A 57,671-nucleotide genomic window follows, 5' to 3' on the forward strand; every position below is an offset into this window, starting at 1 on the left:
GTCCACTCAATCGTATATCTTACATGCGTGCATTATAATTATTACATAATTATAAACAAGCGGCTTCTAACCATATCATTTTCTGTTATCTCACGGCTCGCCATGCTGATATGGATTTTACGACATAAGCAAGTGCCCTATGCTCGCAATAGGCTGCGCACTAAGGTGCAAAACATCTCATCTTCTCATCCTGTTATCGCTACTTTACAAGCTCGATCTGGCCAAGGGTATTTAACCCGACGCGGTGAGCCGCAAGATAGCAGATTAACTACGTCCTTAAATACTGGCGTGATCTCAGGTTTTAGGGGTGACTTCTATTTTGGCACGAATAGGCCTATTTATTTACCAGTTTGCGTTTAGGGATTATGTCTTATTATGATCCAGTCTTATCGTTTCAAATCAATTAATGATCCACCCTTATGGTTTCGGGTTTTATCATTCGGTTTTACAACTTTTGCCTAATCTGTTGATTTCTGACACTGGCGGAACCAGCCTTAATGTTGCAATAACAGGTGAATGATATGCCATTTAGGCCGTTTGGATGTTAAGCACGCACAATATTTTTATTTATTAAATTATCTTAAAACCAACCCCCCTTCTGCGGCCTGAAAAGTTGATACCTAGTATCAATTTTTTGTTTTCACGCTATGGCTAGGTTTGAGGGCGCGTGTGGTCTCATATCTATCATTATTGTGAAGTCAGCGTATGTATTTTCATTCATGAGCATTTGTCGAATTGGCCTAGCCCAAAAAGCCAAAACAGTGTCAATTGCGCTATCAATTTAATTGATACATTACCTAAAAAAGTCTCAATATTTCTTTGCATTTTATTCTGTATTCTGAACTGGCACTAACAACTCAACAAACACATTCAAGGAGTTATCAATGTATATAGCATATGTGAACCCCCCTCCCTTTGGCGTCAGTAATACGTTGTGGAAGGCGTTATGAGAGGGGCTGACGCCCAAGGGGCGAACCCACAACTATTAACTGCAAGGCAGATAAGTCATCTCGCCGTGGTTGATAAATCAGCTGTTATGAGTCCTTTTGAAAAAGCGGCTGAATATGGACAAGCTAAAGTCACTAAGCACTTTGGACAGTCATTTGCTCTCTCTGTATTTGCAGGTGCATTCATTGCGCTGGCATTTGTCTTTTATCTTACGGTTACGACGGGTTCAGCACAGAGCTCTTGGGGCTTAGTTAGATTTAGTGGTGGTATCGCTTTTAGCCTAGGACTCATTTTCGTTGTTGTCCTTGGTGGCGAACTATTTACCAGTACCGTATTAAGCGCCATTGCCTGGGCACAAAAACGGGTTACGACCAAGCAGTTGCTTGGTTGCTGGATGCGCGTGTATTTAGGCAATCTCTGTGGCGCAATGCTGATACTGGTATTGGTAATGATGTCGAAAATGTATGCCATGGATGGCAATGAATGGGGGCTCAATGCACTACATGTTGCACAACACAAGATCCACCATGATTGGAGTCAGGCTTTTGCCCTTGGAACCTTATGTAACTTGCTCGTGTGCCTAGGTGTCTGGATGACCTTTAGTTGCAAAGACGCTTTAGCTAAATCGTTACTGCTTATATTGCCGGTTGCGATGTTCGTGTCCAGCGGCTTTGAGCATAGTATTGCCAACTTATTTATGGTGCCACTCGGTATTGCCATTCAAAACTTTGCGGGGAATGAATACTTCATTGCTTTGGGAGTCATGCCACAAGTTTTTGCGGACCTTACTATTAGTAATTTTGTACTTCATAACCTTATTCCGGTGACGCTGGGCAACATTCTAGGGGGCGCGGTATTTGTAGGCCTAGGTTATTTTTGGATAGATAACACCAATGCAAAAGTAACTGACGAGGTGCCATCGCTACACATTAATCCTATTACACAAGGCCACGCACAAAACGAGTCAATATCAGAACAGTTTCAACACTCAAGTAATGCTTCACAAACTCAATATCAACCAAGTCAAGAGGACTTAGCCATGAAAAATAAAATCCAAAAACTTATCGTTAGTGAATTAATGGACAACTCACCGACCACCCTTTCAGTTGATACTACTATTTATCAGGCGCTTACGCTGTTATCGAAAGACAACCTTCGCAGTGCGCCAGTGGTCGACAATGATAATCTGCTATTAGGATTTGTGTCGGAACAAGATCTAATTCGCTCACTTTGGTCTGAGGAGTTTGCTTCCGATTTGCCGATTTCAGTGAAAGATATCATGCAAACCAAGATGCTCACCGTGGCGCCTACAGATAAAATTGCTCAACTGCTGGAGTTTATGGTGGTTGATAAGAAAAAACTATTTCCTGTGACGGATTCGGGCATGTATATCAGCGGTGGCTACCAGAGCTATGAAGAGCGCTTGCGTGATGCATCTGCGACGGTACCAAGTAATTACCCAGTGGTTGAGCATGGTCGTTTATGTGGGGTTATCCGTCGCGAAGCGCTGATGCAGATGTTCTCGAAGCTTTATAGCCCAAAGCACGATGGTATTTCACATCCTGTTGAGCAACAATCAGTAGCATAGTATGGTAACAAGATCGAACTAACACGTTGCCTAGGTAACTTTAGTTTTAGATAATAAACGCTTCTAAAACAGTTGTTTACTTATCTTGTCCCGAGTTGAGGTTAGGTATGCCAATAAAAGGCTAGCGTTATCGCTAGCCTTTTTATATGCAAAATAGATTAGCGGGTCTTGATGTCAACGAGCAGTAAAGTCTGAGACTGGATTCCCCCTTACCATGACCGATATATTTGATTTTTAGTGCGACTCAATAACAGCCTAGTAGCGTCCATTAATTAATGGACTTAATTGTGCGAGCTCGCTGACTTTTTTTGCGAATTTTGGCCTAACAACGCGGCTAAAAAATTAATAATAATGGTAAAAGTGGCAACTAATTTGGCTAACGTATTTCCGCTACCAGTCCTTAAGAACATATAGGTCAATAACATTAAAGCATATAACCAATCCCTCCATAATTCAGCATGATTATATTAATTTAGTCTAACTCACTCCGGCTGGTCATTTTTCAACCTGCTATCTTTAATCGACAGGATACGTTTCAAAAGTTGTAATCTGCTGCGTATTGATACTCGCTTTGCTGTTATTAACTTCTTAAGGAACCAACAAATGAATATACAGAAAAGATGGTTTCCATCTCTATTCATCGCCCTCATCGTAGGGGGCATGCTGCTGCCTCCTTTGGCGTGGGCCAAAGAAAGCTTGTCAGATTCTTGGATAATGACGCCCAAAGACGGAAAGTCTATGGAATTTGAACAGGCCTTCAAAAAACATGTGGCACGTCGAGCTGAACTCAATGATCCTCGCAGCTGGCGCGTTTATGTGCCTGTGTTAGGAGATGAGTTAGACCGTTACGTTATTCGTTCTTGCTGCTTTGGCTGGCAAGGTTTTGACGAATATCGCCAGTGGAGTGAAGATAAAGATCCCATGACCGATTGGCAAAAAAATGTCGATAAATTAGTCGATAAATATGAACACTATTTTTCGATGATGGACATGGACAATAGTAAATGGGCAGATGAGTTAACCTATAAATATGTGGGGGTAACGCACTATACGGTGAAGCAAGGTCACTGGCGCGCAATGGAAGAAGACAAAAAAATATTGAGTGAGGCGGCAAAAGTACAAAAATGGCCTTATTCATGGTCGTGGGAGTCTAGTGTTGGTGGCGCCAGCGTGCTTATGTTAGCCGTGCCTTATAAAAGTTATGCCGAGATGGAACCTCCTGAGACTGGTTTTGCCAAAATGTTGGCAATGCATTTGGGTAGCGAAGATAAAGCCAAACAGACTTTAGAACGCTGGGCATCCCATTTTGAGTCGACTCACTACGCCTTGTACGAATGGCGTGAAGATCTTTCCATGTAGGAGAATCGCAGACCCCACTCAGGTGGGGTCTTCAAAAATGAAATATGCGTTATACCCTTCATCATTATACTGCCTGTTGTATACAGATTGAGTTGATCGCATCAGTTCATTATTCTAATCCAAAAGTCTAGATTTCAAACACTTGCCATCCTTCATCACCGTTTTAGCTGACATCCAATTTATTGCCAAGTTTGAAGATATGAAATGGTTAATCGGGCTAAAGGCAAATGTTAATTCATTATCTTGCAAAATCCGTTTACTTTGCAATTCAAAATAGATTGGGCAATATCAAAGACATTGATAACGAGTCTGTAACAATAGAGCCCTGATTAAATGACCGAGCCAACGCTACAGACTGTCTCCAAAAACAACGTCTTCTTTTGAGTCTAACCACATTGGATATTGCGCCATTACCTTGCTGAACATTCGACTCTGTAAATAGTGATTAAGCCACTGGCGCAATTTGGGATAGGGAGATTGTAAATACCATTGCCGCTCTACTCGGGCAAACTGACGAATAAAAGGCATTAATGCCAAATCAGTTAAACTGGGGGTGTCAGACATTAAATATGGGTGCAGGCAAAGGCGTGACTCTAAATCAGCAAGGTATCGTTCACACTGCTGCCTAACTTTGATGAGTGACGGCTCATGGTAACGTTTAGCGCAGCGATACTGTTCTAAATGTCCCTTAAACTCATTATCAAATCGCGCAATAACAGCCAACATATCAGTAATAGCGTTCGGCGCTGCTTTATTAAGATAATCATCAGGGTCTGTTTGCGAAAATGCCCACTGCATGATGGATAGACTTTCATCAATGACGAGGTTATCTGCGGTGACTAAAACAGGGACTGTACCTTTGGGCGAAAGGTTCAGCATCTCAGCCGGTTTATTACTTAACACTAAGTCGCGCAGCTGAACTTGTTGGCCAGATGCATAAATGGCCAATCTAGCCCGCATCGCGTAGGGGCAATTTCTTAAAGAATAGAGTACAGGTAATGCCATTTTTTCGTTCATCGTCGCTCAATTCGCCGATTGGAATTATTTACTTTAACGATATTCATTAGCAAAATATACGCATAATAGCCTCACCCCCTATTAAATTTCTAACGTCACGATATAACCCTGGAACTAAATATTGACTGATCAGCACTCGACTGATCAGCAGAGCAATATCATTTCATATTAATGATGTTGGTTCGTCTGCTGAGCTTATAAAATTGACTAGACATCATTGTTCAATAAAATATGTTTTATCGTCACGAGCCCCTATCAATCTATCCAACCTTACCTCTTTTGTTTTCGTACATTGCTGCATCCGCATCTTGGATCATCTCTTCTATTGACTTATCCGTATCATGTTCAAAATGCATTACACCTGCACTGTACTCAATTTGGTATGGCTTATTTAAGGTTTCATTTACCCTTTTCACCGCGGCAGAAAATCGCGCTAACGCTAAATCAGCCTTTACCCCGTCAGAGTCACTGAGCATCGCAACAAACTCGTCTCCACCCAGCCTACCGATCACGTCACATTCACGGAATGAATCAAGCATTATGTTTGCAAACGTGGTTAAGACAAAATCGCCTTCATGGTGGCCATACTCATCATTAATGGCCTTAAATTTGTTTAGGTCAAATAATATAAATGACATTGGCACTTTATTACGTCGACACATTTTTAAACTATGATTAACCAGAGTCAAAAAACCGCGCCTATTAGAAATCAAGGTTAATTCATCCAACGTAGCAAGTTGAATAGATTCAATTTCTTGCTCAATCATAGTCCCTAAGTCTTTAAGCAACTGCTGGTCTTCTTCATTAAGGATTTTAGGTTTAGAATCAATAAGACATAAAGTACCTATATTTATTCCTTGCCTAAGATTTAAAGGATAACCGGCATAGAATCGAATGTTTGGAGCATCTGTAACAAGAGGATTGTCAAAAAAACGTTCATCTTTTGAGGCGTCTGGAATGATAAATAATCCATCTTGATTAATGGCATGTCCACAAAAGGATATATCGCGAGGCGTTTCGGAAGCATCAATTCCCTGCTTGGATTTAAACCATTGGCGATCTTCGTCAACAAAGCTAACAAGTGAAATGGATACGTTAAACATACGTTTAGCCATACGAGTAACACGATCAAAACGCTCTTCGTGCGAAGAATCAAGAATTTTTAATGCTCTCAACGCATGTAATCGCTCTGCTTCATTCTTTGGAACTTCTGGTTTAATCATAGTGATCCGCTTAATTTTGTATACTCAATTTAAGTATATCAGTAAATTCGTACGCGAATAATTATCCCAACGCATTTACATTAGGTCACTATAAATCAATAGTAAAAATTGGAAGTCCTTTTCCATAAAGTATCATGCCTCAGCATGATATGAGTCATTGTGGTTTGCTTGGGAGCACCGACAAAGTAGCTCAAGATAATCCTTTATCTACATAATGAAATCTGTACCTTTACGACCAGTGCACGTGGGTAATTTTCCAACTACCATCAACTTGCTTGACTAATACCAGGGTTTCCATGGTTATTGAATCAATACTTTTACCTTTATATTCTCCTTGTGCGTGACTGATTGCAGTCGAAATGGCGATGTCACCCGTTATGGTAACTTGATGTTCTTTAGGCGTAATCGATAAATTTTTTAAGTAAGCCATATCGGCATGCATGTGATGACTGGCGTAATCAGCAAGTGATCGTTCTACTTTGCCGCCCTCAAAAATTTGGACGTTTTCAGCTAATGATTGCCTAATAAGGGTTTCATTCCCTGTTTGTAAGGCATTATGAAACTGTTTAACGACCTTACCCGCAGCTGAATCAACACCGACAAACTCACTTTTCTCAATGGCGTGAGTTTCATCACCATGGGCAAACGTTAAGTTGCTGTTCCCTGTCGATATAAGTAATATCAAGCCCGTTAATAATATTGTTACAGGTCTATTTTTCATTATTATCTCTCTGTTAATTTATAGCGATTATCCAAGGCTAATAGGACCTAGCACGCTCGAAAGTATTGCTGTTGTGGCTAATATAATCAGGGCAACTAATGCTTCTAATCCAATCGATTTTTGTAGCTTTCGTTTGGCGAGTGGTGCTGTAAAAATAGTTAAATTCGGCACTAAAATAAATTTATGCCAAGCCGCAATAAGCAAAATTATAGCGACTAAACTTAGCTTGATGGTGACCGCTATACCATAATCTGAACTGAGTAATTCAGTGGGACTATCAAACAACATCCACACCATTCCCATGCCTGAAAGCAACACTAGAATGACAATCCCTATGCCTATACGACCAAATGTATCCATGACATTTTGTATGACAATGTTGTCATCGATATTGCATAGTTTCCATAACGGATAGAAGGCGCCTATCCAACTGCCAATGATCAATACGTGTATCAGTATTAAGCCTTGAGCAACCAATCCCAGTTCGGTACTGTGTCCAATAAAAGTAAACGTAACGGCAATTAACAGGCTGCTGATGATAGATATTGCAACCGAAAAATGCCTAGTATTATTGTTTTTACTCAACATCGTGTAGCTTGCTAATAGCATTAAACCAAAACCAATTAAACGCCAAAAGACTGTTTTACCTACTTGAGTTGGCCATAGGAAAGCATGCATCTGCGCATCAAACATCCCCATCAATCCAGTTTCAGCAAAAGACCCTACTTGAGCAAAATAATTTACACTAACGGCAATCAATCCAAAAACGGCACCTAAGCCAATATATTTTGCAACGCTAAATCTGAGATTGGGTTGAGCCTTAATGAGATATTGCATCAATGTGCCGCCAATAACGGCGGCAACACTAAGATATATAACCCATTTTGACATCAATACCGATATTTCAAATACGGTTAATATCATGATTTACGTATCCAATTATTGATGTTCAGTATGCTCTTTTGTGTCGTGATCCATCGACATAGGTGTTGCACTGTGAGTGTTCATGCCAGCATTGTGCAGCATAAAGCTCATGTTGCCTTTCATCTTATGGCCATCGTCACCCATGATCATCCAATTTACCGTATAGTTAGTTGCGCTCAATGCTGGTAGGGCGAATGAAAACGTCTCTTGGCTGGTCGCGCTTGATGGTAATGTTAGTGGTATGCTTTGCTGCTTTTCATCTTGCATTGTCAACTTGACCAAACGCACGGGAGCAGTAAAGGTCAGTTCAAGTGTTGTTGGGGCCTGACTCACCATGGCTCCGTTAGCGGGCACAGAATCGCTCAACCCGACATGAGCCAATGCGGATCCGCTCAAAAATAGACCGGTTGCAACTAAAGCGCTGTTAAATAACTTCATAATATTTCCTTTTGTGTTTTAACTATCGAAAAACGTACTTAAATAATGGCTTAAAACCAAGCTTTAAACCCAATAACCAACTGTGTTTCTTGTGTATCTTCCCCTTCATTTCGGGCGTAATCTGCTGTATTTCCAAACTTTTTGCGCCAATCGACACCAATATATGGAGCAAATTCTCGAATTATTTCGTATCTCAGCCGTAGCCCTGCGCTCACGTCTGATACGCCAGAACCGATCCCAAGCTCTGCGTCATTTTTAGCAAATAAGTTCACTTCAATTTCTGGACTGAGTATCAGTTGTTGAGTAATTAACAGTTCATATTCTGCACTCAAGCGCATGGCCGTACGGCCTTCTTCACTAACAAACAAGGCAGCATCAATATCAAAAAAATACGGCGCTAAACCTTGAACACCAATGACGGCCCAATTACGGGTAGGCGATGGTTTAATATCGGTTTTAACACCTAGCTGTATATCCCAATATGGCGCAATAGGCCGACTGTAAAGGGCTTGAATTTCAAGGTCTTGTTCGTCACTATTTAAATATTCGCCTTCGGTTTTTAGCCACAGTTTATTTAAGTCGTAACCTAGCCAAGCTTGTGCAGAAAATTGTGTTGCCTCTTGTGGATCAACCCCTCTCTCAAGTTGGTCAAGCATCACTTTGGCTAATAAGGGATCATCATTACCACCTGCATATACAAATGAACTGGCGAATGTGCTACTAAGGCTCAATAGCCCAAAGACAATTAAATTAACTTTATTCATATTTATACCCCCTATTTAACGACCACTCTTCTGAACATGCCTGGCATGTGGAATAACAAATGACAGTGGTATGCCCATTGCCCTATCGCATCCGCTGTAACTAAGTAACTAATTTTAGAGCCTGGCTGAACTAATATAGTGTGTTTACGTGGGATGAAATCAGGATCGCCAGTCTCTAACTCACTCCACATACCATGTAGGTGAATAGGATGAGTCATCATAGTGTCGTTAACTAAAGTGATCCGCAGTCTTTCACCGTATTCAAACTCTAATGGCGCGGCGTCCATAAACTTCACCCCATTAACGGACCACATATAACGGTTCATATTGCCAGTTAAATGCAGTTGAATTTCACGACTGGGTTGGCGCTTGTCGTAAGTAGGATGTAAGCCTTTAATATCGGCGTAGGTTAATACTTTGCGGTTTAACTGCTGTTTATGGTCACGTAATCCAATGCCGGGATCCTGTAAGCCACTTTGAGGCGCATCGGCTCGCATATCCACTTGTGGACCAAATTCGGTATCAATGTGTTTAATTTCATTGTTACTGCCAAAGCCAGCAAGTCCTAAGTCTGACAAGGCTGTTTTGCCAGCGCCCATGGCCATTTTGCTATGATCCATGCCTTGCATATCACCTGCATCCTTTGCCATCTTGCTGTGATCCATGCCTTGCGTATCACCCGCATCCTTTGCCATCTTGCTGTGATCCATGCCTTGCATATCACCCGCATCCATGCCCATTTTGCTGTGATCCATGGCTTGCATATCCCCTGCTTCCATGGCCATCTTGCTGTGATCCATGCCTTGCATATCACCTGCATCCATGGCCATCTCGCTGTGATCCATGCCTTGCATATCACCCGCATCCATGGCCATTTTGCTATGATCCATACCACTCATATCCATGCCCATATCACTATGTCCAAGTATTGGTGCAGGGTCCATTTTGGGGATAGAGGCATATAGACTGGGGTTTGAGGTGAGATTACCTATAGTAAAGCCTGTTCGATCAATACTTTGAGCGAAAATACAGTAGGCATTATCGACCTCTGGTTCAACTACCACATCATAGGTTTCGGCGACGCCAATTCGAAATTCATCCACAGAAACAGGCTGAATGTTCTGACCATCACTGGCGACAACCGTCATTTTAATACCCGGTATACGCACATCAAATATGGTCATCGCAGCACTATTAATAAAGCGTAATCGAACCTTTTCGCCTTGTTGAAACAACGCTTGCCAGCCTTGTTCTGGAGGATTTCCGTTCATTAGGTAGGTATAAGTTGAACCGGTAACATCAGAAATATCTCGGTCACTCATACGCGCAGTATTCCACATTGAACGTGCGTTCCAGGTATTGGCTAAACCATTTTTATTAACGTCAGAGAAAAAATCCATTACCGTACGTTCACGATAATTATAATAATCAGCTTGTTTTTTTAATTTGGCATAAATGTTTTCAGGTTCTTCATCTGACCAATCAGACAGCATCACCACATATTCACGGTCATATATGACCGGATCGGGTGTGGCAGGATCGATCACTATGGCACCGTATAAACCCGTTTGTTCTTGGTATCCTGAATGACTGTGATACCAATATGTGCCGCTTTGGTGAACGGTAAATTGATATTCGAATGTTTCACCCGGTTTAATACCATCAAAACTAAAACCTGGGACACCGTCCATTTCGGTAGGTAAAATAATACCGTGCCAGTGAATAGAGCTATCATGGTCCAGATTATTCTTCACTCTTAATGTGACCGTCTCGCCTTCTTTCCAACGCAATAACGGAGCCGGTAGTAATTGATTTACCACCGTGGCACGAGCAGATTTTCCGGTAAAATTAACCATTTTATAGTCAATTGATAAGTCGAACACTTTGCCAGAGAGTTGAGTCAAAGATTGGCTCAACGCATTGGCAAAGGCATTTTTAGCAAAAGGGATCGACATCAAGGCCAGCATGGCGGAAGCCCCAAACACAAACCGACGTCGGCTATTGTTAGGTTCATTATCTATGGTTTGAATAATTGGCTTTATCATATATTGAGATTTCATTTTACAGACTCCTCAAGAGTATTCACTTGGGCGTAAACTTGGCTACTGCCATCGGTTTTCATCAGTAAAACGTGGTATGGCATAAATTTATCTTGGTACTCCATACCAGGACTACCCACAGGCATAGCCGGCACGGTTAGGCCGATAGCATCTTTAGGTGGTGTTGCCAAAAAACGACTAATAAATTTTGCCGGAATATGGCCTTCAAACACATAACCTTGAGATGACACTGCGGTATGACAAGATTGCATAGATGTAGGAATACCCTTTGATTGTTTAAACTCATAAAGGTTGTCAATATTGTGGGCGTTAACACTAAATCCGCGCTCACTAATATGAGTCAGCCATTTCTCACAGCAGCCACAATTGGCATCTTTATAGACAGTGAGTAATGGGGCTGTGGTGTCGAGTTCCGCTGCTTGGACAGATAACGTTAATCCCATTATTTGCATCATAAGAATAGATCCAATAACACGATAAAACACGACTAAGTTGTGATGTGTAGCAGACATAATATTGCCTCCAAATCAAATTTCGTAACATTGAACAACACGGTTCAATGTTAGTTTGTTAACCGATAATAGTTAAACAAATAGAAAACACATGATTGGTTAGGACAGTTAGCAATAAAAAGATATAACTGTGCCTATGTTAGGCAAATATAGGAGGACGATATAAAGAAGATCGATACTGAGGCATAAGTGCTGAGGTAAACATAGCAGTAGAATTGAATAAGTTGACGTATGATTTAAGGGTTGGCATTGCCATCGTTAAACCAACAGATAAGCATGAACCGACAGTGCAATGACAAGCTTGGGCGCAGCAATCATCAACAGCATTATCACCTGTCATAGCCACTTGCATACTCACATCGTGGCATGGATTGCCATTATCTACAGGCATATTCGAAGAAGTCATTGAGCTCATTGGCATATTACCTGGCACAATCACAGACGCAAAAGTCTGACCGACAAACGTCAGTAAGACAAACATCATGATTAAGCGGGCTTTATGCAAAATAGATTCTCCAATTACTTTGTATTGATCATAGTGAAAAGTGCTAGCTTAAGCAATGTAAACTTATTCAATATAATCATTAAAATCGTTACAAACACAATATACCGACATTAGTTTAATATCAATTTAATCAATAATTTATATTACGATGAGTATAACAAAAAAATATCCTTGCTTATGGCTTAATTGATGACGACGCCATAAAAAAACACAACAGTAACAATTAATAGAGTCAGTATTATTGCACTAACCATTCAGCCCACCATTGCTGCGGCAATTCTGCTCATCACCTAACAAGGACCGGCATCGTGAGCTTGAGTAACATTTTGCAAGGCTCAGATAAATAGCATGAAAGAGTGGCTGGATAGCCGATAGCCAAAGCTATATTGGCGTCTGGCCAGTCCTTATATGATCTGCTCAAGAGACCGACATTCATCTATTTCCCTTACCCTTATTATTTTTATAGCCAAATAAACTCAACGTATTTTAAAATTCACTTGGGTATAACGTAAATAAATGACCCGCCTATAAAATATTGTAGACGGGTATTGACTGTTATTTATTAGTATCTAACCAAATGGGGGTTAACCCCCCACCTACACTAGTCTGCTTTTTTTAATCCTGAAGCACGCCACAAGAAAAATAACGCGGGCAGTATTAACAAGGTTAAAATTACCGAACTTACCATGCCGCCCACCATAGGAGCAGCGATACGACTCATTACCTTAGAACCAGTGCCTGTACCATATAAAATCGGTAGTAAGCCGGCAATAATGGCCGCCGCGGTCATCATAATAGGGCGAATACGCAAAGCTGCACCCTCTAATACCGCTTTAAAGACATCATCACGATTAGTAGATAACCCTTTTTCCTGGTGATCTTTTAACATCTCTCGGTACGAAAGATTTAGGTAAACTAACATAATTACCCCGATCTCAACCGTGACCCCCGCCAGGGCGATAAAACCAACACTGACTGCCACCGAAAAATTATAACCTTCAATGTACATTAACCAAACACTGCCGATCATTGCCATTGGCAAAGTACCCATAATCATCAATACTTCAATTACATTTCGGAAATTTAAGTAAAGCAAGAAAACGATAAGCGCTAAGGTTAACGGTACTACATACATTAATTTCGCTTTTGCACGTTGCATATATTCATATTGACCCGCCCATTTGATTGAGTAACCTGCTGGCAATACTAATTTTTCATTAACCACTTTTTGTGCATTTTCAACATAAGTCCCGATATCAATGCCTTCAATGTCAACATACGACCAACCATTTAAACGAGCATTTTCAGTTTTAATGGCTGGAGGGCCATCTTCAACATAGACGTTGGCAACATCACCTAGCGGAATTCGTTGACCATTGGGTGTGACTATCGGCATTGCGGCTAATTTTTCAGGTGAATTACGGTAATCTTGCGGATAACGTAGGTTAATGGGATATCGCTCTAATCCTTCAACGGTCTGAGATATATTCATGCCGCCAATAGCGGTTGCAACAACTTGCTGAATATCAGCAATATTTAAACCGTAACGCGCTGCTTTTTCTCGTTGGATATCAACTTTTACATAACGACCACCCGAAACACGCTCAGAATAAACCGAGGCAGTACCAGGAACCTTTGCTAAAATTTCTTCAAGCTGTTTACCTATGCCTTGAATAACATTTAAATCAGCGCCAGCCACTTTAATACCCACGGGGGTTTTAATACCCGTTGCTAACATATCGATACGAGTTTTAATCGGCATCACCCAAGCATTGGTTAACCCTGGCAATTTAACTAAAGCATCAAACTCTTTGATCAATTTTGCTGTCGTCATGCCTTCTCGCCACGCCTCATGCGGCTTTAATTGGATAAAGGTTTCGATCATAGTAAGAGGTGCCGGGTCTGTTGCCGTTTCGGCACGACCAATTTTACCAAATACGGTTTTAACTTCGGGTACTGTTTTAATCAACTTATCGGTTTGCTGTAGTAACTGCCGTGCTTGACCAATAGATAATGATGGATAGGTGGTTGGCATATACATTATATCACCTTCATCTAATGGAGGGATAAATTCACTGCCAATTTTATCAAGCGGATACGCACCAACACCCAGTAATAACAGCGCAATAAATATGGCTGTTTTAGGGAAATTCAAAACGGTTTTTAATGCCGGCATATAAATGGCAGTCAAGAATCTATTTATCGGATTTTTATGCTCAGGTAACACTTTACCGCGAATAAAGTAACCCATTAATACTGGCACTAAAGTAATAGCTAAAATCGCTGAAGCCGCCATCGCATACGTTTTAGTAAAGGCTAATGGAGCAAACATTTTACCTTCTTGTGCTTCTAAGGTAAATATTGGCATAAAACTGACTGTGATAATCAACAAACTGAAAAATAATGCGGGCCCAACTTCCGCAGCCGAATCTGCCACAATTTGCCATCGGTTTTGTTTAGTGAGCGGTGTTCGTTCCATATGTTTATGCATATTTTCTATCATTACAATAGCACCATCAACCATCGCACCGATCGCAATGGCAATACCCCCTAATGACATAATATTGGCGTTCAATCCTTGGGCATGCATAACAATAAAGGCCATTAAAATACCGATAGGTAAACTAACAATGGCCACTAATGCTGAGCGCACATGAAATAAAAACACCATACAAACCAGTGCAACTACTGCAAATTCTTCCAGTAATTTAAAACCTAAATTATTAACTGCACGTTCGATCAATGAAGAACGATCATACACGGGGACAATTTCGACCCCTTCAGGCAAACCATTTTTTAATTTCTCAAGCTTTGCTTTAACACGGTTGATAACATCTTGTGCATTTTCGCCAAAACGCATGACCACAATGCCGCCAACGACTTCGCCTTCACCATTAAGTTCGGCAATACCACGGCGCATTTGTGGACCAGTACCAATGTCTGCCACATCTTTGAGCAATATTGGCGTGCCATCATCGTTAACACCTAAGGGAATACTCTCTAAATCTTTAACACTTTCAATATAACCGGTAGCGCGCAGCATATATTCAGCTTCTGCCATTTCAATTACCGAAGCACCAATTTCTTGGTTACCACGTTTAATAGCTTTTTGAATATGAGAAAGCGAAAAACCAAAGGCACGTAATTTATCCGGATTAACTTGTACTTGGTATTGCTTAACCATACCGCCAAGAGTACTAACTTCAGAAACACCCGCTACCGTTTGTAGTTCATACTTTAAAAACCAGTCTTGTAAAGAGCGTAATTGGCTTAAATCATGTTTACCTGTTCTATCCACTAGCGAGTATAAATAAACCCAACCTACACCGGTGGCATCAGGTCCTAGTTGTGGACGAGCCGCCGCCGGTAAATCTGGCGCTACTTGGCTTAAATATTCAAGCACCCGAGAACGCGCCCAATACATATCGGTATCATCATCAAAAATAACATACACATATGAGTCACCAAAGAATGAATAACCCCGAACCGTTTCCGCACCCGGCACCGACAACATTGCCGTTGTTAACGGATAAGTGACTTGATCTTCTACCACTTGTGGCGCTTGGCCTGGAAAAGATGTTTTGACAATAACTTGCACAGCGGATAAATCCGGTAAGGCATCTATCGGGGTGTTTTTGACTGAATATATGCCAAACCCCATAATGACCAATGTGCCTAGCATCACAAAAAATCTATTTACAATAGACCAGCGAATAATATTAGCTATCATTATTGACCCTCGCCTTGTTCGTTAACTGAACCTTCAGGTGCCGCCATTGCCATGGCGCTAACAATAACAAAGTCACCCTCTCGAATTTCAAAGGTAAACATCACGTAAGCACCTTCGGTAAATAACGTCATATCGACATCTTCACTGACAATATAATCAACATTAGCGGCAGGACGATCCCAATCGACAATAGCTTCTCGGTCAACATTCACCATTCGGTGTGCAACCATGACTGATTTAACGGTACCGTTAACCATGGCTGAAGGTATCTGTTTTTTCATATCCTTACCGGCCATTGAGCTATGATCCATATCTGCCATTGAGCCATGATCCATACCTTCCATTGAGCCATGATCCGTACCTTCCATGTCCATACCAGTCATGTCCTTACCAGCCATGTCCTTACCAGCCATGTCCTTACCAGCCATGTCCATACTAGCCTTGCTAGCTTGTTCATGGTTCATACGCTTAAAGTCAGAGGTTTTGCTTGATTCTGAATCGAGTAAGAATTGTGCAGAGGTAACCACTTTTTCACCGGCGGCTAAGCCTGATAATATTTCCACATTATCTCTATCAAAACGGCCAACGTTAACTTCAATGGCTTTAAAGCTACCTTGACCTAGTGCTAATACCACCCGATCTTGGTGGCCAGTTCGCACTAAGGCTTCTTTGGGAATTAACAGCGCACTTTCATCACCCGAGGTGTGCAGACTAATTTGTGCAAACATATCGGGTTTAAAGTCGCCATTTTTATTGTCTACACGGATCCTTACTTTCATTGTGCGTGTTTTAGGGTCTAAGGTTGGGTAAATATAATCGACATTAAGGTTATATTCTTTACTCGGCAAATAATCTAACGTCATGGTTACAGGAGTACCGATTTTTATTTGTCCGGCTTGGCGCTCAAACACTTCCGCTTCAACCCATACCTCAGCTAAATCGCCAATCGACATCATAGTTGAGCCTGGTTGGATAAAGAAACCTTCACGAATTTTTAAGTTTTTCACGACACCCTGTTGTGGCGCATAAAACGTAATATTCTGTTGAACTTTTTTGGTTTTCTTTAATTGAATAATGGCTGATTTCGGGATCTGTAACGAAACTAAACGATTTTCCGCGGCGGTGATCAAACGTTGATTGCTGCGATCTAATGCCAATAATAATTCTTCTTGGGCATTTACTAATTCAGGCGAATAAATATCATATAGAGGTTGACCTTTTTTAACTGGGTCACCAATTGCTTTAACGTAAAGTTTTTCAACCCAGCCCTCTACTCGCGGGTGAATATGGACTAAAGCATCTTGATCCCAGGCAACATAACCCACAGTATCGATTTGCATATGCAATGGTTGGTATGCTGCATTGACGGTACGAACCCCTAAGTTATTAATAACATCAGGGGAAATACGAATGGTGCCTTTTCCTTCATCAGGGCCAGCACCAGTATTGCCATAATAAGGGATCAACTCCATACCCATTGGCGACTTACCCGGTTTATCACTTTTATAATCAGCATCCATTGGCGCGACCCAATACAAAGGTTTTTTCTTCGCAGGTTCACTACTTTCGCCCCCCGCAGAACTAGCCTGATCCGATGGCGCAAATGCAGTATAGGCACCTAATGTTACAACAGCACCAATTACGGCACCGATCACTACACCCTTCATTTGGGATTTATTGCTTGAACTCATGTCTTTCTCCGTATTTGGCAATTTATCGGGTCGCTTTATTTGCACCAATAAATAAATAATTTAATTCCAATAGAATTTTTTGTTGTGCTACATCTAAGGTTAAAATTCTAATTTCAGCATTGAGTACTTCGATATGAGCTCGAACAACCTCAGCAAAATCACCGTCATCATTGGTATAAGCGGTTAAAGAAGCTTCTGCTTGTTCATACATTTGTGGTAATAATTTTTCTCGATAAAGCCGTTGTTGATCATTAAGTCGTAACAAACGTCCTTTGGCCGTTGAATAGTTACTAAGCAACTGACGAAGTAATAATAGCTTTTCAGTTTTTATCGATTCAGTTTGTGATATTGCTGACTTAACATCTTGATCTTGCTTGTTTTGCGTAAAAAATGGTAAGTCAAAAGTTAACCCTACAGACATTAAATCAGCACGACTATTACCAGTAGGATCATCACCGCGAGAACCAAAGCCTGCGTTAACACCCCATTCAGGTTTGTATTTCTGTTTCGCTAACGCAATGCCTGTTTTAGTCGCTTCAATTCTTTTATTTAAAGCGACAACCGCAGGGTGCTGAGCAAAGTGGCTTATTAATTGTTCAGGCTTGTGCCATTTATCAGCATAAACTAGCTCACTCTGTTGCAAATCCATTTGTGGTATCTGTTTGCCGAAATTAATGTCGTGCAGTGCTAAATTAGTCGATAGTGAATCATCAAGCCCTGATAAATAATCAGTTAACCATTGAGACAATTGTCCTTCAAATTTATTTTTCTCTTGTGCTAACACATCCAAACGAGCATCTAGATTAGTCAATTCTAACTGCGCACGAACAATGTCGGTTTGTCGGGTTCGCCCTAAAGCAGCTGAATAACTCGCCTCTGTAATGTCGACTAATTGTAAAAATAACGAACGATCTTTTTCAATTAAGGCAACACTTTGTTGTACACGATAAGCATCAAGCCATAATTGCCCCACGGTTAACGCAACTTGCGCTTCTCGGTTTTCTCGTTGAAAGGGATACCCTTGGCTTTTGATCTTTAATTGACGACTGGTGAGTTCCAGTGTGTCACCTCGAGGGATCACTTGGCTAATACCGACTTTAAATTGCGTCATACCTTCTTGATTAAAATTAAAACTATCGGTAGGCATATTAACCAAACCAACAGAAACTTTTGGATCAGGCAATGTATCAGCAGCAATACTTAAAGATTCAATAGCATTTTGTTGGTGGCGATTTCCTTTTAACCAAGGGTCGTTCTTTTGCGCAACGCTAATCGCTTGCTCAAAAGAAAGTATTTCAGTTTTTTGAGATGACGGCTCTGCAAAAACAGTCAAGCTACTCATGGTTAATAGCCCTAAGCCAACCATTACCCACTCTTTGCTATGGTTTTTACTTTTAATCACTGGTATTGCTCCTTACTTGAATTGACCGTAAATTTATACTCACTGACACAGTTTCTTACTTTAATTGTCAGCAACATAAACTTCGCTAGCACCATCATTTTTAAGTAATAAAACTTGATATGGCCTACATTTATCGCCAATGTCCATTGCTGACGTTGCCATTGGCATTGCGGAAACTGACAAGCCAAACACAGGGTCAGCATGTGCTTGTTGCAAAATTTGCTGGATAAACTTTGCCGGGACATATGCATAAAAAACAGAGTTATATTTTGAAATAGCGTTACAACAAGAGCGATAACGAAGTTCAATCCCTTTTTTATTTTTAATAGCGGTAACAGAATTGCTATGAAAAAATTTGGGGCGTAAATGCCACCCAGCCTTTTGGAAATTAAAGACCTAAAGCCTCCAAATTAGTTACCTATACTCGAAATTAATTCGAAAAAAGGTAATATCTCGTTAATTTATTTTAAAAAAATAACGGAATTGGAAAGATGATCGAAAATTGATCAAACCATTCCTAGCTAACTAATAATTATAGGAGGGCGATATAAAGAAACGTTGAATTGCGGGATGGTATGTTGAGTCAAACTAGGTATAAAACGACTCACATTTGAGAGCGTTACTGATTGAATTGTCATTATTTCTAGCGCAATTGAAAAGCAACTACCCATAGGACAGTCACATTGATTATCGCAACAATCAAAAGTATCACTGGTTGTTTTGTTAACTAAATCAGTGTCAGACATTAATTGATGATGACAAGTGTTAGTCGCAGTAGTACTGGTATCGGTCGTAATGACATTAGATTGACTTAGCATTGAGTTCATATCAGAGGGGCATGGCAAAGTCACAGACGCAAAAGCTTGGCTGACAAATGTCATCAAGATAAAGATTACTGTGATAAATCGCTTACCAACCAAAATATAACTCCAATATTACTGATAATAATTTAAACTCAACTAGCGTAAATCATCTTAGTTAATTGTAATGAATTTTAACGTTAAACAACCTGACCTAGGTCACATTTATAAGTAACAAATCAAGTAGAAATGACTTATATATGCAATGTAAACGTTTGATATTAAATACATCTATAGTTTCTTTCCATAGCCGAATGCATGTTTATTCATCGACTGGGGTGCCAACCGGTAATTTACAGCATAAAACGCATCTATAAAGATCTCACCTCAGTTTGACTGTAGACCTTGGCGGTGGTTTATGCCAGCTCGACAGCCAATTTATAAGGTCGACGAGACCCCTTGACTACCAACCGCCTCAGTGATGGGCATACGGCTAAAATCAACTAGATATAAGTGACTGGTTTTGTTGTTTTCATCATTACAACACCTTCTCCTAAGGGATTAATGTCGGCTCCATATGATTATTCAACGACCAACACCCCTTTATACATTTGCATCTGACAATGAAACGGATACTCGCCCTTTTCCAGTGCAGGTAATGCTATCGTCGTCGGTTTATCCAACGCCAAATCCTGACTAATCTCTAAGTCGGGTAACAATACCGTGGCTGAACACCCCGATTTATCTTGGCGTAAAAAGGTTATTTCAGTCGGTGTATTGGCGGCAATATTAATTCTTGCTGGCGAATACACACCATCTTTAACCAGAATCGATGTGGTGGCATCAACGCTGGCTTCATTTGACGGTTTGTATAACCAAAACCACCAAACAATGAAACCGATTAGCGCGAGACAAAGTAAATTAATAATCATATTGGGCCTCTTAGTGTTCTTTAGCTTTAAATAAACGTAATCGATTCGCGTTACTCACTACGGTAAGCGATGAGAAAGCCATGGCAGCACCTGCAATCACTGGATTTAACAAAATACCAAATACCGGATAAAGCACTCCTGCCGCTAAGGGAATACCCGCAGCGTTATAAATAAATGCCCCAAACAAGTTTTGTTTAATGTTGCGCAGCGTTGCTTTACTAATAGCAATGGCATCGGCTAATCCATGAAGTGAACCGCGCATTAAGGTGATATCGGCACTTTCTATCGCAACATCGGTGCCCGTACCAATCGCGAACCCAACATCGGCTAACGCCAACGCTGGCGCGTCGTTAATCCCATCACCTGTCATACCAACCACTTCATTGTGACGTTGAAGTTCGGCCACTTTATTGGCTTTATCTTCAGGCATCACTTCGGCGAAAAAGTCATCAATACCCACTTTTTTAGCCACTGCAGCTGCGGTCGCTTTATTATCACCAGTTAACATAATCACTTTAATGCCATTACGTTTCAGTCTCGCGATAGCAGCCACCGAATCGGGTTTTATGGGATCTGATACGGCTATAATGGCAAGCAGCTGCCCTGCGAGCGCCAAATACATAGGTGTTTTAGCCTCTTCTGCTAATACTTGGGCCTTAGCTTCATTAAAACCAATATCAATATTTTTGTCTTGCATCAGTTTTTGATTACCAAACAGTAATATTTCCCCATCCACCGTGGCTTCAACACCTTTACCCGAAATGGCATTAAAGTGCTCTGTTTTAGTCATTTCAATTGCTCTGGCATTGGCACTTTCAACAATGGCTTGCGCTAGTGGGTGTTCTGAGTGACTTTCAATCCCAGCAGCCAATGATAATACCTGCTCTTCGCTGTCGGTATTGACGAGAATAATATCGGTGACTTGGGGTTTACCTTCGGTAATGGTGCCCGTTTTATCTAAAATCATTGCAGTGATTTTTGACGCTGTTTGCAATGCTTCACCGTTACGAATAAGCACGCCCGATTCAGCGGCCTTACCCACGCCTACCATGACAGACATTGGCGTGGCTAGCCCTAACGCGCAAGGACAAGCAATAATTAATACCGTTGTTGCGGAAACAATTGCAAATACGGTCGATGGCTCTGGTCCAAAGTTAAACCACACCATGGCACTAACAATGGCGATGATCATAATGGCTGGCACAAAGTAAGCCGATATCACATCAGCCAAACGGCCAATAGGTGGTTTAGAGTTTTGTGCGCGCTTGACCATATTGATGATTTGCGCCAATGCCGTATCTTTACCGACTCGAGTGGCTTTAAATATGATTGAGCCTGACTTATTTAAGGTACCAGTGACGACATTGTCATCAACTCTTTTTTCAACGGGCATTGGTTCACCGGTTAACATTGACTCATCAATGGTACTTTTACCGTCAATAACCACACCATCAACTGGAATTTTTTCGCCTGGACGTACTCTAACGTGATCGTTGAGTAATACATTGGCAATATCGATATCGACATCTTTTCCATCTCGGATAACTCTAGCTGTTTTGGCTTGCAGGCCAATAAGACGCTTAATGGCTTCAGAGGTTTTACCGCGCGCTTTAACTTCTAGCGCCAAGCCTAAATTAATTAAACCAATAATCATTGCGGTAGCTTCAAAGTAAACATGCCTTGCCATCTCGGGGAACCATTCAGGAAATCCAACAATAAGCATTGAATATATCCAAGCCGTACCCGTACCTAATGCAATAAGGGTATCCATATTAGCGTTATGGTTTAAAAATGATTTCCATGCGCCGATATAAAAATGCCTACCAGATATCAGCATAATGGCCAGAGTAACCACACCGACCAGTCCCCACACCACTTGCTCAGATAGGGTTGATACCGTCATTTTACCGATGAAAAGTCCGTAAATCATCAGTGGAATACCAACAGATAACGCAATAATGGTATGGCGCAATAAACTTTTATAATAGTGTAAATCGGCCTGTTCTTTTTCATCCATGGCATCTTCTGCTGAATCAGCCTGTATTTGTGTCGCGTTGTAACCGGCACTTTCTACCGCTTTTATAATCAACTCAGCAGAAGCTTGACCAGTAACAAGTACCGTTCTGTCGGCAAAATTCATGTCTGCCGAATCAACACCGTCCACGGCTTTAATCGCTTTTTCAATTTTGCCAACACAACTGGCGCAACCGGCGCCGAGGATATTGAGTTGCATAGGCGAGTTTGTTTTTTGATTCATTACTTAACCTCCTTTGACGTTAATTTCATCTTGTCCTGCTGAGTAGCGGTTACTGTGGTGCTTTCCGCTTGATTTGTCGCCTCAATTAAATTACAAACCATATTTCCTGTGGGCAAGTTGTCTGGCATGGTTGACCATTCTTCAACGGCCTCTGAAAGCCTAGTTCTTAATTTGACCATTTCATTAAATTGTTTTTCTGTTTCAGCCAATTTTTGTTTTACTAGCGCTCGTACAAGTTGACATGCACTTTCGCCATGATCGGTCTTGGAAAAAATCACTTTGATTTCTTCAACGGAAAAGCCAAGCGTGCGAGCACTTAAGATAAATTGCATTCGAGACTTATTTTTATGGTCATATATTTTATAACCATTAACAGGAGATTTATTTGGATTAAGTAATCCGACACGAGTGTAAAAGCGCACTGTGTCGGCGGTGATACCTAATTCATTAGCAAGTTGATTCACTTTCATACTGCCTCCTAAAGTAAACGTTAATCGTTACGATAGTTTGACTATAAACCTATGTCTTACACACAGGTCAAGCAGGTTTTGAATATTAAAATAATAGGGCACATTTTGAGTGCCCTATTATTTAACGGTTACTGCTGCATCATTTTACTATGTTGTTTCATGATGATAGCCATTAACTCTTCGTGATTAACTAACTTGACGGTTTCACCTTTTATATTGGCGCGATCTAATGTTATCAGGGGTGATTTGATAAAGTTCTTTGCACTGGTGGAGGACAGAACCTCTTTTGTTTTCACTTGAATATCTTCATCTTTAGCCAGATTATAGATCCAATATAGTGCATCTGATTTAATGATATCAGTATCATCTACCCCAGGTCTGAACACGTCATAATACTGTATTTGAATTAAATGTTGACCAGGTGAAATGTCAATTTGGCTTTTGTTTTGTACGGTTTTACCATCGACCGCAGTAAAAATTAAATTGTCAGGTAATGAGATAGTTGCAGCCATTGATACTGAGCTGACGATAGAGAGAAGTGAAATAGCAATAAATTTTTTCATGATGAACTCCGTTAAGTGTTGATGCTGTTAATTACAGCAACAAAAATCTTTATAAATTAATGTGGGTGACTAATTTGAATAAAGAATTACGCTATCGGAGGTGGATTTTGGCTTGTTAGAGTGGTAGGTGTTGATACCCATAAAGCTAGGCTAACTTTGGCGCCAGTTAACCGTATAGCGGTAAACTCTTCGCCCGAAAACAACATAAAAGCATGAGCTATGGCATGACAATGACTAATGCATTGACTTATATTGTCTGAACAACAGTTATCGTTGTGATCGTAATTGTCACAGTCGATGTCTATCATGGTTGATGGGTGCAGATTGCTCGATTGCGAGCCTGACATAGTCATTTCAGTAGACATAGTCATTTCGTTAGTCATTTCGTTAGTCATTCCGTTAGACATAGCATAGCTAGGCATAAACAGTTGCCCTACTAGTGATAATATAATCGCTATATTTAACAAAATTTTTAGCATACATGATGTCCACTAAACTAAGAGGCACTTAGTATAACAATGTTGTAGTTAAATTTATACGACTGATGCAACACTTATCAATAATATGATGCCTAGTTATTGATAACGTTACGAGTAAGTTACTGGATCTAAGCTTGCTGAACTTCTGCTAATATCCAGTTACTTAGGAAAATATGTGGTATCTACAACCCAAATTAAGCATTCCGCTTCGCTCGCAATCGTAAGATCTTGTAGACACGTTAACCTACTGTCAGCAACCGTCAGCGGCACAATGGAGACTCTCAATTTTACTGTAGAGGACACTGTGGGACACAAAACGACTTCGCCTTTGAGTTCAAGAGGCAATACCGTTGTGCTAGCTATCATCTTGTTAACAACACTCAAGTTTCGCTATAAGTTACCCTAGATTTTTTAATGTAAAGCCATCCCAAGGTTGGATGGCTTTTTTTACGTCACTCAAACTTTAGTCGTGTCGCAGTTAATTCATCATCCAAAAGAGGTTTTTGTGTTCGGTTTGCAGACTTATAGTCAATACTCTAGCTAATAAAGCGACGTTTAATCTTTTACAACAGTTTAAAACCTCATAGATAGACAAGGATTTTATTTACGTTCTGGGGATTATGACTTCGGCCAGACTTTCATATATGGCATAGGGTTTAGCGTTACATTTTAGGTCGAAAATTAGTCAACACACCTCAGCAGAGCTATAGTTAAATGACGTTCATATGTTCACGGAGTCGTTATGAAAATTTATCAGACAATGATGATGGTATCTTCGGTTGTGTTGCTTGGTGCTTGCGGCGGTGGAGGTGATAGTGCCGTGACGCCGCCTGTGCAGGTATTGCCTCAGGGACAGTTCTCTCTCGCTATTTCCGACTCACCTATGGCTGGCGTTACCCATGTTGGGATGGTCATGGGGGAACTGGTCATGACCGATGCTGCGGGTGTCATCCATAGACATGACTTACAGAATATGGCATTTAATCTACTCGATTTCCAGGGGATTAATAGTCATCTTATGTTAGAGAGCATCGACTTGCCCCAAGGGCAGTATCATGATGCCTATGTCACTACCCAGCAGGGCGATGGCAATGACGGCAGCTATGTTGACGATGGTCAGGGTCGCCACGGTTTGCATGTTACCAATGGACAGCTGCCCGTTTCAAATTTTGAGATAGTCGCTGACCAGCATCTTGCTATCACCATGGAAATTGATTTGTATCGCGGCCTGTCTCAGGAGCAAGGACGATACAATTTAAGCACCCAAGCCATGTGGTCTATCAATAATCGCCAAATGGGCCACTTGCTGGGCGAGGTTGACCCACAGTGGATTGCAGATTGCGAGACGGCTTACCCTAATCTGACTCCGACGGGGGGGCAATTTAACCATTTGGCCTACTTATACCCCGAACAGGTCACCAATATTAATCAAATGGCAGATATGGGAACCAATCCACCAGCGGGTTTAACTCCCCCTACGGCGGTAAGTCCTATGATGGAGGATATCGACGGTAACTGGTACTTTGCCATGGGTTACTTGCCAGCTGGAAACTATCGGGTCGGCTACAGCTGTTTAGGCCATTTAGATGACCCAATCAGCGATGATATGACCAGTGGCGCAGTTGTTATGTTTAAAGATTCTGGTTCAATTACCATAGAGACTGGAACACTGGGTGGCCAAGAGACGGTACATGAGTGCGGTAACGGTAATGGTGGTCATCACGGCGACAATCATGGAGGCCATGGAGGCTAAGATGATGAATTAGGCTTCTATTCTCTCTTTGGAACTTAGCGCCAAAATAAGTAGTGAACCAAGATAACGATAATGATGATTGAGTTGATGTCTGAGTAGACACCTCGTTAATCATTGTTTTCGTTGCCTTGGGATTGAGCCTTAGCCTTCACAAAAGTGACAATCGATTTTCTCTATAACACACTATAAGGTAGCTTCGAATCAGCAAAAATCCACTGACTCGTTAATGGACTGGATCTGATCGAGTATTAAAGCCTAAGTCATTTAGACTTCGATTGAGCTGAAGTGATATTGGGTTTAGCTCATCGTCATGCAATTACGCAATAACTTACATTATTTCTTTTGAACAGCATTACACCCATAACAAAAATAAGGTCCACAAATGTTCGGATTGTTGAAATATTTTTTATATCTGTTGTTGGTACTTTTAGCCTGCCTGGCAATTTTTATTTATCTTAATCAAGCGCCTGATAAGTCAGTGGCAGAGCTGAGTCAACGCTGGGCTCAACCCCCCTCGCAGTTTGTTAATATTGCAGGGATGAATATTCACTTAAGAGATGAAGGGTCAAAGTCTGATTTAGAACCCATAGTATTAATCCATGGCACGAGTGCGTCTTTACATACTTGGGATGGTTGGGTAGACGCATTAAAAGGACAACGCAGAGTCATTCGTTTCGACTTACCGGGATTTGGATTGACCGGGCCCGATCCTGACAATAATTACAGCATTGAACATTACGCTGATGTTGTTGCTGCAGTGCTCGATGAATTAAAGATACAAAAATGCGTCTTAGCGGGTAACTCTTTAGGGGGTTATGTATCTTGGGCGACTGCGGTTCGGTATCCACAAAGAGTGTCGAAATTAGTGTTGGTTGATTCCAGTGGATACCCTTTTGAACCAGAATCGGTACCACTGGCATTTACATTATCACAAAATCCGCTAACCAGTGTGTTGTTAAAAAATGTGTTACCTAAATCACTGGTCGCTCGCAGTGTTAAGAATGTCTACGGTAATCCTGATTTGGTCAGCGATGAATTAGTTGACCGATACTACGAACTATCGCTTCGACAAGGTAATCGTGACGCCTTGAAAGCGCGCTTTAAACAAACATTACCAGGACTTTTGGTGGATAAGATTAACACGATTGATGTACCAACATTGATAATATGGGGAGCCAAAGACAAGTTAATTCCGCCTAAGAATGGCACCCAGTTTAATCACGATATAGCCAACAGCGAGCTGGTGGTGTTTGATGAGTTAGGCCATGTACCTCATGAGGAAGATCCGCAATCAACGGTATTAATAGTTAAACAATTCTTGCAAGAACATAAGCCAGATCAATCTTAGGGTAAGTGCACAATATGGTTCACTCTCTCTGTTACCAGAATATATTCAATTCTCTGTGTTAGTTATCGCACTTAAGCGTCTGAATTTGTAAGGACACGATTTATATGTCATGGCTATTGTGGCTCAGATAACATTAAAGGCAACCACGGTCATATGACCAAAACAGCTATTTTATCCTGTTAGGCATCACTTTTGTCGCTCACCTACCCTCCAATTATCCACTGTCGTTATTTCCTCGTTGGCTTCACTTCGTCTGTTCATAATCTTTCACATATTGTCTGCGTTCATTCATCTACAGTCTGAGTGCCATTAACAATTGTTATCTAATATAGCTGGCATCAGCAAAGGTAATTATTTAAGTGAGCACATTATGACAACAAAAGATTTAGCAGAACCCCCTAGAAAAGTGAAATCTAAGGAGTTAAAGGCACTTGGATTTATCATTTTTTTACTCTTTCCAATCATCACAATCACCAGCATTAGCGCTTACGGTTTTGTCATTTGGATGATCCAAGCATTTGGTGGCGTTGTCGCACACTAATCCTCGAAAATCATGAGTCAATCTTATTAGGGATGCTGTTATGAAATGGTTTATCAACATTTGGCGAACACTTAACCAACCAGCCAAATATCTTACCTTAGGCACAATTAGCCTATCGGCTTTTTTGATGGGGATTATTTTCTGGGGTGGTTTTAATACTGCACTAGAACTGACCAACACAGAAGAATTCTGTATCAGCTGCCACAGTATGGAAAGCAAGCCATACCAAGAACTGCAGCAAACCGTGCATTGGTCAAATCACTCTGGTGTTCGTGCCACTTGTCCAGACTGTCACGTGCCCCATAACTGGAGCCGTAAAATTGGTCGAAAAATTGAAGCTTCTCATGATATGTGGGGCTGGTTAATGCAAACGGTTAATACCGAAGAAAAGTTTGAAGCAAAACGCCTAGAAATGGCTAGCCGAGAGTGGAAACGCTTCGATCGGGATGATTCATTAGCTTGCAAAAATTGTCATAACTACGACTCTATGAAGTGGGGTGACATGTCAAAGCTGGCTCAAAAGCAAATGAAACGAGCCGCTGAGACCAATCAAAGTTGTGTTGATTGTCATAAAGGCATTGCGCACAAGCTTCCTGATATGGGGACTGCGCGCGCACCTGAACTCATTGCACAAGTCGGATCTGGCGAAACAGGACTTGTGGTTGGTGCTCAGTACTTTACCGCCTTGACCAAACCGCTTTATTTTAATCAAAAAACAGATGTTGAAGCAGGCACATTAAACATTGCCACTAAAGTGACGGTACTTGAAACCAATGGCAGTCGTGTACAAGTTGGTATTAATGGTTGGCGTAAAAACATTGGTGTTGGTCGAGTAATTTATTTCGATTTCGGTCTTAATATTCTGTCTGCTCAACTCACAAAAGCTGCGGCGTTGGAAGACGGCGTAATGGAGGTCTTCGAAGAAAAACAAGATCCGATGACGGGGTTAACCTGGCAACGTGTTGAAGCCAAAATTTGGACCGACTCAGACTATCTTGTCAACGATTTACAGCCACTTTGGGACTATGCACGGGATACCTATACCAGCAGTTGTAGTGTTTGCCATACCCAGCCGGCAGAAGCACACTTTGATGCCAATAGTTGGCCAGGCATGTTTCAAGGCATGATTGCGTTCGTCAATATGGATCAAGACACTCAAGCGCTTGTACAAAAGTACTTACAAGAGCATTCATCTACTTTCGATAAGTCAGCGCATTAATAGGATATCATCATGAACAGAAGAGATTTTCTTAAAGGCTTAGTGGCGACTTCCTATGTGGGACTAAGTAGTACATCAGTGTTGGCGCCATTCAATGCCCTTGCAGCAGCTGGCACTAAAGCAAGTGACGACTGGCTTACTACGGGTTCGCACTTTGGTGCATTCAAAATGAAGCGTAAAAATGGGGTCATTGACCAAGTCATTCCATTTGAATTAGACAAATATCCTACCGACATGATCAATGGCGTTAAAGGCTTAGTCTACAATCCATCGCGGGTTCGCTACCCTATGGTGCGCTTAGATTTTTTATTGAAAGGTCATAAAAGTGATACGACCCAGCGCGGTGACTTTCGCTTTGTCCGTGTTACATGGGATAAAGCCCTAACCTTGTTTAAAGATTCACTCGATGAGGTGCAAACTCAATACGGTCCATCAGGACTGCACGCAGGTCAAACTGGCTGGCGCGCAACTGGGCAGCTGCATTCCTGTACCAGTCATATGCAACGCGCTGTTGGTATGCACGGTAACTTTGTCAAAAAAATAGGTGACTACTCAACGGGTGCTGGCCAAACTATTTTGCCTTATATTTTAGGCTCAACAGAAGTTTATGCCCAAGGTACTTCATGGCCGTTGATCCTTGAGCAATCTAACACCATCATTTTGTGGTCAAATGATCCCTATAAAAACCTGCAAGTGGGTTGGAACGCCGAAACCCATGAATCATTTGCCTATCTTGCTGAGCTTAAAGAAAAAGTGAAGCAAGGTAAGATCCGGGTGATCAGTATCGACCCGGTGGTCACTAAAACCCAAAAATACTTAGGATGTGAACAACTTTATGTTAACCCACAAACTGACGTTGCATTAATGCTGGGTATTGCCCATGAAATGATCACCAGTAAGTTACACGATGAAAAGTTTATTGAAGGTTACAGCCTTGGTTTTGACAGATTCGTACCTTATATTTTAGGCGAGTCAGATAGCGTTGCTAAAACCCCCGAGTGGGCCAGCAAAATTACTGGTGTTAGCCCTGAAATTATACGTGACTTAGCCAAAGTAATGACCCAAGGTCGTACTCAAATCATGATGGGTTGGTGTATTCAACGTCAACAACACGGTGAACAACCTTATTGGATGGCGGCGGTGCTTGCCACTATGATTGGCCAAATAGGGTTACCTGGAGGCGGTATCAGCTACGGCCATCACTACTCCAGCATTGGTGTTCCAGCTTCTGGAGCTGCAGCCCCGGGCGCATTTCCTCGCAATCTTGATGACGGCCAAAAGCCATTATTCGACAGTAATGATTTTAAAGGCGCGAGTAGCACCATTCCGGTTGCTCGTTGGATTGATGCTATTTTAGAACCGGGTAAAACCATAGATGCCAACGGTTCAAAAGTCACTTACCCTGATATCAAGATGATGGTGTTTTCAGGTAATAATCCATGGAGTCATCATCAAGATAGAAATAAGATGAAGCAAGCATTTCAAAAGCTTGAATGTGTGGTCACGGTCGACATTAACTGGACAGCAACCTGCCGTTTCTCTGACATTGTTTTACCTGCTTGCACCACATTTGAACGAAATGACATTGACGTTTATGGCAGCTACGCTAACCGTGGTGTTTTAGCGATGCAAAAAATGGTTGAACCATTATTTGATAGCTTGTCTGATTTTGATATCTTTACCCGCTTTGCCAAAATCATGGGTAAAGAGACAGAATATACTCGTGGGATGTCGGAGTTTGACTGGATTAAAAAACTTTATAACGACTGTAAAGCCGATAATGCCGGTAAGTTTGATATGCCAAATTTCGACACCTTCTGGAAACAAGGTTATGTCCATTTTGGTGAAGGCCAACCTTGGACACGTCATGCCGATTTTAGAGATGATCCCGAAATAAATCCACTGGGTACACCATCGGGTTTGATTGAAATATTCAGTCGAAAAATAGCACGCTTTAACTACGAAGACTGCCCCGGTCACCCCACGTGGATAGAAAAATCAGAGCGCAGTCATGGTGGCCCAGGTTCAGATAAGCACCCGATGTGGATGCAATCTTGCCACCCAGATAAACGCTTACATTCACAAATGTGTGAGTCGCAGCAATATCGAGAAACTTACGCCGTAAAAGGCCGTGAACCTGTGTACTTAAACCCTAGCGATGCAAAACAGCGTGGCATTAAAGATGGCGACATTGTGCGAGTATTTAACGACCGAGGCCAGCTATTGGCTGGGGCGGTCGTATCAGATAACTTCCCTAGTGGCATTATTCGAATTCATGAAGGGGCTTGGTATGGCCCTGTCGGCAAAGAGGGTACCAAGCAAGGCGGCAGTGAAATAGGTGCATTATGCAGCTATGGCGACCCTAATACGTTAACGCAAGATATTGGTACATCGAAGCTTGCCCAAGCTTGCTCCGCGTACACATGCTTGGTCGACTTCGAAAAATATCAAGGTAAAGTCCCTGAAGTCAGTTCATTTAGCGGCCCAATTGAAACGCAGCTATAACGTGTAAGTATTATTACTGTGCGCCAAGTGATTTATCCTTGGCGCTTAAGTTAACGGCCTTAATAAGGTCAGGAGATAACATAGATGAATGACAAGATATTGTATAACACGCCAATGAACCAGGGTCGTTCTATGGTGTATAAGCTGCTCTCATCATTGTTTGCAAAAGAGCTAGATCAACAGCTATTACAAGCGCTCACGGCAAGTCAGGCGCAGGCATTCTTTACTCAATTGGCTAGTGAGCCCTTGTTTAGTCAAGACATCGAAACCATAAACTCAGTGCTTAATTCAACCCTTAACAGCGTCAATACTGATCATGCTTTATTAGAGCTTGCTGCCGATTATTGTGGCCTATTTTTAGTGGGTACAAAGCATAGCGCCAGCCCTTATGCCAGTTTGTATCTTAACGATGCCCATGCTGTCAAAGATGATGTGCTGTTGTTTGGTGAGCAACATCAGCAAATGCAAACCTATTTACAGCAAAGCCAATTGGCTGTTCAAAGTGAATTCCCTGAACCGGCAGATCATATTGCCGTGATTTTGGCGTATGTTGCCCACAAAGCTTGCGCAAGTGATGATAACACTCAGCTCAGCTTTATTAGCCAATATCTCCATGCTTGGTTACCCCGTTTTGTAGATAAGCTTACCTCTGTTGATACTGGTAAGTTTTATTCTGCTATTGCTCACCTCACTCTGGCTTGGGTTGAAACTGATTGTGAAGCACTAAAAGGAGCTCAGTAACAGGATATCTATTTGACTAAGCGATAATTCATCCATATAAAAACACCGAGCAAGCTCGGTGTTTTTATCTAATCCGTCGAGAAAATCCCGTGATCCGAGCGTAGCAAAAGTCTCGGGGTAGTTCACAAGTAATGTTTGAGCTTAGGATAAATAGAGTGACGATTATCCACACTGAACTACATTCCAGGCCTATGATTTATAACAACTTAGCTGGCCAATTTAAACTCAAGTGCATTAATAGATGCTTGCCACACCTGTTTAAGCAGCGGATATGAATCAGCACTAATGCCATCTTTTTCTAATTGTTTGCACAACTGACTCAACTGAATAAAGCCGATACTGGCACTACTGCCTTTAAGTGCATGTAACGCTTTTGCCCTATCTGCAGGTAAAGCTGCAAGTGCATTAATGTGTTCCGTACTACTGACTTTAAATAGTGCTAACATCTCTTTAACAGCAGTGTTACCAAGGTATTGTAAGTCTTCATTAATTTGCTTTTCATTGAGTAAAGGCTGATTGTCTGCATTCCGGCGTGATGGTTTTTGATCTATGGCAGTTTGTGTCAAGTCTTTGTGTTTTTCTACCTTGGTTAACTTATTCATGTTGCTGTTGTTCATTGCTGATTTGTCACTTGCATCACCGATCCAATGGGCTAAAAACTTCATATTAAGCGGTTTGGCTAATACGTCATCAAAGCCTGCGGCTTGATACTCGTTTATGTCATCATCTTGAATTTGTGCCGTAAATGCAGCAATGCTGATGTCTTTGTGGGCCGCGTTAGCGATATGCTTCAACTCTACTAATAACTCAATCCCTGATCCATCGCCTAATTGAATATCAAGCATAATGCCGTCAAAATGCAAAGCACTATCGACGTTAAACAACGCCCTTGCTTGCGCACAACTATCAGCCAGTACAGAATGATGTCCAAGATGTGCTAAAAACCCTTGGGCCACCATGGAATTGACTTTGTTGTCTTCGATAACGAGTACACATTTAGGATCAACTTTAGGTAATTGTGCACAGATAACCTCATGTGCTTGCTCACAGATGTACAATGGCAAACTAAAACCAAAGGTGGAACCTTCAGCTACTTTACTCTTCACCCAAATAGAATGATTGGCAGTATTAACCTCATTCATTAACGAGACTAATTCTTTACAAATAGCGAGCCCAAGGCCTGTGCCTCTGGTTCTACCTTGATTAGGCTGCGCACCATAAGCGATAAACAATTGACTCATATCATTTTTACTTATGCCGACGCCGGTATCTGCCACTTCAAAAGTTAATCGTTTATCAACCACATTTACCCGTAATGTAATCTCTCCTGCTGGTGTGAATTTAATGGCATTGCCAAGCAAGTTAAACAACACTTGGCGCAATTTGGGTCCGTCTACCGTTATCCATTTGGGTAAATCACCGCGAACTAAATATAACGATATACCTGACAATCCCGCGCCTGCTAACATGATAGCCATCACTTCATCGAGCAACTCACAAAGCGCGACAGTTCGAGGCTCGTTAGTTAATTTACCTTGCTCCAAACGAGAAAAATCCAAAATATCGTTTAGTACATTTTGCAGTAAGGTGCCACTGTATTGTGATAATGCCAACATTTGTTTCTGTGCTGGAGGTAATGGCGAGTGACTCAGTAAAGTCAGGGTGCCTAAAAGACCGTTTAACGGAGTACGGATCTCATGGCTCATAGTCGCTAAAAATAGCGATTTTGCCTTGCTAGCTTGCTCTGCCATCTCTCTAGCCGTCGAATGCCCTTTGGCTTCAGCGTCTAGTTGACGGTTGGTTTCAGCCAGTTCGAGTGTGCGCGCCTGCACAGTACTTTCGAGTGAGGCTTTATGGGCAAATAATTCTGATGCCGTTTGTTGTAACTCAGATTGCAGTGCTTGATTGTGCGCGGTTTTTTGTTTAAAAGCTTCAATGGCTGCAGCCATCGCGGTGAGTTCATCGTCTCCATGAGGATCAAGTACCACTTCGGTATTGCCCTGACTTAATTGAGATAATGCTGCAGTTGCTTCACTTAGGCGTAAAGCAATGCCTTTATAAATAACCCGATAAACGACCAACAGCATAATGATTAACATCAAAATACCTGTCGCCCACAGCCCTGACTTAGCCCACAGTAATTGCTGTAAAAAATTACTTCGGGCATGTTCTGCCTGCAGCTGTTGTGCTTTCATTGCGCTATCGACTGACTTATTCAGTTGGCCTAATTTATCCGTCAGCGTTAACAGCTGCGCATTTTGTTTCGTTAGCAATTGCGCATATTGCTGCTGCAAACTTAAGCCAACATTCACTTCTCTTAACATTATCAGTTGGTGCTCAAGCTCTGTCGCCCTAACGGGGTCTCGAATTAAGCCTTTAAGTAATTCCAGAGGCATTAAATCAATTTTCCCACTCGTGCCTGAACCTGTGTAAGGGCTAGGCACTTCGATGCCGTTATGTAAGTTATCGCCAGTAGTATTAATCGTATAAGTTGTTGGAGAAAGTACTCGAGCCATACTGTCGAGAACGTTATTTAATCCGAGTTGTTGTTCTGGCGACTGTAATAACTGCCCCACTAACGCAATGTGATGGATCAATCCCAAAGCTCGGTTTAAACGTTCACGGACATCCAAGTCTTGTTCTATGATGGAGTCCAAAAGTTGGGCACTTTGTTCAGCGCCAATCACTTGAGGGTAAGCTAAACTCAACTTGGCCAGAATGGTTGAATCGACCACAGATTGTTCTGCCTCAAGTAAAACACCACTCTTACTGGCCGCTTCCGCCAGTGCGCTTCCTTTATTATTCAATTGAGCCGCCAACACTAAACGTTTACCCACTTGGCGGCCGAATACCGATAAGTCATGGATAATTTCGCCGGCTAATAGCGCTAATTGCTTATCTTTATCGACACCATGATTTTGTAGATTTAACGAATTGAGTCGTTCAATAGCGGAAAGTAAATTAGTGCTTTCCAGTGACAACTTACGACCAAGGAAAACGCGTTGTGCCTCTTCTTCCACTCGTTCAAGCGCTTGGGCACTGTCGAGCAAGCCATTAGAAGACTGCATCAATTGCCTTGCGGCCTGTGATGCGGGTAATGCCTCTTCATATAGATATTGGTCAGCAAGCTTTACCCAATAAAGCGAAATACTGCCAAGGCTAACTAACATTAATAGTAACAACCCGAGCAGACAGAATGCCAACATAAGGCGACCCACTAAGCTCTTGCCTGATAGTGATAAAGTGCTCACAGTCATTCCTTAAAATGTTATAATTATTAAAATTCTTTTGCTATTCTTTTCAGAAACCTTAATCGAGACAATATAATGTGCCGACTTATTTATATGCTCATAGCTGGCTTAGGGATATTACCATTACTTGCTGAAGCAACATCCGATTCTAGCTGGACATTACAACAGCGCACGCCCTTTAATGCCAAAATCCAAACAGTAAAGTCGATACAATATAATCAACTGATCTCGGCCAAAAAGCCTTGGCGTATCTGTGCCTTAGTACCTCACCTTAAAGACGCTTATTGGATCGGCATTGATTACGGTTTGGTGTCAAAAGCCAGCCAATTAGGCATTAATTTAGAATTATTTGAAGCCGGTAGCTATTACAGAAAAGAGCAACAACTAAAACAACTTGAATACTGCCTTAATCAGCCGTTCGATGCGATCTTACTCGGTGCTGTGGCCCCCAATTTACTTGACCGATACCCAGGCCAAATTAATAAGCCCATCATTGCGTTAGTGAATAGACTCGATAACCCGATTATTACTACTCGTGTAGGCGTTAATTGGTATCAAATGGGCTGGGAAGCTGGCCACTTTATCGCCAAATCTGTAAAAAAATCACCTCCATCGTCTCCAGTAAAACTCGCTCTACTCACAGGCCCAGAAAGTGTTGGCGGCAGCGATTGGGTTGAGCTTGGTATTCAAGATGCTATTGCCAATAGTCCTATTGTGGTTTCGTCAATTCGTCATACTGACAATAATCGTGACCTTTATCGTGACCAACTTCATAATCTGCTTAACGACCATATTCCTGATTATATTCTAGGCAGTGCAGTTGCTATCGAAGCAGCAATAGGAACATTGCAACATAAACAATTAACTGGCCAAGTAAAGCTTGTGAGCAGTTATTTATCGCCAGCGACGTTGCGCGGACTGCATCGTAATAAAGTCGCTTTCAGTAGTGATGATCAAGTGGTGTTACAAGGTAAGTTGGCAATAGATATCATGGTAAAACTACTTGAGGGAGCACAATCATTTGGTGATATTGGCCCACAAATACAGGCGTTAGAACAAGGAAAGGTGCAACTCGATATGTTTAATAACAGCTTAGCCCCTGCAAATTTTTACCCTATTTACCGCGTGACACCAAAAACTAATCTTTAACCTTAGTCGCAAACAAATAACCTTCTCCGTGAACTGTCACAAATAGGTCTGCCTGTAGCTTGTTTCGTAAACGGCGAATAATGACATCTATGGTTCTATCATTTACCTCTTCATTACGATGGCTTGTTTGCTGCATTAATCGCTCACGAGATAGTACTTGCTGTGGATGCAATGCAAAGACGGTAAGTAATTCGAACTCAGCTTTAGTCAGCTTAATCACCTCGTCACCATAACTCAGTTTTCGACTATTTAATTCAAGAATATATTGATCGAAGGCAATGATATCGTCACATTTTTCAAATTGGTCTACAACGTCTTGCTGTGCTTTTTTGACTAACGAAATTCGCCACAGCAAATTTTTAACTCTTACTAATAATTCTCTTAATTCAAATGGCTTGGTCACATAATCATCAGCACCCATTTCAAGACCAACGATTTTATCAATAGTTTCATCACGACCCGTGACTAAAATAATGCCTACGTCCGAACGACTTCTCAGTTCGCGTGCCAAGCTTAAACCATCTGTACCGGGTAAATTAATATCTAACATAACCAAATCGACATGTTGATTTGCAAATTGTTGCCACATCTGCTCGCCGTCTCCAGCTTCAAGCACACGATAACCTTCTCGTTCAAAATAACCTTTTAATCGAGCGCGGATCACTGCTTCATCGTCAACTACGAGTACTGTATTTGTTAAACCAGTATGTGCCATCGTCCAATCCAAATAGTGTTGCTAATAATGGTCGTTATTATTCATAACTTTTCATATTTGCCTATAACGATATTCAAGGAATGAGTGCTAGCTAGCAAAATTGGTTGATAAAAAGGACCCGGATCACACAATGGAAAGATGTAGAACCAGATCCGATTATATTTACAGATTCACAATAAAAGACGTTATATTTTTAATTTAAAAACTTTTGCTGATGCCAACAACCACTCGGTCATCAAAGATTTTTGTTTGAGTGCCATAGACCTTATGATCGCTATCCATGGTACTGCCATGATAACGGACATCGAAATTGATGCCGGCATAGGCTTTACTTAAACCCAAGTTCCAGTGCCCCCAGCCTTCTGCACCTTCTCCCTCTAAACCTTGATAACCGATGCTGGCTGAAAAATTTACACCATTATCAAATGCGTAGCTCGGATGGACCGCATAGTTAATACCTTGCCAACCTTCTACGCCAAACCAGTCATCGATGGTTGGAGTCACTTCTAGTTGAACATTAGCGTGTCCGAATTGCTTGCCAACCTTAATCCATAATTCTGTATAATTAGAGTATGAAGCGCCAGGATAAAGATAAGAGAAAACCATGACGTCGTAACTGATAGTGCTATCGCCAAATTTACCCGCTTTACCAATATAAGGTGCGGTGACAATTTCTAAATTAGGGTCGGCAAATTTAACATTTGAAGCAAACATGCCTGCATACCAACCAAGCTCATTGCCCCAACCGAGCGTACCTTGTACCACTGGTACTTCGCCATCCATGGTTTCTGATTCACCTCGAAAAACATAATCAGAAGCAAAGGTTAATTTACCGTTAATAGTGCCACCAAGGACATCCTGATCAGTTGCGGCATGAGCAAAGGCACTTGCCGATAGGATTAAGCTAGCTAACAAAATTGACTGAGATAATTGAGTTGTTCTGATGTTCATATTTATCACCCTACATTTAGGTTCTTATTGATAGAGTGACTATATGTAAAATATATGAATGGCTACTGATTTAGATATGAACTAATAAGTAACGAATATGAAAAATTATGAATACCAATATTTAATATGACCTAAAGCATTCTGGCTCTGTTGATGAGATTTTAATTCTATTGACGATGAAAAATATAATAGTCGACACCTATAGGGCTTACCTTGCATTAATATATTTACGCAAAAATAAAGCATTCTAGAATGTAGCTTGTGATCTTCATCATCGGATTTCGATTCTATCAATAGCCGCTTCGGCTATTTTCACTGTTAAAAACCTCCGCCACTGAGTAGATTGGTGGTTATCAACAATGGTTATCAACAATGGTTACCAGCATTGGTCTTAATATCATTGCTCATAAAAATAGTGGAATTTCATCATGGCATTACAAGATAATATTGTTCAAATAGTCAGCCACCCTCACCTTTCGCCTAAGCAAAAATCGAATTATTTGGCATTAGAAGCTGAAAACAGTCTGCCTTATGTAGCGGTATCTGAGCAGGTCAATAATGCGATGACGGACGGCATTATCTGCGATATGTTTGAAGGCCACGCTCCATTTAAGCCGCGTTATGTGTTACCCGATTATGCTAAATACCTTCAACAAGGATCTGAGTATTTAGAGCTTTCGCCCGCAGAAGACTTTGATGACGCCTTAAATGCATTAACCATTCTTTATCACCATGTGCCGTCGGTGACCAATATTCCGGTGTACTTAGGCCAATTGGATGGGTTATTAATGCCTTTTACCCTAGGGCTTGATGACGATGCTATCTATCGCAAACTAAAACGCTTTTGGATTTTACTCGATAGAACCTTACCCGATGCGTTTATGCATGTGAATATAGGTCCGACCGATAATATTATTTGTCGTACCATATTGCGAATTGATGCCGAGTTACAGCAAATTGCACCTAATTTAACCTTTATGTACGACCCCGCCGTCACCCCAGATGATTTATTACTGCTCGCCACCACCAATATTTGTCAGTGCAGTAAACCTCACATTGCTAATTACCCATTACATGCCGAAACGTTCGATGAGCGTGGTTTTGGGATTGTCAGTTGCTATAACGCTTTACCATTAGCTGGCGGCGCCAACACCTTAGTACGACTTAACCTTAAGCAAGTTGCCATAAAAGCCACCAGCATTGCTGATTTTTTTGAGCAAACGTTAACTCATTATTGTCAGCTCACGTATGAGCTTATTGAAGCGCGTTCGGCCTTTTTACATCAACAATCACATTTTTTTGATAGCTTTTTAGTTAAAGAACAGCTCATTGATGAGTCACGGTTTGCGCCTATGTTTGGGATTTATGGTATGGCTGAAGCGGTCAATATTTTACAAGCCTTGCCCACGCGTGATTTAGCCGACGTAGGATCCACAAACAGTGTTAATCAATCCGGTTATGGACATGAGCTTGAAGCAAATGAACTCGGACTGAGGATCTCTGCCGCATTAGATAAAATTGTCAAATCGACGCCGGTGACCTATGGCTACAAAGGCCGAGCATTATTACATTCTCAAAGCGGTATTAGCCTAGATAAAGGCGTAACCCCAGGGGTTCGTATGCCCTATGGTACAGAGCCCGATCCCATTAGCCATATTCAAGCATTAGCGAAACATCATCAATATTATACCGCTGGGATTAGCGATATTCTCACCATAGATGAAACTATAAAATCTAATCCTCAAGCTATGTTCCAACTCTGTAAAGGCGCTCTTAGCTCAGGTTTTAGAGAGTTTACCGCCAATGTTGCTAATAATGATTTAGTCCGCGTGACTGGCTATATGGTAAAACGTTCAGACATTGAGACGTTTAAGCAATGTGGCTCGCGTACCAACACCACGGGCTTAGCCGCCGAGGCTGCTATCAATACAGGGATATTACAGCGCCAAGCTCGGGTGATTGCTCACGAACAGTCGCCCCTTGTTTATGAGTAAACTCGCCATTGTAAGCCAAATATTGCCGTTTTCATGTGTCGATGGCCCTGGCAGTAGATTGGTAATTTTCCTGCAAGGCTGCAATTATCAATGCAAAAACTGCCATAATCCTCACACGATAAGCTTGTGTGATGCTTGTGGCGATTGTGTTGAACATTGCCCTGCGCAAGCACTGACACTCATGGCGTCACAAGACGCTCTTTCACATGGAATAGGGTTACAAGGCGCTGTGGTAAAGGAGAAGTCGCATATAGTGTGGAACAGCTCGCGGTGCAGTCAATGTGATACTTGTCTTGCGGTATGCACTAAACAGTCGACGCCCAAAACGTCTCATTATACCATTGAGAAAATGCTAGAGGTCATTAGCAGTCAACGGCATTTTATTGATGGTATTACGGTCAGCGGCGGTGAAGCCAGCCTACAATTACCTTTTGTCATTGAGCTGTTTAAGGCGATTAAGTCATCTGAGCACTTATCACATCTTAATTGCATGATCGACACCAATGGCAGTTTACCTCCAACGGGTTGGCATAAGTTGCTGCCTTTTTTAGATGGCGCTATGGTTGATTTAAAAGCATGGCAACAAGATACCCACCATTACATCACCGGCCGTGATAATCATCCGGTATTTAAATCCATTGAGTTACTTGCTCAGCATCATAAGCTTTATGAAGTGAGACTGTTACACATTCCTGGGATCACAGATTATGATGTGGAGATTAACGCCCTATCGACATATTTACAGCAGCTACCCAGCGATACCCGAGTTAAGTTAAATGCGTTTCACCATCACGGTGTCGGTCAAGTTGCTTCGACATGGCCGCAATGCACCCAAGCCGATATCGAAGCCTTAGCGTCGCAACTTACCCTGCGAGGCGTAAGCAATATCGCCTTGCCGACCTTGTACATTTAATGTAACTGAGCACATTCAATTTAATTAATTTAACTAAGCGCATTTAATTCAGCTTAGCGACTGCACAGCAATATTTGCTCATACAACCAGCGGTGCGCAGGGTCGTTCATACTCTGGCGATGCCAAACAAGACTATAAGCCACTTTGCCGTAATCTATGGGTAATGTTTTAATGATCAACCCTTGGGCTTGTTTGGCCATTGACGCCCAACGGCGCGAGCACGTAAATAACAGTTCACTGTGATGGCACATTAGCGCTGCACTGCCAAAGTCTGCCACCGAAATGGGTACGGCGCGCTTTTTGGATTGCTGAGCCAGCAAAATATCAAAATACGGCGTGCTTAGGTCGGTATCTGTGATGCCGATGTGACTGAAATGCAAATAGTCATCGAGGCTGATGTCTTGCTGCAAAGCTAATGGGTGTGATGAATTCATTAAGCAAACCATCTCATCATTTATCAAGGTTTCCCACTTTAAGTCTTCGTCTATATTAGTCGGTTGACTTAGGTCATGGGGTAAAATGATAAAATCTAACGAGCCCTTTAGTAGCCCGTCAAAACCAATATTGTCTTTACTGTAAATATCTAAATGGATATTGGGCGCCAAATTGAGAATATGAGCGCTTATTTTGGCGGCCAGCAGTTCAAAGGTGCTTTCTCGCATGGCGAGTGAAAATCGCCCCTGATAATCGGCAGGAGTAAACACATCTTGGCTCATGATATGGTTTATATCATTGATCATTTGCTGCACGCTTGGGCCTAACCTTCGCGCTAAGGGGGTGGCAATAAGTGAGTTGCCATGTCGATAGAATAATTCATCATTCAGGCTTTCTCTTAACTGACTCAAGGTTTTACTGACCGACGATGGGCTTAAGCATAACCGTTCTGCACTGGCGGTTACACTGAGGGTATCAAGCATCACATGTAAAGTGATTAAATGTTTCATGCTGATACGGGAAAGTTTAGCCAAATCCATTAGCGTATTGCCCCTGATAAGTCGTGCATTTGTTTGCAAAATATAAACGTAAATTAGCCTGCAGTATAGGCTACACAACCACAATCAAGACCCGCTTCACATTGCTAACTGATATGGTTTACATTTCATCCAGAAGACGGGTTAGATCGTCAGCAACAGCCGAACGTTTCAGTCATAGCGGTTGAAATAAGCGTTTTTGTATTACCCATAAAAAACTTCCTCTCAGACAAGTCCGAGAGGAAGTTAAATAAAGCACACTTTCTACACGTTAAGCTAGCGTATTTCTCTAACTAATATAGCTTTGACCAGCATAGACAATGAAGTGACGAAGGGCTAACACCCCGGTCAAACTACAACATGCCACGGTCAACATTAACGCTTTACTATGGCGAGCGCTCGAAGGTAATAGCATTGCCAATAATGGAATAGCGAAGCCAATTCCAACCACCCCAATCCAAAACACGCTTGCCCAAATACCAGTATTTAACGATGCTAATGCAGTAGCGGCTGAACCGCCAGTGAAATAGAGTGCGCTAAACAGCATCACTAGAAACATCATTTCAGCAATGATAACCGGTAACTCAATGCGGTGCATTTTGGCAACTTCAGGGCTATGGGTATCGGTGTTAAACATCAATAACGCCACCACAAGGTTAGCGGCAGCCCCTGCTGATAATCCCGACACTAAAAATAGTGCAGGTAATACCGCAGTGTTGAGCATTGGATAAGCATTCATCGCCGAGATTAAAAAGCCAGTATATGCGCCAACCCCAATAGCAAGAATGAATAGCAAGACTTCAATAATCTTACGGAACGGCATTAGTAAATCGGCAATGCCGGATAAGAAACCCAGCTTCCATTTAGGTAAATCATCCTTAAGAACGATTAGCGCATAGGCGATACCCAGTGGTGAATATGCCAATAACGCTGCAACACCTATTGCCATAACAGACTGGAAGTTATAATTAACTAATATCAGCCAGAAATGAAACGGTTTAGTTAAATCAAACACCAAGCAAGCTAAACCTAAACTGATTGCCACAGGTCCAATTAGTGCTGCAGCTTTTAATATTGGACTTTCAGTTTGCTTATCACGGCTGTACCAACGCATACCAATACCAATGAGTACGCTACCTGCTGATAAACCGGCCATAAATAAGTAGACTGCGATAACCCAGTTCCATGTCACCGGATCATATTGCGCCATATCGCCCCATGTATTATTCATGACTCAATCCCTCCTCGTTTAGTTGGAATACGATACACACGAGGCTTAGTGCCTAAGTGAGTTTTTTCTTGATAGGTTATTTTAGTATTAAGTAATTGTGCAACCTCACTTTGACTATCGTTAGCATCACCAAAATACAACGCATCTGTTGGACATGCTGTAACGCAGGCGGGTTGCTCACCTCTGGCTAGGCGAGTGTCTTTACAGAAGTTACACTTGTCTGCAGCCTTGGTGATTGGATTGATAAAGCGGACTTTATAGGGACATGCCGCCACGCAATACTGACAACCGACGCACTTATCATTATGAATGGACACTAATCCATTTTCATCAATATAAGCCGCTCCTGTTGGGCAAACACTGACACACGGTGCATTTTCACATTGCTGGCAGGACACGCGATTATATTTAAAATGTAGATGAGGAGCTTCACCAAAAGGCCCTTCCACCCTAACCTGCAAGCGTGTTACATCCTCGGGTACGTTGTTTTCACTTCGACAAGCTATATTACAAGCTTGGCAGCCGATGCATTTGTTTTCATCATGCACCATGACATATCGTTTATTCATAGGAGATTCCAAATATATTATTTACCGGCTAAATTTTTACCAACTTGACACCAGTGGTATGTAAATTCATGCCACAAATGGGCGCAATGACATTCGGAAGCAGATTGCCACAATGGATACCTTTTCCTGTTGCCCTTACCAGCTCTTTGTTTTTAGAGCCAAAGCCCATGTATGCAAATACCGTGTCTTGGCGAATGCCCGGAGTCACTAAAGCGGTTCCTTCTTCACTGCCAACACTGCTGATTAATTGAATGGCATCGCCACTGTGGATATTTAATCGTCCAGCGGTTAATGGATGGATCCAAACTGCGTTGTTAGACATAAGGTTGGCCAGCATTGGCACATTATGTGTTGCGCCGTTGGTATGTACGGCAACCTTACCTTGGATAAAATAAAACTCGTCAGCTTGCTTTAGTTGCACATTTCGATGCTTAATCACGCCTCGGCCAGGTGCCATGTCTTCTATTTTTTGCGATGTTAATTCAATTTTTCCACTGGGGGTTTTGAACTTCATTGCCGTTGCATAGCTGCCATCTTCATCAACACTTCTCGCGTTTGGAAAAGCCTTAACGAACGCTGCAATCATCTCAGGTTCACGCAGCATCAATGGCTTACCATAACTGACATAACCCATTTTTTTGATGTTTTCCAATAAGCTATGGTCACGATTAAGCTGCATTAATTGCAACGTTTGCATATTTTCCCAAGGATAAAATTTATCAAGTCCCAAAGACTGGCCTAACTCTTTGAATATTTGCCAGCTTGGGCGTGTATTTCCAATAGTTTCAACAACACGTTGGCGCACATAATAAGCAGGATTTTTACCTGATTTATCTTGTATTTCTTCATCTCGTTCAAGGTAGGTTGACTCAGGCAAAATATAGTCTGCATAGGCTGCGGTTTCGCTGATATAAAGATCGCACGACACCACTAAATCTAACGCTTTAAGCGTTTGCTCTACTTTGGCCCTGTCTGTAAGAGTCTGCATAGGGTTAGTGCGACTCATCACCCATGCTTTTAGTTGATAGGGTTTTGCTTCTAACGTTGCATCCAATATGGTTTGATAAATTCCCCCTGAAGACCACATCATTGCGTATTGCTTTTCAACCTGGTCAATACGAATTGCTGAAGATTTAGGCATACCTTCAACACCCGGTTTAGCTAATACTGGGGCGATATTTTCACCGGCAAATTTATTGTAGCCGGGTGCTTTTTTGCCCATGTACAAACCACCTTTACGTTCAATGTTGCCAATTAATATATTGGCAGCATATAACGCACGGCGCATATCGAATTCTTCAGGGGTAAAAGTAGCGCGATGACCAAAGTCGACAACCGCATGTGGCGCATGGCTAGCATATTCGTGAGCGATACGGCGAATGGCACTAGCAGAAACATCTGAAATAGTTTCGGCCCACTCTGGCGTGTATTGCTCGACCTCTGCAGCGAACTCATCAAAACCCACCACAAACTTTTCGATAAAATCACGGTCGTATAAGTTGTCATAAATTAAAACATGACATAGCGCCAGAGCAACTGACACATCAGTACCAGGACGTATCGCATGCCATTCATCTGCTTTGTCGGCCACAATGGAAAAACGTGGTTCGAATACGACTAATTTAGCGCCTTTATCCATTTGCGCTTGCATCATTCCTCTGGTTTCAGACATATTGATGCCTTCATAAAGGTTATGACCAAAGTTAATAATGTATTTAGAATTACTCAAATCGCGCTTCATTTTAGTGCCGAATATCGCCTTAGCGGCCACCACATAACTTCCTGGACAGGTTGAAGCGTGGGTAAATGTGTTTGGCGAACCGAATGCTTCAGCCAGATGAAATATATGACCAGAAAGCGAACCAGACTTAGATGAGAACGCAATGGTTTCCGCACCATATTGTTGTTTAATTTGGTTCATTTTGGTTGCAATTTCTTTATAAGCATCAGCCCAAGAAATCTCAATCCATTCACCCGCGCCACGTTCACCAACACGCTTCAATGGATTAACAATCCGCTGTGGATCGTAAAGTAAACTATGACCTGCGCCACCTCTGGCACAGACCTTGCCGCCAAATGATTTGGCTTCTTTATTACCGGTAATAAAGACATTTTTCCCATCAACTATGCGCGCTTTTATAGGGCACCGAGTGGAACACATCTCACAAATACTGGCCACTTCAGAGGAAACACCTTTGAGAGGTTGTTTTTCTAATGCTGCCAGTGAACCAGGAAGAATACTTGCTAGCGCACAAGATGCACCACTGACCCCAGCTCCCTTCAAAAAATGACGCCGATTTAACTCAATCATGATTGCCTCTTAACCTTCGACGAGGTGCGAAGTTATTACGGTTAACGTATGATTAATGGAACTTATCAAAACTTATAAACTAATAAGCACCATCGCTAAACAGATTGTTAACCGACCAATAACTTAAGGATATTGTGGTAAACCACATCGAAGATAATCATTTGATTGATATCACGGTTTCAGCGCGCAATTAAAGAGATAGCAACATATTACGAGAGTATATAAAAGCGGAAGACGAATTCTTAATAGGCTAATTAGCAGAGTTATTTAACGGTATATCGATTAATACCCGACAACCCATTTGCCAAGCTGAATCTGGATCATCTTTACATTTGGATAAATTTATTTTGCCACCAAACTGCATAATGACATCATTGCAAATGGCGAGACCTAAGCCTAAACCGTTTTCTTTAGTGGAGAAAAAGCTCGTTTTAAAATCATCTGCAGAGCAGCTCAAACCAATACCGTTATCATAAATTTTCAATTTCAATCTATGGTCAACAATATATGAATCAATTCTAATCCGGTTAGGGATTTTTGCTGATAAACCTCTTTCTGACATGGCATCAACAGCATTTTTTAACACATTAATTAATACTTGGCAGAAGCCCACCTTATCGCCGGTTAATTTGATGTCAGTACTAGTGAGTTGAGTGTTGAGTTTAATATTATGAATTTTAAACTCATGCTCGAGTAACTCTAGGCATATCATTAATTGTTCGTGTACATAAAACTCGGTCGCTTCAGCGTTCTTTCGTTGCAACAAGCCTCTTATTCTATGGACTATTTCACCGGCACGAATCGACTGTTGGTGTATTTTATCGAGCAACTGATACTGTTTAGAATCTTCCCCAGTATTATTGGCCTGCTCAATCATACCTCCTTCACTATATTGTGTTATCGCAGCAATAGGTTGGTTAAGCTCGTGGGCTAAGCCCGCACCTATCTCGCCCAAAATGGCTGCACTTTGTAAACGCTCTAATTGCAATGCTTTGTTTTTTAATTGTCGTTCACTGCTTAATAAATGTTCACTCTTTTGTCTAAACCTATATTCCAGCCATAAGTGATAAATTGTTGCGATAACAAATAAACCTAATAAACCAAAGCCCCACTTTTGATTCAGTTTAATCCATTGCCAAACTTGTAAATAAACCGGCATTTTATTGGACTCTATATCAAGTTCTTTAAATAACTTCACCACTTGAAATTGGCTAATGGGTGCTGCCCAACCTCGATTTTGACCCACAATTGAAGCTTGATGAGTCGCACTGACTGAAAGCAATGCGCGAGTAATATCGGTTCTCACTTTTAATGGCACAGCATCTGACGAGGCAAACGACCAATTAGGATATAGAGGCGTACTCACTGCACATTCATAACCTTCTGGTGTGACATCATTGATGACTCTATAATCGGCAGCATTAATGTAGCCATCTCTAACCATCTGCTCTAAAGTACAGAATGGGGTAATGGCAATATCCGCGGTGCCATCACGGACTTGGTAAATTAACGGCTCTAATGGAAAACCGAGAAAAGTCACTTTACCGAAAAAGTTATTTGTCGAATAAGCCTTGGAATTAATTAACCCTATTGCGGCTTGATAACCGCCTAATGCACTAGGGTCACTGGCCACCACGGAATGCCCAGACAAATCTTCAAGAGTCTTATATGGACTTTCACTGCGAACAATAATGGTCGCCCCAATCGCAAAAGTACTGCCATTATGCTGATTGCTTTTCATTGTGGCTAACCACGAAATAGGAAAATCACTACTCATATTAAAGTAATGCCCAGGATTGGTGACGACAAATTGCACCTGACCATTAAGTAACTGATCATTCATATGATTAAAATCTAAGGGCACCACTTCAAAACTGGCGTTTTTTACTCTTTTGGTTAAATAGGTCATTAATGGCTGCCAGCGTTGTATGCTTTTAGCCACACCATAGTTGGCTAATACCGCAACACGGTAATGGACCTGGACAGGATCTTCATTTGCAGCTTGCTGTTGAGCGACTGGCGCAATTTTGGCAGACAGTGCAAACGTTGCTGTTGAATGAACCAACAGAAAAACCAATATAAACCATAATAACAGTACAAAACGCATCAGTAAGCTTCACCTAAATCAATGTCAATACAGCACAATAAAGGCTAGTTTAATGCAGTTATAGAAACAAAAAAGTTGCGTGTCGCACAAAAAACTCATCTACAATTTGCTCAATCTATAACAAGGATTACACTGTATTTATAATCAATTAACTTATGCTTAAATAACTTATAGCCAAATGCCGAATTTAAACAATATTTTTATGGTTGATGATGACCTCGCGATCCTTGATTCAATGCAATTTATGCTTTTGCAATACGGTTTCAACTTACAAATATACCCATCAGCTAATCAATTCCTTGCCAATAGTGATATATCTCAGCCAGGCTGTCTTATTGTTGACAGTAAAATGCCGGAAATCACCGGCCAAGAATTGCAACAAACACTCGTCAAAGGTAAAAGTCCGTTAGGGATTATTTTTCTGACCGGCCATGGTGATCTGCCGATGGCGGTTCAGGCATTTAGACAAGGTGCCTGTGATTTTTTTCAAAAACCGGTAAAAGGAATAGAGCTTGTTAGTGCAATAGAGAAAGCATTAGCTACTAGCAAATACACATTTGAAGCAATGCAATTAAGGCAACGTTACAGCACCCTAACCGAAAGAGAAAATCAGGTGCTACATCTATTAATTGATGGAAAAACCAATAAGAAAATGGCAGATATTCTGTTTGTATCGTTGCGAACCATAGAGGTTCACCGTTCAAAAATAATTAAAAAGCTCCAGGTACGTAATGCAGCTGAGTTAGCCAAATTCAGTCCCTTACTTGTCGACTAGCAAATTTCATTGATTATTTAGTGGATACTTAACTGGATATTTCAGCTGCACTACTAAAGGTTATTTGTTCTACGTGAATAATCGATAACGCAACACAAGCAAACCAACAGCGCTATTAAATCAAGTTTTTGGATAATATGAGATAACGTTACAAACGTCCTTGTATAACCCTGTCGACTTAATTAAATTATATTCAATAGCATCAGCAATACTTTCTCTCTTTCGCTGATGCTATCTTTAATTCATAAAATGCGATGTTAAGTTACACCAGATGATGTTCTGAGTCGTTTGCACGCTGCCCTAAGCTTGTTCTGGCTCTCTTTAGTGAAGATATTCGCGCATACGCCTTGTTTGTTCATGCCTCAATTCACCACTAATAGCATTTGTAGCAATACTCTTCGACCCACAGCGACAATTAACACAGTCAGTTTTGTCGCTTATGTCATATTTGACACAATAAAATGACAATTTATGATTTCCTTAATAAAACTATGACGTTAAAATTAAATATAAAAACATTAAACTGTTTATAATCATAAGCTTAATAAGTATTGTTGTTTTTATTTTAATCTGACTGATGTTGGCCCAGCTATTGCTATTACTAAGCATGTTCGCAATCTACTTTACAGATTAGATTTGGATTAACTTAACCACTTTTTTGGAGTAATAACATGACTGATTCTATTGTTTCTTTTCCACAATTAAACCGACCCGCTCCGGCATTTAATACCAAGACCACACATGGCATGCGTTCACTCACTGACTATAAAGGCAAGTGGCTAGTATTGTTCTCTCATCCGGCTGATTTTACGCCTGTTTGTACTACAGAGTTTATCGGTTTTGCCCAACGTGCAGAAGAATTTTCCCAGCTTAATACCGAATTATTAGGTTTATCCATCGACAGTATTCATTCACACATCGCTTGGGTACGGAATATTGAAGAAAACTTCGGTGTTGAAATTACCTTCCCTATTATTTCCGACTTATCAATGGAAGTGGCTAAAGCCTACGGCATGATCCAACCCGGTGCGAGTGATACCGCGGCCGTCCGCGCGACCTTCATTATCGATCCTGAGGGTATTTTACGTGCCATGGTGTATTACCCAATGAGTAATGGCCGCTCTATCGATGAATTTATCCGATTAGTCAAAGCATTGCAAACCAGTGACGCCAATGGCGTTGCCACCCCAGAAAACTGGCAGCCTGGTGATGACGTGATAGTCCCCCCACCAGCCACCACAGCAGAAGCCAAGGCCCGTTTAAGCCAAGGGTTTAAATACACAGATTGGTACTTTAGTAAAAAGTCGCTTTAAGCCTTTACCAGCACAGGGGCGCGAGTCCTTGTGCATCATTTATATAGGAGGTTTGTGATGAATTCGACGTTTAGTGTGCATGAGTTTTTAGATGAAGACAGTGAAACATTTACCTATGTCGTAGCCGATAATGCGACCTCATATGCAGTGATTATTGACCCTGTTTTAGATTTTGATTATAAATCGGGCCGCACTGATACCCGCAGTGCGCAACGTGTTTTACATTGGATTAACCGCCAGAAATTGACGGTTAAATGGATATTAGAAACCCACGCTCATGCAGACCATTTATCTGCCGCCAGTTTTCTACGTGACAAAATAGCGGGCCAAATTGGTATTGGTGAACACATCACTCAAGTACAAGACACCTTTAAAACGATTTTTAATCTAGAGCCAGGTTTTTTGCCTAATGGCAACCAATTTGACCGGTTATTTAAACATAATGACCGCCTAAAAGTGGGTGATATGACGATTCGCATTATGCACACACCGGGCCATACACCAGCCGATCTAGTATATATCGTTAATGAGCAAGCGGCTTTTGTTGGCGACACTATTTTTATGCCTGATGTGGGTACCGCCAGATGCGATTTCCCTGGTGGTGATGCCAATACCTTATACGATTCAATTCAGACATTATTCAGCCTTCCTGAAACCACCGATATTTATGTGTGTCATGACTACCCGACCGAGGGCCGTGACCACCAATTTAAAACCCAAGTAAGCCTACAAAAAAAACACAATATCCATGTTAACGACAGCATGAAAAAAGCAGATTTTGTGGCACTTCGTCAACAACGAGACGCGACATTAGCCATGCCAAGGCTGATATTGCCAGCGATTCAAGTCAACATTCGCGCAGGGCAACTACCAGCGGCTGAAGACAACGGCACTGTGTATTTAAAAATACCCATTAATATCCTTTAAGCCTAAGAGTAATCAAGATGATACAAGCAATCATTGGCGCATTATTAATTGGTTTCGTGTTAAGTGTTTTAGGCTCTGGAGGCTCAATTCTTACGGTTCCGGTGTTGCTATACCTTATTGGTATGCAAGCCGAGTTAGCCATTGCTTCATCATTATGCATCGTAGGAGCGATAAGTTTAATCAGTAGTATTGGTTTTATTAAGCAAAAAAAGGTCTCTTGGCCTCATGTATTTTTATTTGGTTTACCCGGCATGGCGGGTACTTATTTAGGTGCATGGACCAGCACCTTTGTCACCAGCGACATACAGCTAACGGTGTTTGTCATGCTAATGCTCATTGGCGCCGTCATGATGTGGCGTAATCAATCTAGCAGGTGTAAAGCGGGTGAACTGAATATCATTAAAATCCTCTCACAAGGTTTAGCTGTCGGTGTCGTGACCGGATTTGTTGGCGTTGGCGGTGGATTTTTAATTGTCCCAGCACTGGTTTTGCTCGGTGGTATTGAAATGTGGCTGGCAATAGGCACCAGCTTGGTGATTATTGCTATGAATTCACTGGTGGGCTTTGTTAAATATTACAGCTTGCTGTCAAACAAAGGACTTGAATTTGATTGGTCGGTTATCGCCATCATGATTGCCGGCGGGCTTGTCGGCAGTATTGCAGGTCAATGGATAAGCCAATATTTACCCAAAGCCATTTTACAAAAAATATTTGCCGTCTTTTTAGTGATGATGGCGCTATTTATGTTATCAAAATCTATCATTTAATATCACGAGGTACACATGAAAACAGCTCAAGAATACATAAGTGAAATCAAAGTGAATATTAGGGAAGTGAGTACTCATGAATTACATACCGCGATGAGTAAACCAGATGTGGTGATCATTGATGTTCGTGAGCATGAAGAGTTTCTGACAGGTCACATAGAAGGTGCGATAAATTTTCCTCGTGGCGTATTAGAGATGAAAATTCATGAACATCCTTTGGTGAGTCATCACTGTGAATGGGTATTAGCATTAACTGAGTTAGCTCAAAAAGACATATACCTTATTTGCCGTACGGGTGGTCGTTCAGCACTTGCCGCAGCATCATTACAGAATATGGGCTTTAGCAAACCATTGTCTGTCGCAGGTGGCATGATGCAATGGCAACAAGATGAATTTCCGTTAGTGCCTCATAAGGCATAAATGCATCCAACATAAACCAGCATATTGTGGTTTATTGCTCATTAATCTTGACTGATTATTGATTATTGATTGCTGATGTCTAATGGCTAATCGATTTATGACAACTGGTTAAGCGGTATTTTAAGGTAAGCGTTACCCTTACGGTCTGCTGGTGGCATGTTACCTGCTCGAATATTAATTTGGATTGCCGCTAACAATAGATGCGGTATATCAGAATCAATATGGCGTTGTTGATGTCGCTGAACAAACTCAGCGAGGGTCACTTTACCGCCGACAACGCAGTTATACCTTTTCTGCGCAATCACTGATGTTTCAAATATATTATCTTGGCGTTTGTATCCAAGGGGATCATGCCCTATAAACACCCGAGTACAATTAGGTAACGCTAATATGTTGTTAATTGAATGATACAAGGTGGTCGTGCTGCTATTGGGAAAATCAGTATTCACCGTACCCCATTCTGGCGTAGACAATGTGTCACCAACAAATATCACATCTTCAATGAGATAGCTCACACAAGCAGGTGTATGTCCGGGTGTATGCATAATGTGAATAGTTAAATGACCCAATTTAATGAGTTCTTTATCGGTAAACAGTTGATCAAACTGCTCGCCATTGCACTGAAAGCTCTCATCGAGATTAAGCAATCTTTTAACGGTGTGCTGGACTTGAGTAATGTGCTCACCAATCCCCGTTGTTCCCCCGCGTTTGGTCTTGATATAACACGCCGCAGACATATGATCGCAATGTGCATGAGTTTCTAAAATCCATTCAATTTCAAATCCATGCTTATCGATATGATCAATGATGTTATCGGCAAAACACGTACTTATAGTACCAGAGGCCATATCGAAATCTAAAACGGGATCAATAATCGCACTTTGACGAGTAGCAAGATCGGTCACCACATAGGTAATAGCATGACTAGTATGATGATAAAAAGGATCAATGCGGATTTTACTCATAACAATTAACTCCCAACAAAATACCCAATGTATTTGTTAGATAAAGTCTCAGGTCAATATTAGCAATAATGGTTAACATCATTTCGTAAATGACTGATAAGGACTCGTAACGGCAGGATCATGTTAACGTAAACCACCACCATAAACAGCGCATGGGTCGCTGTGCTGTTTGCTTTAGCACCTAGCAGCGAAGCGTCCTAGCAGCGAAGCGACTAGGCTCTTGCTATAAGCCGCGCAGCGTCCTCGCTTCTAGGTCTTTCGCTTATATTACTTCAGCTTTGATTACGGCTTTGTTGTTGCTGTAACCGATGCGGCTTGATTACTGATAACCTTTTGTAATGAAAACGCACCGCGAATATCACCGAGGGCAAAGTTAACGGCTTTATCATTAGGATAGGTTTTGTTAATCAAAGTACTCAGCTCAGGATTAATATTACTACCATGACAACCTAAGCATAATTGTTGCGCTGGTATCGCCTTCATATAACGAAACTGTGTTTTGCCATCTTTGACGATAAACTCACTCGCCACAATGGGTTTATCAGCAGCTTGCTGTCCTGAAGCATTAACACGTTCAAATTGCTGTAATTGTGTTAACTCCCAAGCATCGGGCGTATTGGCTGGATTACGCACTCGCAAACTGGTCCGGGTAAGTGTCCAGCCCTCTTTTGAGTTTTCTGCTGCAATTGCAGGTGCTACCGCTTGGCACACCGACACTGCGTTGGTTAATCCACCTTGCTTAATGGCTGTCTTTAAATGACCTTTCAGTGCTTGGCTAAATTCGGCAATTCGTTGATTGGCCTGTTGTTCAAGCACTTGCTGCTCGGTTAATGATTCAGCTTGTCCTACCGTCGAGACGCTCATAAGCATGATTAAGCCGGCCATTTGGCTAGCCTTAATCAATGATTGTGTGTGTTTGTGTGTTAAGCGCATTATTGTTATTCCTCTATTTAAAATCGTTTAATCTCAATGAGATTTAGGGTTATAAAAAACCTATGACCGAGTCCAATCACAAAACATATAGCAAGATCAATACAAAGCTTGTGCCATATTACACCGACAAATTTAAAATATATAAAATCAGCCACTTAAAATTCATTGATATTTGCGAGAAGCACATGCTAGGTTATGAACTGACAAATATGGCATTGTAGTGACAAATATTGCGCTAATAATGTCACTTTAGAGATTAACTGATTAATGTGTACAGTAAGCGAGAGTGATAAATGAGTAACACCACTGTTGTGCAATCAATGATAAACGCGATTGATAAACCGGCAATATTTATTACGCCAGATTATGTTATACATGCGGTTAATCAAGCCTATTTAGAAACGTATGATACACAAGTCATATTAGGCCAAAGTAAATGCCATCAGATATCTCATCACAGTAATGAGCCTTGTGATAAACACGGTGAAGAGTGTCCTTTGCAACAATGCCAGAGTACTGCAAGGGCTGCCAATGCTGTACATATTCATAGCACTGCACACGGTAAGTCATATTGCGATATTTTAATGAAACCCATTAAAGATAACAGTGGCAAGGTATTGGGATATCTGGAGGTTTTAGATGCCATTGATTATGCATCAACAGAGTCTAAAAAAGGCACCATGGTCGGTCAATCTGCGCCGTTTAAGCAAATGCTCAACAGAATTAACCGAGCATCTCAATCCAGTATTGCGGTGCTATTGCAAGGTGAAACTGGTGCCGGTAAAGAACTCGTCGCTAAAGCTGTGCATCAAGCCAGTAGCCGCAATGATAAACCTTTTGTGGTTATTGAATGTACCGGCCTGAGTGAAAACCTGTTCGAAAGTGAGTTATTTGGTTACGAGAAAGGAGCCTTTACCGGGGCAACCACCAGCAAAAAAGGTCTGATTGAGATAGCCCATGGCGGCACGGTATTCTTTGATGAGATTGGCGATGTACCGATGAACATGCAAGTTAAACTGCTAAGGTTGCTAGAAACCCAATGTTATCGCGCCGTGGGTGGATTAAAACAAAAACGTTCCGACTTTCGATTAGTCAGCGCCAGCCATAAGAATTTACTCGATTTGGTTGAAAAAGGTGAATTTAGACGCGATCTGTATTACCGCATTGCAGGATTTCCCATTTACTTACCCTCGTTGCGTGAGCGCCTTGATGATATTCCAGGACTCGTAAATCATTTTATAAAGTACTCTGAATACAAACATAAAAGGTTTTCGGCTAACGCATTAAATCTGCTCAGTCATTATGCATATCCAGGTAATATTCGCGAACTGAAGAATATTATTGAACAATCGGCACTGATTGCCAACGAAGATATTATCCACAGCAGTGATTTACCTGAAAGCGTTCAACCTAACCACACATCGACAGATAAAAAAAATACACTAAAAACGGCAACGGAACTCATGTCACTCGATGACGTGGAGTACGCGTATCTTTCTCAGGTCTGTCAGCAATTTCAAGGATCTCCAGCAGAATTAGCCATTAAGCTTAATATTAGTGTGCGGACCTTATATCGTAAATTACAGCGCTATGAATTAAAGCTAACAGCGCTGTAATGACGCAATATCAACCATAGTTACCATTAATGTTGATGTATTAGTGAATGCTTTTTATTGCAACACGTTTTCATTGTTGCGGTTGCTGTGCCCATTTCTGATCCGCAGCAACGTTTCTTTGTCGCCATTTCAGATCCACTGCAATGACCATCGTGACTGCCCGCTTCTCCGTCAGCATGATTATGATCACAACAACCACCGTTCGCTTGTTTAGCAATATGCTTAGATGAAGGGCGTCCCTGACTTGCCTCGGTATACTCCTCACAGTCAGCTAAATTAGCACCGGCAAGATCGTCTATTGCTGTACGACCATTTTTAGCGTGAAAAACACTCAGTTGCCGACTTAATAATTTAGCTAATAGTTGTTGGCCAATGTTACGTACGATCACGCGATTAGCGCCATGTGCCAGTATCAAACTGACTAATTGTTGTTTACCCTCACATCCATCTGTTAGTGCAGGATTGGCAAAACGCCCTTTCACTTGACCTTGATCGTCAATAAAGAGCACCTCATCAGCTTTGCTAAAATGGCTGGAAATATGTTCGTCTTTCATTGGTATGGCGGTAATCATTATTTCTCCTCATGTGCATTTTGCATTAACAACGCTTTACCATTAGTTAAGTCGTCCATTAATTTAAAACACACAGATTTAAGTAACTTCAACTCGGGTTAAGAGGTGGGATAAATAGGCTTAACATAGCTTTTGGCTGCCCCATAAATAGTTAACTGAATTTTAGCGCTTGGTATAACTAAACTACAGTTAATGGCATATGCTATATATACGCTTATTTATGGCATATGCCAACTTTAATTTAGGGTTTGTGATCTGTTGCACTATTTATATCGATATCAATTATCTAAACATCTGACTGACAATCATTAGTGCCCTTGACCTTATTGCGATAAAAATAGCGGGGCGATTATTCGCTCTGTAGTGGCATTAATCATGAAAAACGAATAAAAAAAACCAATAAAACCCCTTAACATTTTATCTTTGGCAAGCATTTCCATTGGGTCGAATATTGAGGTGTTAGCAAATCACGGCGCATGGCCCACTTTTGCTCTATCCCTTGTGCGGCCAGAAACACAGTGTCGCGACCGTAGCGTTGGTTGATGCCATCTAGCGTGTGCATTAGCGCATGGGTGACCTTAGCGGTATTAAATAAATCAAATTGAAAATGCTTCTCGCTGGCTAAATCAACTAGGCCCACGCCTATTTTGTAATAGCGCACTCCTTGACGAAATAGCCTTGGAGCAGCGTGGGTCATAGCTTTGGTGAGCTCAACGCTGCAATGGGTTGGG

Annotated in this window: 46 protein-coding genes (1 of these 46 only partly in view); 17 read left to right on the forward strand and 29 right to left on the reverse strand. The window is 41.5% G+C overall.

Annotated elements, in window-relative coordinates:
- Positions 1-946 precede the first annotated feature (946 nt).
- On the forward strand, positions 947-2,536 hold the full coding sequence (gene focA, locus CXF80_RS04165) for a formate transporter FocA (protein WP_101031519.1): 1,590 nt from the start codon (positions 947-949) through the stop codon (positions 2,534-2,536).
- A 603-nt stretch (positions 2,537-3,139) separates the two neighbouring features.
- On the forward strand, positions 3,140-3,895 hold the full coding sequence (locus tag CXF80_RS04175) for a hypothetical protein (protein WP_157822176.1): 756 nt from the start codon (positions 3,140-3,142) through the stop codon (positions 3,893-3,895).
- A gap of 348 nt (positions 3,896-4,243) precedes the next feature.
- Here CXF80_RS04175 and CXF80_RS04180 read toward each other — a convergent pair whose 3' ends face one another.
- The 17 genes from CXF80_RS04180 to CXF80_RS04270 all read right to left on the reverse strand — a co-directional run bounded on the left by CXF80_RS04180 (position 4,244) and on the right by CXF80_RS04270 (position 24,383).
- Complete coding sequence (locus tag CXF80_RS04180) at positions 4,244-4,912, reverse strand: glutathione S-transferase (RefSeq protein WP_232772035.1); 669 nt, start codon at positions 4,910-4,912, stop codon at positions 4,244-4,246.
- A gap of 260 nt (positions 4,913-5,172) precedes the next feature.
- Entirely contained in the window at positions 5,173-6,135 is a 963-nt protein-coding gene (locus tag CXF80_RS04185) for a sensor domain-containing diguanylate cyclase (RefSeq protein ID WP_101031525.1), read from the reverse strand.
- Between the two features lie 229 nt (positions 6,136-6,364).
- Complete coding sequence (locus tag CXF80_RS04190; protein WP_198554728.1) at positions 6,365-6,856, reverse strand: YybH family protein; 492 nt, start codon at positions 6,854-6,856, stop codon at positions 6,365-6,367.
- 27 nt (positions 6,857-6,883) lie between these two features.
- On the reverse strand, positions 6,884-7,780 hold the full coding sequence (locus CXF80_RS04195) for a copper resistance D family protein (protein ID WP_101031527.1): 897 nt from the start codon (positions 7,778-7,780) through the stop codon (positions 6,884-6,886).
- Positions 7,781-7,795: 15 nt separating this feature from the next.
- Positions 7,796-8,218: a copper resistance CopC family protein gene (locus tag CXF80_RS04200; protein ID WP_101031529.1), complete on the reverse strand. Its 423-nt coding sequence runs from the start codon at positions 8,216-8,218 to the stop codon at positions 7,796-7,798.
- Positions 8,219-8,268: 50 nt separating this feature from the next.
- Positions 8,269-8,982: a copper resistance protein B gene (locus CXF80_RS04205; RefSeq protein WP_101031531.1), complete on the reverse strand. Its 714-nt coding sequence runs from the start codon at positions 8,980-8,982 to the stop codon at positions 8,269-8,271.
- An 11-nt stretch (positions 8,983-8,993) separates the two neighbouring features.
- Positions 8,994-11,042: a copper resistance system multicopper oxidase gene (locus tag CXF80_RS04210; protein ID WP_101031533.1), complete on the reverse strand. Its 2,049-nt coding sequence runs from the start codon at positions 11,040-11,042 to the stop codon at positions 8,994-8,996.
- Positions 11,039-11,554, reverse strand: a complete 516-nt coding sequence (locus CXF80_RS04215) for a DUF411 domain-containing protein (RefSeq protein WP_101031535.1) — start codon at positions 11,552-11,554, stop codon at positions 11,039-11,041. The genes CXF80_RS04210 and CXF80_RS04215 overlap by 4 nt, the downstream gene beginning before the upstream one ends.
- Before the next feature lie 139 nt (positions 11,555-11,693).
- Positions 11,694-12,059, reverse strand: a complete 366-nt coding sequence (locus CXF80_RS04220) for a hypothetical protein (RefSeq protein ID WP_232772036.1) — start codon at positions 12,057-12,059, stop codon at positions 11,694-11,696.
- A gap of 601 nt (positions 12,060-12,660) precedes the next feature.
- Positions 12,661-15,789, reverse strand: a complete 3,129-nt coding sequence (locus tag CXF80_RS04225) for an efflux RND transporter permease subunit (RefSeq protein WP_101031539.1) — start codon at positions 15,787-15,789, stop codon at positions 12,661-12,663.
- Complete coding sequence (locus CXF80_RS04230; RefSeq protein ID WP_101031541.1) at positions 15,789-17,480, reverse strand: efflux RND transporter periplasmic adaptor subunit; 1,692 nt, start codon at positions 17,478-17,480, stop codon at positions 15,789-15,791. Before CXF80_RS04230 ends, CXF80_RS04225 begins: the two co-directional genes overlap by 1 nt.
- Before the next feature lie 22 nt (positions 17,481-17,502).
- A complete protein-coding gene (locus tag CXF80_RS04235; RefSeq protein WP_232772037.1) occupies positions 17,503-18,882 on the reverse strand; it encodes a TolC family protein in 1,380 nt (459 codons plus the stop codon).
- Between the two features lie 1,381 nt (positions 18,883-20,263).
- Positions 20,264-20,614, reverse strand: a complete 351-nt coding sequence (locus tag CXF80_RS04250; protein ID WP_101031547.1) for a cupredoxin domain-containing protein — start codon at positions 20,612-20,614, stop codon at positions 20,264-20,266.
- Between the two features lie 10 nt (positions 20,615-20,624).
- Entirely contained in the window at positions 20,625-22,871 is a 2,247-nt protein-coding gene (locus tag CXF80_RS04255; protein ID WP_101031550.1) for a heavy metal translocating P-type ATPase, read from the reverse strand.
- Entirely contained in the window at positions 22,871-23,341 is a 471-nt protein-coding gene (locus CXF80_RS04260; RefSeq protein ID WP_101031551.1) for a MerR family transcriptional regulator, read from the reverse strand. Before CXF80_RS04260 ends, CXF80_RS04255 begins: the two co-directional genes overlap by 1 nt.
- 128 nt (positions 23,342-23,469) lie before the next feature.
- On the reverse strand, positions 23,470-23,904 hold the full coding sequence (locus CXF80_RS04265) for a DUF2057 family protein (protein WP_101031553.1): 435 nt from the start codon (positions 23,902-23,904) through the stop codon (positions 23,470-23,472).
- 86 nt (positions 23,905-23,990) lie between these two features.
- A complete protein-coding gene (locus CXF80_RS04270) occupies positions 23,991-24,383 on the reverse strand; it encodes a hypothetical protein (RefSeq protein WP_101031555.1) in 393 nt (130 codons plus the stop codon).
- Positions 24,384-25,125: 742 nt separating this feature from the next.
- Here CXF80_RS04270 and CXF80_RS04275 point away from each other — a divergent pair.
- From CXF80_RS04275 to torD, 6 genes are all read left to right on the forward strand, one after another.
- Complete coding sequence (locus tag CXF80_RS04275; protein WP_101031557.1) at positions 25,126-26,136, forward strand: DUF4382 domain-containing protein; 1,011 nt, start codon at positions 25,126-25,128, stop codon at positions 26,134-26,136.
- Between the two features lie 382 nt (positions 26,137-26,518).
- Positions 26,519-27,484 carry an alpha/beta fold hydrolase gene (locus tag CXF80_RS04280; RefSeq protein WP_101031559.1) on the forward strand — a complete coding sequence of 322 codons (966 nt, stop codon included), beginning with the start codon at positions 26,519-26,521 and terminating at the stop codon, positions 27,482-27,484.
- A gap of 370 nt (positions 27,485-27,854) precedes the next feature.
- Positions 27,855-28,025, forward strand: coding sequence for a trimethylamine N-oxide reductase system protein TorE (gene torE / locus CXF80_RS04285; RefSeq protein ID WP_101031561.1), 171 nt, complete (start codon positions 27,855-27,857; stop codon positions 28,023-28,025).
- A gap of 40 nt (positions 28,026-28,065) precedes the next feature.
- Positions 28,066-29,244 (forward strand): pentaheme c-type cytochrome TorC, encoded by a 1,179-nt coding sequence (torC, locus tag CXF80_RS04290; RefSeq protein WP_101031563.1) that lies wholly within the window; start codon positions 28,066-28,068, stop codon positions 29,242-29,244.
- A gap of 12 nt (positions 29,245-29,256) precedes the next feature.
- Positions 29,257-31,749, forward strand: coding sequence for a trimethylamine-N-oxide reductase TorA (torA, locus tag CXF80_RS04295; RefSeq protein WP_101031565.1), 2,493 nt, complete (start codon positions 29,257-29,259; stop codon positions 31,747-31,749).
- 99 nt (positions 31,750-31,848) lie between these two features.
- Positions 31,849-32,490, forward strand: a complete 642-nt coding sequence (gene torD / locus CXF80_RS04300; protein WP_443019083.1) for a molecular chaperone TorD — start codon at positions 31,849-31,851, stop codon at positions 32,488-32,490.
- A gap of 206 nt (positions 32,491-32,696) precedes the next feature.
- On the opposite strand, the gene torS is transcribed toward torD, so the two are convergent.
- On the reverse strand, positions 32,697-35,747 hold the full coding sequence (gene torS, locus CXF80_RS04305; protein WP_101031569.1) for a TMAO reductase system sensor histidine kinase/response regulator TorS: 3,051 nt from the start codon (positions 35,745-35,747) through the stop codon (positions 32,697-32,699).
- A gap of 69 nt (positions 35,748-35,816) precedes the next feature.
- On the opposite strand from torS, the gene torT reads away from it, so the two are divergent.
- Positions 35,817-36,890, forward strand: a complete 1,074-nt coding sequence (gene torT / locus CXF80_RS04310; protein WP_101031571.1) for a TMAO reductase system periplasmic protein TorT — start codon at positions 35,817-35,819, stop codon at positions 36,888-36,890.
- On the opposite strand, the gene torR is transcribed toward torT, so the two are convergent.
- The gene (gene torR, locus CXF80_RS04315; RefSeq protein WP_101031573.1) at positions 36,880-37,605 is read right to left on the reverse strand and encodes a two-component system response regulator TorR; all 726 of its coding nucleotides are present in this window, start codon (positions 37,603-37,605) and stop codon (positions 36,880-36,882) included. The genes torT and torR overlap by 11 nt on opposite strands.
- Before the next feature lie 198 nt (positions 37,606-37,803).
- Positions 37,804-38,556, reverse strand: coding sequence for a TorF family putative porin (locus CXF80_RS04320; RefSeq protein WP_101031575.1), 753 nt, complete (start codon positions 38,554-38,556; stop codon positions 37,804-37,806).
- A gap of 428 nt (positions 38,557-38,984) precedes the next feature.
- Between CXF80_RS04320 and CXF80_RS04325 the strand changes: the two genes are divergently transcribed.
- Together CXF80_RS04325 and CXF80_RS04330 are read left to right on the forward strand one after the other, a co-directional pair.
- Positions 38,985-40,550: a YjjI family glycine radical enzyme gene (locus CXF80_RS04325; RefSeq protein ID WP_101031577.1), complete on the forward strand. Its 1,566-nt coding sequence runs from the start codon at positions 38,985-38,987 to the stop codon at positions 40,548-40,550.
- Positions 40,543-41,463, forward strand: a complete 921-nt coding sequence (locus CXF80_RS04330) for a YjjW family glycine radical enzyme activase (RefSeq protein ID WP_101031579.1) — start codon at positions 40,543-40,545, stop codon at positions 41,461-41,463. Before CXF80_RS04325 ends, CXF80_RS04330 begins: the two co-directional genes overlap by 8 nt.
- 53 nt (positions 41,464-41,516) lie before the next feature.
- On the opposite strand, the gene CXF80_RS04335 is transcribed toward CXF80_RS04330, so the two are convergent.
- The 5 genes from CXF80_RS04335 to CXF80_RS04355 all read right to left on the reverse strand — a co-directional run bounded on the left by CXF80_RS04335 (position 41,517) and on the right by CXF80_RS04355 (position 48,652).
- On the reverse strand, positions 41,517-42,437 hold the full coding sequence (locus CXF80_RS04335; RefSeq protein ID WP_101031581.1) for a LysR family transcriptional regulator: 921 nt from the start codon (positions 42,435-42,437) through the stop codon (positions 41,517-41,519).
- A gap of 286 nt (positions 42,438-42,723) precedes the next feature.
- On the reverse strand, positions 42,724-43,665 hold the full coding sequence (gene nrfD, locus CXF80_RS04340; RefSeq protein WP_101031583.1) for an NrfD/PsrC family molybdoenzyme membrane anchor subunit: 942 nt from the start codon (positions 43,663-43,665) through the stop codon (positions 42,724-42,726).
- On the reverse strand, positions 43,662-44,234 hold the full coding sequence (locus CXF80_RS04345) for a 4Fe-4S dicluster domain-containing protein (protein ID WP_101031585.1): 573 nt from the start codon (positions 44,232-44,234) through the stop codon (positions 43,662-43,664). The genes nrfD and CXF80_RS04345 overlap by 4 nt, the downstream gene beginning before the upstream one ends.
- A gap of 28 nt (positions 44,235-44,262) precedes the next feature.
- Entirely contained in the window at positions 44,263-46,545 is a 2,283-nt protein-coding gene (gene phsA, locus CXF80_RS04350; protein WP_101031587.1) for a thiosulfate reductase PhsA, read from the reverse strand.
- A gap of 250 nt (positions 46,546-46,795) precedes the next feature.
- Complete coding sequence (locus tag CXF80_RS04355; protein WP_101031589.1) at positions 46,796-48,652, reverse strand: sensor histidine kinase; 1,857 nt, start codon at positions 48,650-48,652, stop codon at positions 46,796-46,798.
- Between the two features lie 178 nt (positions 48,653-48,830).
- On the opposite strand from CXF80_RS04355, the gene CXF80_RS04360 reads away from it, so the two are divergent.
- From CXF80_RS04360 to CXF80_RS04380, 5 genes are all read left to right on the forward strand, one after another.
- A complete protein-coding gene (locus tag CXF80_RS04360) occupies positions 48,831-49,427 on the forward strand; it encodes a response regulator transcription factor (RefSeq protein ID WP_101031591.1) in 597 nt (198 codons plus the stop codon).
- A gap of 671 nt (positions 49,428-50,098) precedes the next feature.
- Positions 50,099-50,740: a peroxiredoxin gene (locus CXF80_RS04365; protein WP_101031593.1), complete on the forward strand. Its 642-nt coding sequence runs from the start codon at positions 50,099-50,101 to the stop codon at positions 50,738-50,740.
- Positions 50,741-50,797: 57 nt separating this feature from the next.
- Entirely contained in the window at positions 50,798-51,667 is an 870-nt protein-coding gene (locus tag CXF80_RS04370; protein ID WP_101031595.1) for an MBL fold metallo-hydrolase, read from the forward strand.
- A 17-nt stretch (positions 51,668-51,684) separates the two neighbouring features.
- Positions 51,685-52,434 (forward strand): sulfite exporter TauE/SafE family protein, encoded by a 750-nt coding sequence (locus CXF80_RS04375; RefSeq protein WP_198554729.1) that lies wholly within the window; start codon positions 51,685-51,687, stop codon positions 52,432-52,434.
- A gap of 15 nt (positions 52,435-52,449) precedes the next feature.
- On the forward strand, positions 52,450-52,854 hold the full coding sequence (locus CXF80_RS04380) for a rhodanese-like domain-containing protein (RefSeq protein ID WP_101031597.1): 405 nt from the start codon (positions 52,450-52,452) through the stop codon (positions 52,852-52,854).
- A 95-nt stretch (positions 52,855-52,949) separates the two neighbouring features.
- On the opposite strand, the gene CXF80_RS04385 is transcribed toward CXF80_RS04380, so the two are convergent.
- Both CXF80_RS04385 and CXF80_RS04390 read right to left on the reverse strand, forming a co-directional pair.
- Positions 52,950-53,819: an MBL fold metallo-hydrolase gene (locus CXF80_RS04385; protein ID WP_101031599.1), complete on the reverse strand. Its 870-nt coding sequence runs from the start codon at positions 53,817-53,819 to the stop codon at positions 52,950-52,952.
- 282 nt (positions 53,820-54,101) lie between these two features.
- Positions 54,102-54,752 (reverse strand): Tll0287-like domain-containing protein, encoded by a 651-nt coding sequence (locus CXF80_RS04390; RefSeq protein WP_101031601.1) that lies wholly within the window; start codon positions 54,750-54,752, stop codon positions 54,102-54,104.
- Between the two features lie 293 nt (positions 54,753-55,045).
- Here CXF80_RS04390 and CXF80_RS04395 point away from each other — a divergent pair, with 293 nt between their 5' ends.
- On the forward strand, positions 55,046-56,368 hold the full coding sequence (locus CXF80_RS04395; protein WP_232772038.1) for a sigma-54 interaction domain-containing protein: 1,323 nt from the start codon (positions 55,046-55,048) through the stop codon (positions 56,366-56,368).
- 26 nt (positions 56,369-56,394) lie between these two features.
- Here CXF80_RS04395 and CXF80_RS04400 read toward each other — a convergent pair whose 3' ends face one another.
- Together CXF80_RS04400 and CXF80_RS04410 are read right to left on the reverse strand one after the other, a co-directional pair.
- The gene (locus CXF80_RS04400) at positions 56,395-56,940 is read right to left on the reverse strand and encodes a NifB/NifX family molybdenum-iron cluster-binding protein (protein WP_101031603.1); all 546 of its coding nucleotides are present in this window, start codon (positions 56,938-56,940) and stop codon (positions 56,395-56,397) included.
- Positions 56,941-57,349: 409 nt separating this feature from the next.
- Positions 57,350-57,671 carry the 3' portion of a Y-family DNA polymerase gene (locus tag CXF80_RS04410; RefSeq protein WP_101031605.1) on the reverse strand. The gene runs 935 nt beyond the window's last position, so only the last 322 of its 1,257 coding nucleotides appear in the window; its start codon lies beyond the right edge, outside the window; the stop codon is at positions 57,350-57,352.

The sequence above is a fragment of the Shewanella sp. Actino-trap-3 genome (assembly GCF_002836275.1).
GTDB classification, from domain to species: domain Bacteria; phylum Pseudomonadota; class Gammaproteobacteria; order Enterobacterales; family Shewanellaceae; genus Shewanella; species Shewanella psychromarinicola.

Bases quoted from the DNA above. Each gene is read 5' to 3' on its own strand.
- CXF80_RS04275 (WP_101031557.1), top strand. From the start codon at position 25,126: ATGAAAATTTATCAGACAATGATGATGGTATCTTCGGTTGTGTTGCTT.
- CXF80_RS04330 (WP_101031579.1), top strand. From the start codon at position 40,543: ATGAGTAAACTCGCCATTGTAAGCCAAATATTGCCGTTTTCATGTGTC.
- CXF80_RS04375 (WP_198554729.1), top strand. From the start codon at position 51,685: ATGATACAAGCAATCATTGGCGCATTATTAATTGGTTTCGTGTTAAGT.
- focA (WP_101031519.1), top strand. From the start codon at position 947: ATGAGAGGGGCTGACGCCCAAGGGGCGAACCCACAACTATTAACTGCA.
- nrfD (WP_101031583.1), bottom strand. From the start codon at position 43,665: ATGAATAATACATGGGGCGATATGGCGCAATATGATCCGGTGACATGG.
- CXF80_RS04345 (WP_101031585.1), bottom strand. From the start codon at position 44,234: ATGAATAAACGATATGTCATGGTGCATGATGAAAACAAATGCATCGGC.
- CXF80_RS04230 (WP_101031541.1), bottom strand. From the start codon at position 17,480: ATGAGTTCAAGCAATAAATCCCAAATGAAGGGTGTAGTGATCGGTGCC.
- CXF80_RS04320 (WP_101031575.1), bottom strand. From the start codon at position 38,556: ATGAACATCAGAACAACTCAATTATCTCAGTCAATTTTGTTAGCTAGC.
- CXF80_RS04180 (WP_232772035.1), bottom strand. From the start codon at position 4,912: ATGAACGAAAAAATGGCATTACCTGTACTCTATTCTTTAAGAAATTGC.
- CXF80_RS04265 (WP_101031553.1), bottom strand. From the start codon at position 23,904: ATGAAAAAATTTATTGCTATTTCACTTCTCTCTATCGTCAGCTCAGTA.
- CXF80_RS04325 (WP_101031577.1), top strand. From the start codon at position 38,985: ATGGCATTACAAGATAATATTGTTCAAATAGTCAGCCACCCTCACCTT.
- torT (WP_101031571.1), top strand. From the start codon at position 35,817: ATGTGCCGACTTATTTATATGCTCATAGCTGGCTTAGGGATATTACCA.
- CXF80_RS04185 (WP_101031525.1), bottom strand. From the start codon at position 6,135: ATGATTAAACCAGAAGTTCCAAAGAATGAAGCAGAGCGATTACATGCG.
- CXF80_RS04365 (WP_101031593.1), top strand. From the start codon at position 50,099: ATGACTGATTCTATTGTTTCTTTTCCACAATTAAACCGACCCGCTCCG.
- CXF80_RS04175 (WP_157822176.1), top strand. From the start codon at position 3,140: ATGAATATACAGAAAAGATGGTTTCCATCTCTATTCATCGCCCTCATC.
- CXF80_RS04200 (WP_101031529.1), bottom strand. From the start codon at position 8,218: ATGAAGTTATTTAACAGCGCTTTAGTTGCAACCGGTCTATTTTTGAGC.
- CXF80_RS04190 (WP_198554728.1), bottom strand. From the start codon at position 6,856: ATGAAAAATAGACCTGTAACAATATTATTAACGGGCTTGATATTACTT.
- CXF80_RS04195 (WP_101031527.1), bottom strand. From the start codon at position 7,780: ATGATATTAACCGTATTTGAAATATCGGTATTGATGTCAAAATGGGTT.
- CXF80_RS04280 (WP_101031559.1), top strand. From the start codon at position 26,519: ATGTTCGGATTGTTGAAATATTTTTTATATCTGTTGTTGGTACTTTTA.
- CXF80_RS04215 (WP_101031535.1), bottom strand. From the start codon at position 11,554: ATGTCTGCTACACATCACAACTTAGTCGTGTTTTATCGTGTTATTGGA.
- CXF80_RS04225 (WP_101031539.1), bottom strand. From the start codon at position 15,789: ATGATAGCTAATATTATTCGCTGGTCTATTGTAAATAGATTTTTTGTG.
- CXF80_RS04205 (WP_101031531.1), bottom strand. From the start codon at position 8,982: ATGAATAAAGTTAATTTAATTGTCTTTGGGCTATTGAGCCTTAGTAGC.
- CXF80_RS04270 (WP_101031555.1), bottom strand. From the start codon at position 24,383: ATGCTAAAAATTTTGTTAAATATAGCGATTATATTATCACTAGTAGGG.
- CXF80_RS04390 (WP_101031601.1), bottom strand. From the start codon at position 54,752: ATGCGCTTAACACACAAACACACACAATCATTGATTAAGGCTAGCCAA.
- CXF80_RS04370 (WP_101031595.1), top strand. From the start codon at position 50,798: ATGAATTCGACGTTTAGTGTGCATGAGTTTTTAGATGAAGACAGTGAA.
- torE (WP_101031561.1), top strand. From the start codon at position 27,855: ATGACAACAAAAGATTTAGCAGAACCCCCTAGAAAAGTGAAATCTAAG.
- CXF80_RS04400 (WP_101031603.1), bottom strand. From the start codon at position 56,940: ATGATTACCGCCATACCAATGAAAGACGAACATATTTCCAGCCATTTT.
- CXF80_RS04210 (WP_101031533.1), bottom strand. From the start codon at position 11,042: ATGAAATCTCAATATATGATAAAGCCAATTATTCAAACCATAGATAAT.
- phsA (WP_101031587.1), bottom strand. From the start codon at position 46,545: ATGATTGAGTTAAATCGGCGTCATTTTTTGAAGGGAGCTGGGGTCAGT.
- CXF80_RS04335 (WP_101031581.1), bottom strand. From the start codon at position 42,437: ATGGATTTGGCTAAACTTTCCCGTATCAGCATGAAACATTTAATCACT.
- CXF80_RS04385 (WP_101031599.1), bottom strand. From the start codon at position 53,819: ATGAGTAAAATCCGCATTGATCCTTTTTATCATCATACTAGTCATGCT.
- torS (WP_101031569.1), bottom strand. From the start codon at position 35,747: ATGACTGTGAGCACTTTATCACTATCAGGCAAGAGCTTAGTGGGTCGC.
- CXF80_RS04395 (WP_232772038.1), top strand. From the start codon at position 55,046: ATGAGTAACACCACTGTTGTGCAATCAATGATAAACGCGATTGATAAA.
- torA (WP_101031565.1), top strand. From the start codon at position 29,257: ATGAACAGAAGAGATTTTCTTAAAGGCTTAGTGGCGACTTCCTATGTG.
- CXF80_RS04380 (WP_101031597.1), top strand. From the start codon at position 52,450: ATGAAAACAGCTCAAGAATACATAAGTGAAATCAAAGTGAATATTAGG.
- CXF80_RS04255 (WP_101031550.1), bottom strand. From the start codon at position 22,871: ATGAATCAAAAAACAAACTCGCCTATGCAACTCAATATCCTCGGCGCC.
- CXF80_RS04360 (WP_101031591.1), top strand. From the start codon at position 48,831: ATGCCGAATTTAAACAATATTTTTATGGTTGATGATGACCTCGCGATC.
- CXF80_RS04355 (WP_101031589.1), bottom strand. From the start codon at position 48,652: ATGCGTTTTGTACTGTTATTATGGTTTATATTGGTTTTTCTGTTGGTT.
- CXF80_RS04260 (WP_101031551.1), bottom strand. From the start codon at position 23,341: ATGAAAGTGAATCAACTTGCTAATGAATTAGGTATCACCGCCGACACA.
- torR (WP_101031573.1), bottom strand. From the start codon at position 37,605: ATGGCACATACTGGTTTAACAAATACAGTACTCGTAGTTGACGATGAA.
- CXF80_RS04250 (WP_101031547.1), bottom strand. From the start codon at position 20,614: ATGATTATTAATTTACTTTGTCTCGCGCTAATCGGTTTCATTGTTTGG.
- torC (WP_101031563.1), top strand. From the start codon at position 28,066: ATGAAATGGTTTATCAACATTTGGCGAACACTTAACCAACCAGCCAAA.